Annotated in this window: 47 protein-coding genes and 1 tRNA gene (1 of these 48 running past the window's edge); 32 read left to right on the forward strand and 16 right to left on the reverse strand. The window is 64.1% G+C overall.

Annotated elements, in window-relative coordinates; genetic code table 11:
* On the forward strand, positions 1–197 hold the 3' end of the coding sequence (locus HHL26_RS05045; RefSeq protein ID WP_066555365.1) for an SDR family oxidoreductase. Its footprint begins 544 nt before the window's first position; 197 of the gene's 741 nt are visible here — the last part of the coding sequence; its start codon lies off the left edge, out of view; the stop codon is at positions 195–197.
* Between the two features lie 43 nt (positions 198–240).
* Here the strand turns inward: HHL26_RS05045 and HHL26_RS05050 are convergent, their stop codons facing one another.
* Entirely contained in the window at positions 241–912 is a 672-nt protein-coding gene (locus HHL26_RS05050) for a winged helix-turn-helix transcriptional regulator (protein WP_066555366.1), read from the reverse strand.
* A gap of 125 nt (positions 913–1,037) precedes the next feature.
* Here HHL26_RS05050 and HHL26_RS05055 point away from each other — a divergent pair, with 125 nt between their 5' ends.
* Genes HHL26_RS05055 through HHL26_RS05075 form a run of 5 tightly spaced genes read left to right on the forward strand, consistent with a single transcriptional unit; the run spans position 1,038 to position 3,640 of the window.
* The gene (locus tag HHL26_RS05055) at positions 1,038–1,478 is read left to right on the forward strand and encodes a VOC family protein (RefSeq protein ID WP_066555374.1); all 441 of its coding nucleotides are present in this window, start codon (positions 1,038–1,040) and stop codon (positions 1,476–1,478) included.
* 27 nt (positions 1,479–1,505) lie between these two features.
* Positions 1,506–1,868 (forward strand): DUF1428 domain-containing protein, encoded by a 363-nt coding sequence (locus tag HHL26_RS05060; protein WP_066555377.1) that lies wholly within the window; start codon positions 1,506–1,508, stop codon positions 1,866–1,868.
* Positions 1,869–1,878: 10 nt separating this feature from the next.
* Entirely contained in the window at positions 1,879–2,673 is a 795-nt protein-coding gene (locus HHL26_RS05065; RefSeq protein WP_066555380.1) for a VOC family protein, read from the forward strand.
* Between the two features lie 11 nt (positions 2,674–2,684).
* Positions 2,685–3,176, forward strand: coding sequence for a VOC family protein (locus HHL26_RS05070; protein WP_066555382.1), 492 nt, complete (start codon positions 2,685–2,687; stop codon positions 3,174–3,176).
* Positions 3,173–3,640, forward strand: coding sequence for an SRPBCC domain-containing protein (locus HHL26_RS05075; RefSeq protein ID WP_066555383.1), 468 nt, complete (start codon positions 3,173–3,175; stop codon positions 3,638–3,640). Before HHL26_RS05070 ends, HHL26_RS05075 begins: the two co-directional genes overlap by 4 nt.
* Positions 3,641–3,708: 68 nt before the next feature.
* On the opposite strand, the gene HHL26_RS05080 is transcribed toward HHL26_RS05075, so the two are convergent.
* Positions 3,709–4,878: a pyridoxal phosphate-dependent aminotransferase gene (locus HHL26_RS05080; RefSeq protein WP_066555385.1), complete on the reverse strand. Its 1,170-nt coding sequence runs from the start codon at positions 4,876–4,878 to the stop codon at positions 3,709–3,711.
* A 174-nt stretch (positions 4,879–5,052) separates the two neighbouring features.
* The gene (locus tag HHL26_RS05085; RefSeq protein WP_066555389.1) at positions 5,053–6,210 is read right to left on the reverse strand and encodes a pyridoxal phosphate-dependent aminotransferase; all 1,158 of its coding nucleotides are present in this window, start codon (positions 6,208–6,210) and stop codon (positions 5,053–5,055) included.
* 150 nt (positions 6,211–6,360) lie between these two features.
* On the opposite strand from HHL26_RS05085, the gene ptsP reads away from it, so the two are divergent.
* The 6 genes from ptsP to ftsH all read left to right on the forward strand — a co-directional run bounded on the left by ptsP (position 6,361) and on the right by ftsH (position 13,977).
* The gene (gene ptsP / locus HHL26_RS05090; protein WP_066555391.1) at positions 6,361–8,637 is read left to right on the forward strand and encodes a phosphoenolpyruvate--protein phosphotransferase; all 2,277 of its coding nucleotides are present in this window, start codon (positions 6,361–6,363) and stop codon (positions 8,635–8,637) included.
* A 114-nt stretch (positions 8,638–8,751) separates the two neighbouring features.
* A complete protein-coding gene (locus HHL26_RS05095) occupies positions 8,752–9,681 on the forward strand; it encodes a helix-turn-helix domain-containing protein (RefSeq protein WP_066555394.1) in 930 nt (309 codons plus the stop codon).
* Between the two features lie 100 nt (positions 9,682–9,781).
* A complete protein-coding gene (locus HHL26_RS05100; protein ID WP_066561455.1) occupies positions 9,782–10,675 on the forward strand; it encodes a tetratricopeptide repeat protein in 894 nt (297 codons plus the stop codon).
* Between the two features lie 7 nt (positions 10,676–10,682).
* Complete coding sequence (gene tilS, locus HHL26_RS05105; protein ID WP_066555396.1) at positions 10,683–11,627, forward strand: tRNA lysidine(34) synthetase TilS; 945 nt, start codon at positions 10,683–10,685, stop codon at positions 11,625–11,627.
* A 133-nt stretch (positions 11,628–11,760) separates the two neighbouring features.
* Positions 11,761–11,952 (forward strand): hypothetical protein, encoded by a 192-nt coding sequence (locus HHL26_RS05110; RefSeq protein WP_066555398.1) that lies wholly within the window; start codon positions 11,761–11,763, stop codon positions 11,950–11,952.
* Between the two features lie 75 nt (positions 11,953–12,027).
* Positions 12,028–13,977, forward strand: a complete 1,950-nt coding sequence (gene ftsH / locus HHL26_RS05115; RefSeq protein ID WP_066555399.1) for an ATP-dependent zinc metalloprotease FtsH — start codon at positions 12,028–12,030, stop codon at positions 13,975–13,977.
* A 171-nt stretch (positions 13,978–14,148) separates the two neighbouring features.
* On the opposite strand, the gene aroB is transcribed toward ftsH, so the two are convergent.
* The gene (aroB, locus tag HHL26_RS05120) at positions 14,149–15,258 is read right to left on the reverse strand and encodes a 3-dehydroquinate synthase (RefSeq protein ID WP_066555400.1); all 1,110 of its coding nucleotides are present in this window, start codon (positions 15,256–15,258) and stop codon (positions 14,149–14,151) included.
* Entirely contained in the window at positions 15,249–15,797 is a 549-nt protein-coding gene (locus HHL26_RS05125) for a shikimate kinase (RefSeq protein WP_066555401.1), read from the reverse strand. Before HHL26_RS05125 ends, aroB begins: the two co-directional genes overlap by 10 nt.
* A gap of 81 nt (positions 15,798–15,878) precedes the next feature.
* On the opposite strand from HHL26_RS05125, the gene HHL26_RS05130 reads away from it, so the two are divergent.
* The 5 genes from HHL26_RS05130 to HHL26_RS05150 all read left to right on the forward strand — a co-directional run bounded on the left by HHL26_RS05130 (position 15,879) and on the right by HHL26_RS05150 (position 21,317).
* A complete protein-coding gene (locus HHL26_RS05130) occupies positions 15,879–16,070 on the forward strand; it encodes a hypothetical protein (RefSeq protein ID WP_066555402.1) in 192 nt (63 codons plus the stop codon).
* A 5-nt stretch (positions 16,071–16,075) separates the two neighbouring features.
* Entirely contained in the window at positions 16,076–17,887 is a 1,812-nt protein-coding gene (locus tag HHL26_RS05135; protein WP_066555403.1) for a hypothetical protein, read from the forward strand.
* Complete coding sequence (locus HHL26_RS05140) at positions 17,887–18,804, forward strand: tyrosine recombinase (RefSeq protein ID WP_066555405.1); 918 nt, start codon at positions 17,887–17,889, stop codon at positions 18,802–18,804. The genes HHL26_RS05135 and HHL26_RS05140 overlap by 1 nt, the downstream gene beginning before the upstream one ends.
* An 11-nt stretch (positions 18,805–18,815) precedes the next feature.
* Positions 18,816–19,760 (forward strand): acetyl-CoA carboxylase carboxyltransferase subunit alpha, encoded by a 945-nt coding sequence (locus HHL26_RS05145; RefSeq protein ID WP_066555407.1) that lies wholly within the window; start codon positions 18,816–18,818, stop codon positions 19,758–19,760.
* A gap of 78 nt (positions 19,761–19,838) precedes the next feature.
* Positions 19,839–21,317: a M48 family metalloprotease gene (locus HHL26_RS05150; protein WP_066555409.1), complete on the forward strand. Its 1,479-nt coding sequence runs from the start codon at positions 19,839–19,841 to the stop codon at positions 21,315–21,317.
* A gap of 67 nt (positions 21,318–21,384) precedes the next feature.
* Here the strand turns inward: HHL26_RS05150 and HHL26_RS05155 are convergent, their stop codons facing one another.
* Both HHL26_RS05155 and HHL26_RS05160 read right to left on the reverse strand, forming a co-directional pair.
* Positions 21,385–21,546 (reverse strand): Flp family type IVb pilin, encoded by a 162-nt coding sequence (locus HHL26_RS05155; protein ID WP_046764629.1) that lies wholly within the window; start codon positions 21,544–21,546, stop codon positions 21,385–21,387.
* A 138-nt stretch (positions 21,547–21,684) separates the two neighbouring features.
* On the reverse strand, positions 21,685–21,870 hold the full coding sequence (locus tag HHL26_RS05160) for a Flp family type IVb pilin (protein WP_066555411.1): 186 nt from the start codon (positions 21,868–21,870) through the stop codon (positions 21,685–21,687).
* A 78-nt stretch (positions 21,871–21,948) separates the two neighbouring features.
* On the opposite strand from HHL26_RS05160, the gene HHL26_RS05165 reads away from it, so the two are divergent.
* Entirely contained in the window at positions 21,949–22,356 is a 408-nt protein-coding gene (locus HHL26_RS05165; protein ID WP_066555412.1) for a (deoxy)nucleoside triphosphate pyrophosphohydrolase, read from the forward strand.
* Positions 22,357–22,409: 53 nt separating this feature from the next.
* Here the strand turns inward: HHL26_RS05165 and bfr are convergent, their stop codons facing one another.
* From bfr to HHL26_RS05180, 3 genes are all read right to left on the reverse strand, one after another.
* A complete protein-coding gene (gene bfr / locus HHL26_RS05170) occupies positions 22,410–22,889 on the reverse strand; it encodes a bacterioferritin (protein ID WP_066555413.1) in 480 nt (159 codons plus the stop codon).
* Positions 22,890–23,037: 148 nt separating this feature from the next.
* Complete coding sequence (locus HHL26_RS05175) at positions 23,038–23,208, reverse strand: (2Fe-2S)-binding protein (RefSeq protein ID WP_025547882.1); 171 nt, start codon at positions 23,206–23,208, stop codon at positions 23,038–23,040.
* Between the two features lie 54 nt (positions 23,209–23,262).
* Entirely contained in the window at positions 23,263–24,507 is a 1,245-nt protein-coding gene (locus HHL26_RS05180) for a DUF418 domain-containing protein (RefSeq protein WP_066555414.1), read from the reverse strand.
* A 62-nt stretch (positions 24,508–24,569) separates the two neighbouring features.
* Here HHL26_RS05180 and HHL26_RS05185 point away from each other — a divergent pair, with 62 nt between their 5' ends.
* On the forward strand, positions 24,570–25,337 hold the full coding sequence (locus tag HHL26_RS05185; RefSeq protein WP_066555415.1) for a methyltransferase domain-containing protein: 768 nt from the start codon (positions 24,570–24,572) through the stop codon (positions 25,335–25,337).
* A 157-nt stretch (positions 25,338–25,494) separates the two neighbouring features.
* Here HHL26_RS05185 and purT read toward each other — a convergent pair whose 3' ends face one another.
* Together purT and purL are read right to left on the reverse strand one after the other, a co-directional pair.
* Positions 25,495–26,667, reverse strand: coding sequence for a formate-dependent phosphoribosylglycinamide formyltransferase (gene purT / locus HHL26_RS05190; RefSeq protein WP_066555416.1), 1,173 nt, complete (start codon positions 26,665–26,667; stop codon positions 25,495–25,497).
* A gap of 119 nt (positions 26,668–26,786) precedes the next feature.
* Positions 26,787–28,964: a phosphoribosylformylglycinamidine synthase subunit PurL gene (gene purL / locus HHL26_RS05195; RefSeq protein WP_066555420.1), complete on the reverse strand. Its 2,178-nt coding sequence runs from the start codon at positions 28,962–28,964 to the stop codon at positions 26,787–26,789.
* A gap of 105 nt (positions 28,965–29,069) precedes the next feature.
* Here purL and HHL26_RS05200 point away from each other — a divergent pair, with 105 nt between their 5' ends.
* Positions 29,070–29,498: a DUF805 domain-containing protein gene (locus HHL26_RS05200; RefSeq protein ID WP_066555422.1), complete on the forward strand. Its 429-nt coding sequence runs from the start codon at positions 29,070–29,072 to the stop codon at positions 29,496–29,498.
* A gap of 92 nt (positions 29,499–29,590) precedes the next feature.
* Here HHL26_RS05200 and HHL26_RS05205 read toward each other — a convergent pair whose 3' ends face one another.
* Complete coding sequence (locus HHL26_RS05205; protein ID WP_066555424.1) at positions 29,591–29,971, reverse strand: hypothetical protein; 381 nt, start codon at positions 29,969–29,971, stop codon at positions 29,591–29,593.
* Between the two features lie 168 nt (positions 29,972–30,139).
* Here HHL26_RS05205 and HHL26_RS05210 point away from each other — a divergent pair, with 168 nt between their 5' ends.
* From HHL26_RS05210 to queA, 5 genes are all read left to right on the forward strand, one after another.
* Entirely contained in the window at positions 30,140–30,400 is a 261-nt protein-coding gene (locus HHL26_RS05210; RefSeq protein WP_066555426.1) for an exodeoxyribonuclease VII small subunit, read from the forward strand.
* A 26-nt stretch (positions 30,401–30,426) separates the two neighbouring features.
* On the forward strand, positions 30,427–31,335 hold the full coding sequence (locus tag HHL26_RS05215) for a polyprenyl synthetase family protein (RefSeq protein ID WP_066561457.1): 909 nt from the start codon (positions 30,427–30,429) through the stop codon (positions 31,333–31,335).
* Between the two features lie 4 nt (positions 31,336–31,339).
* The gene (coaD, locus tag HHL26_RS05220) at positions 31,340–31,849 is read left to right on the forward strand and encodes a pantetheine-phosphate adenylyltransferase (protein ID WP_066555427.1); all 510 of its coding nucleotides are present in this window, start codon (positions 31,340–31,342) and stop codon (positions 31,847–31,849) included.
* Between the two features lie 108 nt (positions 31,850–31,957).
* A complete protein-coding gene (locus HHL26_RS05225; protein WP_066555430.1) occupies positions 31,958–32,725 on the forward strand; it encodes a peptidylprolyl isomerase in 768 nt (255 codons plus the stop codon).
* Between the two features lie 27 nt (positions 32,726–32,752).
* Positions 32,753–33,781, forward strand: coding sequence for a tRNA preQ1(34) S-adenosylmethionine ribosyltransferase-isomerase QueA (gene queA, locus HHL26_RS05230; protein ID WP_066555432.1), 1,029 nt, complete (start codon positions 32,753–32,755; stop codon positions 33,779–33,781).
* Positions 33,782–33,848: 67 nt separating this feature from the next.
* Here queA and HHL26_RS05235 read toward each other — a convergent pair whose 3' ends face one another.
* The gene (locus HHL26_RS05235) at positions 33,849–34,709 is read right to left on the reverse strand and encodes a LysR family transcriptional regulator (protein WP_066555435.1); all 861 of its coding nucleotides are present in this window, start codon (positions 34,707–34,709) and stop codon (positions 33,849–33,851) included.
* Positions 34,710–34,795: 86 nt separating this feature from the next.
* On the opposite strand from HHL26_RS05235, the gene HHL26_RS05240 reads away from it, so the two are divergent.
* Positions 34,796–35,941: an isovaleryl-CoA dehydrogenase gene (locus HHL26_RS05240; RefSeq protein WP_169575945.1), complete on the forward strand. Its 1,146-nt coding sequence runs from the start codon at positions 34,796–34,798 to the stop codon at positions 35,939–35,941.
* Here the strand turns inward: HHL26_RS05240 and HHL26_RS05245 are convergent.
* Entirely contained in the window at positions 35,938–36,276 is a 339-nt protein-coding gene (locus HHL26_RS05245) for a DMT family protein (protein WP_066555438.1), read from the reverse strand. The genes HHL26_RS05240 and HHL26_RS05245 overlap by 4 nt on opposite strands.
* A gap of 45 nt (positions 36,277–36,321) precedes the next feature.
* Between HHL26_RS05245 and HHL26_RS05250 the strand changes: the two genes are divergently transcribed.
* The 4 genes from HHL26_RS05250 to HHL26_RS05265 are packed head-to-tail and all read left to right on the forward strand — an operon-like array spanning position 36,322 to position 41,142.
* Positions 36,322–37,923, forward strand: coding sequence for a carboxyl transferase domain-containing protein (locus tag HHL26_RS05250; protein ID WP_087572878.1), 1,602 nt, complete (start codon positions 36,322–36,324; stop codon positions 37,921–37,923).
* A 35-nt stretch (positions 37,924–37,958) separates the two neighbouring features.
* Positions 37,959–39,857 carry an acetyl/propionyl/methylcrotonyl-CoA carboxylase subunit alpha gene (locus tag HHL26_RS05255; RefSeq protein ID WP_066561458.1) on the forward strand — a complete coding sequence of 633 codons (1,899 nt, stop codon included), beginning with the start codon at positions 37,959–37,961 and terminating at the stop codon, positions 39,855–39,857.
* Positions 39,857–40,309 (forward strand): MaoC family dehydratase, encoded by a 453-nt coding sequence (locus HHL26_RS05260; RefSeq protein ID WP_066555442.1) that lies wholly within the window; start codon positions 39,857–39,859, stop codon positions 40,307–40,309. The genes HHL26_RS05255 and HHL26_RS05260 overlap by 1 nt, the downstream gene beginning before the upstream one ends.
* On the forward strand, positions 40,306–41,142 hold the full coding sequence (locus HHL26_RS05265) for a CoA ester lyase (protein ID WP_066555445.1): 837 nt from the start codon (positions 40,306–40,308) through the stop codon (positions 41,140–41,142). The genes HHL26_RS05260 and HHL26_RS05265 overlap by 4 nt, the downstream gene beginning before the upstream one ends.
* A 148-nt stretch (positions 41,143–41,290) precedes the next feature.
* Here HHL26_RS05265 and HHL26_RS05270 read toward each other — a convergent pair whose 3' ends face one another.
* Complete coding sequence (locus HHL26_RS05270) at positions 41,291–42,217, reverse strand: DUF2171 domain-containing protein (RefSeq protein WP_066555447.1); 927 nt, start codon at positions 42,215–42,217, stop codon at positions 41,291–41,293.
* A 232-nt stretch (positions 42,218–42,449) separates the two neighbouring features.
* On the opposite strand from HHL26_RS05270, the gene HHL26_RS05275 reads away from it, so the two are divergent.
* Positions 42,450–42,525, forward strand: a tRNA-Ala gene (locus HHL26_RS05275).
* 299 nt (positions 42,526–42,824) lie between these two features.
* The gene (locus HHL26_RS05280) at positions 42,825–43,529 is read left to right on the forward strand and encodes a DUF2384 domain-containing protein (RefSeq protein WP_206377341.1); all 705 of its coding nucleotides are present in this window, start codon (positions 42,825–42,827) and stop codon (positions 43,527–43,529) included.
* Positions 43,530–43,917 lie beyond the last annotated feature (388 nt).

Consider the following 43,917-nt stretch of genomic DNA (forward strand, 5'->3'; position numbering starts at 1 on the left):
AGACCGACCTGATGCCGGGCCATGCGGAAAATCCGCAGATGATGCCTCTGGATGCGTATATCGCGGAGGTCATGGGCCTGCTGGGGCAGGAGCCTGCCTTGGAGGAAATCTGCGTCGAGCGGGTAAAGTTCCTGCGTGATGCGGAGCGGCGCGGCGAGTTTGCGCAGGTGTTCGGGATTTTGAACGCGGGGCATTGAGCGGAGAATGTCTACGCCGTCCTGATCCTGGGTGGGTTGGTCCTCAAGAAGCTGGCGTGACCGTCGAAGGCGCTTTGGTGGGCAAGGGGAAGAGGCGGACGAAGCGCCTTGCCAACGCCTTGTCTCCCTCCACCTGAAGCGCATCCGCGACATCCTCAAAAGTGAGATCGCCATAGATCACGGCGGCCAGCGCATTGCGGTCGCCGGACAGGATCGCGTCCGCACCGGCCGCTTCGCCGCGCTCGGCCGTGAAATCGTCGTTCTTCAGGATCAGGCGGAACTCCTCCTCCCCGAAGCGCAGGCCGATGGTGGCGTTCAAATCACCGATGCGGCCGCGGTCGATCATGGTGCGCAGCGACAGGATCACCGACACGTTGCTCATGGGCATGCCCGGTTGCATCGTGGGCGAGCGGGAGGCCCAGCGGCCCAGCACCTGGAACAATATTTCCGACTCGCGGCCCCATTGCGTCAGCTCATAGATCTGGCTGGCGGCGGGCGGGGGCAGGCGGCGGCGGATGAGGATGCTGGTGGCCTCCAGCTCCTCCAGCCTTTGCGTCAGCACATTGGCGCTGATTCCGGGCAGGCTGGCGCGCAGATCGGTGAAGCGCTTGGGGCCGAGCATCAATTCCCGCATGATGAGGAGAGCCCATCGGTCCCCGATCAGGTCCAGCGCATGGGCCGTCGCGCAGCCATCCTGATATGCCCGTTTTTTCAATCGCCTGCGCCTCTAGTTATTTTTTATAACTTATAAGTTGTATAAGATAATTTGCGAGTGCATGAAGTTCAAGCCAGTGAGTCGCATCGACGACCCTGCAACAGATAATCGCGAGGAGATGTGTGATGTCGAACGCCCCCGCTCCGAAGATGATTTTCGTGAATCTGCCGGTGACGGACCTGCCTGCCTCGATCGCCTTCTATGAGGCGGTGGGCGCGATCCGGAACAATGATTTTGCCGATGACAGCGCGCAGATGTTGAGCTTTTCGGAAAGCATCCATGTCATGCTGCTGACGCATGAGCGGTTCACGAGCTTCACGCCGCGCAAGATTCCCGATGCGCATGAAACCGCGCAGGTGCTGTTGGCGTTGAGCGAAGCGAGCCGGGCGGATGTCGATGCGACGGCGGACAAGGCGCTGGCGGCGGGCGGAACGGAGCCCAATCCGCGGCAGGACCATGGTTTCATGTATGGCCGCAACTTTGCCGATCTGGACGGCCATATCTGGGAAGTGGCATGGATGGATATGGAAGCGGCGCTGGCGGCCAACAAGGAAGCGGCCGCCTGAACTCTGCCTTTTCTGAGGAGAGATGCGATGAGCTATATGGACGGTTTCGTGATCCCGGTGCCCAAAGGGAACAAGGAGCGGTATAGGGAAGTGGCGGCCTATGCTGCGCCGATCTTCATCGAACATGGCGCGCTGCGGATCGTCGAGTGCTGGGCGAACGACATCAAGCCCGGCAAGGTCAACGACTTCCGTACCGCCGTCATTGCGGAGGAGGATGAGGAGGTCGTCTTTTCCTGGATCGAATGGCCCGACAAGGAGACGCGTGACGCGGGCGCGGAGAAAGTCATGAACGACCCGCGGATGCAGCCCAAGGAAGGGGAGGACATGCCCTTTTCCGGCGCGCGGTTGATCTATGGCGGGTTTGAGGTGCTGCTGGACGCTAAGGCTTGAGGAGGCTGGGATGACCGATCTGAACGGCAAATTCTTCTGGTATGAACTCATGACCAGCGATCCCCAGGCGGCGATCGCCTTTTATGGCGGCATCGTCGGCTGGACCGCGCAGGCCTTTGGCGGTGGTCATGACTATCAGGTGATTTCGGGCAGTGCAGGGCCGATGGGCGGGATCATGGCGATCCCGGCGGAAGCCAGGGACTGCGGCATGTCGCCCTGGTGGGGCGGCTATGTCGGCTCTGCCGATGTGGACGCCGATGCGAAGCGGCTGACCGAGGCTGGCGGAACCGTGAAGCGGGCGCCGGAGGATATTCCGGGTGTCGGGCGTTTCGCGGTGATGGCCGATCCGGGCGGAGCCGTGTTCATGCTGCTCAAGGGGTCCAGTCCCGACGGGATGGACGCGCCGTCCCCCATGGCGAACGGGCATGTCGGCTGGCATGAGCTGTATAGCGGCGATTTCGACGCCGATCTGGCCTTCTACACGGGCCAGTTCGGATGGGCGAAGGGCGAGGCCATGGATATGGGCGAGATGGGCAACTATCAGCTTGTCTCCCAGACCGGCGGTACCGACTTCCAGAGCATGACCGGCGGCATCATGCCGCGTCCCAAGGAAGTGCCCGTTCCGGCGTGGCTTTTCTATTTTGTCGTGCCGGATATCGACGCCGCGAAGGAGAAGGTGAAGGCTGGCGGCGGCACCGTGCTGAATGGGCCGATGGAGGTGCCGGGCGGCGCCTGGATCATCCAGGCAACCGATCCGCAGGGCGCGATGTTCGCGCTGGTGGGCATGCGCTCGGCCGAGGGATAGGGAGAGGAACCATGTCAAAAATTTCACCCTGCCTGTGGTATAACGGGCAGGCGGAGGAGGCTGCGCGCTTCTACGTCTCGATCTTCGGCGGGTCGGTGGATTTCATCAGCCGCTATCCCGATGACAATCCCAGCCCCAGCCCGTTCAAGGGCGGGGATGTGCTGCTGGTCGAATTCACCCTGTTCGGGGACAGCTATCAGGCGCTCAACGGCGGGCCGAAGTTCGGCTTTACCGAGGCGGTGTCGCTGTCCGTCGCCTGCAAGGATCAGGCGGAGATCGATCGTTATTTCGACGCCTTGACCGCCGATGGCGGTTCGCCGGGGCCATGCGGCTGGCTGAAGGACAAATATGGCCTGTCCTGGCAGTTGGTGACCCAGGAGGTCATGGACCTCTACAAGACCGGCGACAGGCCGGGCATCCAGCGGATGATGACGGAGATGATGACCATGCAGAAGCTGGATACCGCCCGGATGAAGGCGGCTTTCGAAGGGAAATTGCCATGAGCGTGGCGGAGTTCGAACTGTCGGTGACTTGCCATATCGCCGCCCCGCGCGGGATCGTATGGAAAGTGTGGACGGACCTGAAGGATGAATGGTTCTGCCCCAAGCCGTGGCGCGCCGAGGTGATAGAGGAGGATCTGCGGCCCGGCGGGCGAAGCGCGGTGCGCATGTTCGGTCCCGATGGCGAGGATACGGGGCCGATGGAAGGGATCATCCTGGAGGTGGTGCCGCAGGAGAAGGTCGTGACGACCGATGCCTATGCTTCGGGATGGATTCCGCAAACGCCCTTCATGACGGCGATCTGGAGCTTTGCCGATGAGGGGGAAGGGACGCGCTTTACCGCGACCGCGCGCCATTGGGATGCCGAGGCGCTGGAGAAGCACAAGGAAATGGGATTTCATCCGGGCTGGGACCAGATGGTGGCGCAGTTCAAGGCGTTGTGCGAGATATCTGCCGCCAGTGCCTGAAACGAAATGACTAAAAAAAGGGCGTCCGATATGCTGGACGCCCTTTCCTGTTTAGCGCAGCGGGCCGATCAGGCCTTGTAAACCTTCTCCACGGCGGCGCAGAACTTGGCCATGTCGTCCGCCGACCCGACGGTGACGCGTGAGACGGTGGGCCAGATCGGCCAGGCGCGGCCGATCTGCACCTTTTCCGGCGTGGCCAGGAGGGCGGTCTGAATCTCCTTGGCGGTCTTGGTCTTCCAGTTCACCATGAACATATTGGCCTGGCTGCCGGGGTGCACTTCGATCCCCTTCTTGGTGAGCCAGGCAATGGTTTCTTCACGGTTTGCGATCATCTCTGCGCGGCGGGCCTTGATGAGCCCGGCTTCGGGATAGACCGCATTGCCGCAGGCCATGGCCGTGATCGACAGGCCGCCCGCCGTGGGTCCGAACAGGCCGATGCGCTTCTGGATTTCCGGGTCCGCGAAGGTAAGCCCCAGGCGCACGCCCGCCATGCCGAACAGCTTCGAGAAGGTCCGCATGACGATCAGATCCTTGCGGCCCGCCACCAGCTTCGCCGCGCTCTGCGCTTCGGAGAAGTGGATATAGGCTTCGTCGACCAGCAGGATCGAATCTGTGGGTTTGTTGGCGAGCAGCCATTCGATGTCGGCCAGCGGCGTCACGGTGCCGGTCGGATTATTGGGCGAGCAGATATAGTAGAGGCCCGCATTGGGGTTGGCGGCCAGCATCGCCTTGACGTCATGGCCCTTGCCGATGGCCTGCGGCGCCTTGGCAATGGGCGCCTTCAGATAATCGGCTGTGCGCCATGCGGATTCGAAGGTCGGATCGGCGGTGACGAGACCCTTGGTGGGCGAGCAGAAAGCCGCGACCGTGCTGACCAGCGGACCGCCCGAACCCGGCCAGAGCATGACGTGCGATTCCGGAATGCCCTCCACCTTGGCGACGGTGGCGATCAGGTCGCCCTTGTAATTGTCCGGGTCGTACCAGTTGCCGACCGCAGCGGCCTTGGCGGCGGCCTGGACGCCCGGTTCGAAGGGGCCGGTCCAGCATTCGTTGGAGCCGATGCGGACCGCGCCCTTGATGCCGCGAGCGGCCTGCTGCTGCGCGAAGGCAGGCTGGATCAGCAGGTTGCCGGCTGCTGCCCCAGCCGCCATCAGGGCGGAAATCTTGCCGATCGTGCGGCGGGAATAGCCCCGTTCGATCAGGTCTTCGCGGGCGTGTTTTTCCAACATCATGGTCATGTCGTCTGTTCCCCTTGTTGTTCCACAACTGCGCATATTCCACGGGGAGAAACGAAAAGGGCGGCGCATTTCCACAATGCGCCGCCCCGGATTCTTGAAATTTTATGCGTTACCGAGCGTTCAGAAGTCGCCTGGACAGCGACGGCTCGCGGAATGCGGCAAAAAGCTAACCGATCAGGCCTTCCAGACCTTGTCGATGGCATCGCAGAAGGCCTTCATTTCTTCCGCGGAGCCGACCGACACGCGGGACACATTGGGCCAGATCGGCCAGTTGCGCCCGATCTGCACCTTTTCGGCCAGGATCGCGGCCTGCATGTCCTTGGCGGGCTTGCCCCAATCGACCATGAACATATTGGCCTGGCTGCCGGGAATGACCTTGATCCCCTTCTTCTTGAGATGGGTGATGGCCATTTCGCGGGCGGCGACCATTTCGGCGCGGCGTTGCTTGATCAGATCGGCCTGGGCCACCGACACCGTGCCGCAGGCGACGGCGGTCATCGGCAGCATCGCCGTCACCTGTCCCCCGTCATAGCGCATCATCTTTTCCATGATCGCGGGGCTGGAGAAGGTGAGGCCCAGCCGCATGCCCGCCATGCCGAACAATTTGGAGAAGGTGCGCAGGATGAGGACATCATCGCGGGTCGCGGCCATCTTCGCCGCGTTCGGGCCGTCAAACCAGTGGATATAGGCTTCATCGACGACCAGGATCGCGTCCTTGGGCTTGTTGTCGGCCAGCCACTGGATATCGGCCAGCGGCGTCATGGTGCCGGTCGGGTTGTTGGGCGAGCAGATATAATAGACGCCCGCCTTGGGATCGGCCGCCAGCATCGCCTTCACGTCATGGGCATAATCCTTGGTGAGCGGCACCTTCGTCACCTTCGCGCCCAGCCAGTCGCCCGTGCGCCAGATCGCTTCATAGGCGGGGTTGCCGGTGACGATGCCCCGCGTGGGCGAGGCATAGGCGACGGCGACGCGGCTCAGCGGGTCGCTGGAGCCGGGCCAGGCGGTGATGCGGTCCGCCGGGATGCCTTCGACGGCGGCGACTGCGGCGAACAGCTTGGCATGTTCGTCATTGGGTTCGTAGCGATTGCCCTCCTGCACCAGATTGAACGCGGCTTGCGCGGCGACCGGGAAAGGGCCGGTCCAGCATTCATTGGCGCCGATGCGGACGGCGCCCTCGACCGGCTTGGCGGCTTGCTGCGCCATGGCGCCGGTGACGCGCAGGGCGGCGGCGCCCGCACCCAGCAAGGCCGCGACCTTGCCCATCTGGCGGCGTGAATAGCCCCGGTCGATCAGATCCTGTTCGAACGCCTTATTGTCGATTTCTGCCATATGCTCGTCTCCCTGACTCGCTGACTTTTGGGATTTTACGGCTGTAAACGAAATCGCGGTCCATTTCCGCCATGCATAAGGCGGAAAATCCGCCGAAGCCGCACATATTCGCCTTGGAAAGCGGACGCGCGATCTGTTAGCGCTTGGCACATGCCCAGCACGCCCGCCGCCGCCGCCCGCCAGATCCTCATCCGCCTGCAGGAAGTCATGGCCGCGCGCACCAGTGCGCAGGCGAAGCTCAACAAGGTGGTCGAGATCATCGGGAAGTCGCTGTCGAGCGAGGTCTGCTCCATCTATCTGGTGCGCGAAGGGGTGCTGGAGCTGTTCGCGACGCGGGGATTGAAGCAGGAAGCCGTCCACGTCACCCGCATGGCGATGGGCGAAGGCCTGGTCGGCATGATCGCCACCAATGTCGAGACGCTCAACCTGGACGAAGCGGCATCGCATCCCGACTACAGCTATCGCCCGGAAACGGGGGAGGAACTGTTCCACAGCTTCGCGGGCGTGCCGATCGTGCGGCGGGAGCGGGCGATCGGCGTGCTTTGCGTCCAGCATGTCGAGCCGCGCCGTTATGAAGAGGTGGAGATCGAGGCGCTCCAGACCGTGGCGATGGTGTTGTCCGAACTGATCGCCAATGCCGAACTGGCCGATGACGGCCCGGCGGATTCGCGGGTGCAGGATACGGGCACGTCGATCCTGCATGGGCTGCAACTGGTGATGGGCATGGCGCGGGGTCATGCGGTGTTCCACCAGCCGCGCGTGCATATCGAACATACCGTCGCGGAGGATACGGAAGCCGAACGCCAGCGCGTCATTTCCGCTTTCACCAAGATGCGCGAACAGATCGACCGGATGACCGGCACGGCCGAGTTCGGCACGGAGGGTGAGCATCAGGAGGTGCTCGAAACCTACAAGATGTTCGCCTATGATGAAGGCTGGGCGCGGCGGATCAACGAGGCGATCGACAGCGGCCTGACCGCCGAGGCGGCGATCGAGCGCGTGCAGCAGCGCACCCGCATGCGCATGCGGCAGATCGACGACCCGCTGCTCCAGGACCGGATGCACGATCTGGAGGATATGGCGAACCGGCTGCTGCGCATCGTGTCGGGGCAGTTGGGGACGGCGGCGCAACTCGGTCTGCGGCAGGACGCCATCCTCATCGCGCGCAATCTGGGGCCGGCGGAACTGCTGGAATATGACCGGCGGCGGCTGAAGGGCGTGATCCTGGAGGAAGGGTCGCTGACCGCCCATGTCACCATCGTCGCGCGGGCCATGGGCGTGCCGGTGCTGGGGCGCGTGCGGGATGTTCGTCACCTGCTGAATGAAGGCGACCTGATCCTGATGGATGTGGCCGACAACAATCTGCTGATCCGTCCGACGCCCGACATGGAAGAGGCGTTCGAGAACAAGCTGCATGTGACGCAAAAGCGCCGGGCCGAATTCGTCGCGATGCGCGACCTTCCGTCCGTCACCACCGACGGGCAGCGGATCGAGCTGATGGTCAATGCGGGGCTGCGGGAGGATGCGCAGGCGCTGGACATTGTCGGCGCGGACGGCATCGGCCTGTTCCGTACCGAGTTCCAGTTCCTCGTGTCCGCGACCCTGCCGCAGCGGGAAAAGCAGCAGCGGCTCTATCGCGATGTGCTGGACGCGGCGGGGGACAGGCCCGTGATCTTCCGTACGGTCGACATCGGCGGCGACAAGGCGCTGCCCTATATGCAGCGCGACGATGACGAGGAGTTGGAGGACAATCCCGCCATGGGCTGGCGCGCCTTGCGGCTGGCGCTGGACCGGGACGGGCTGATGAAGGCGCAGGCCCGCGCCCTGCTGGAGGCCGCGGCGGGCAAGATATTGTACGTGATGTTCCCGATGGTGTCCGAACCCTGGGAATATGATCAGGCACGGGCGTTGGTCGAGCATCAGCGCGAATGGCTGGTGGCGCAGAAGAAGAAACTGCCGGTCGCGATCCGCTATGGCGCGATGCTGGAGGTGCCGGCTCTGGCCGAGGTGTTGGATTTGCTGCTGCCCAAGCTGGATTTCCTCTCCATCGGCACCAACGACCTGACGCAGTTCCTGTTCGCTGCCGACCGCGCGCATCCGCGCCTGGCGGAGCGCTATGACTGGCTCAGCATCGCCATATTGCGCTTCCTCGACCGCGTGGTGCGCGCCTGCGAGGCCTATGAGGTGCCGGTCGGCGTTTGCGGCGAAATGGGCGGGCGCACGCTGGAGGCGATGGCGCTGATCGGCCTGGGCGTACGGCGCCTGTCGATCACCCCCGCCTCGGTCGGGCCGGTCAAGGCGATGATCCGGACGCTCGACGCGGCGGAACTGTGCAAAGTCATGCGCGACCTGCTGGACAAGGGCGTTACGGATATTCGTTCGGCCCTGGTCGACTGGGCCAGCGAACATGCTATTGAATTGAATTAAGGTGCAGACCCAATGGGATTGCGGCGGCGTATCCGGCCCGATCGGTCCGACGCGGCGTTGACAATCCCTGTCCCGCAATGAGACAAGGCCGGCCTTCAAAAGTCACGGAGCAGCATGGCAGAAGAAGCTGAACAGGAACCCGGCGTCGCGGCGTCGGAACAGCAGCCCAACACTCCGGGGGCGCGTTTGCGTGCCGCGCGGGAGGCGCAGGGGCTGTCGATACAGGATGTCGCCACCCGTACGCGCATCGCCCAACGGCAGTTGGAGGCGATCGAGCGTGACGATTATGCCGCCCTGCCCGGCATTCCCTATGCGGTGGGCTTTGCCCGCGCCTATGCCCGCGCCATCGATGTGGACGAGGTGGCGATCGCCGCGGATGTGCGCAATGCCGTGCATAATTCCGAACTGGGCAGTAACCGTTATGAAGCGTTCGAACCGGCCGATCCGGCACGTGTGCCCTCGCGCGCTTTGGCCTGGACGGCGGCGGCCATCGTCGTGATCCTGGTGGCGGGCTTTGCCGTGTGGCGTACGCAGGTGATGACCCCGCCGACGGGGGAACAGATTGCCGCGCAGCAGGCGGCGCCAGCTCCCGTCACGGCGAAACCGGCGGCGGGCGCGCGTCCTGCCGCGCCGGTGGCGCAGACGGTCGTGTTCACTGCCAATGACGATGTATGGCTGCGCATCTATGATGAGGCGGGCGAGCGGCTGAAGGACGGGCTGATGAAGAAGGGGGAAAACTTCACTCTTCCCGCCAATGCCCGCAATCCGATGATCCTGACCGGGCGGCCGCAGGCGTTGACCGTGACGGTCGGGGGCAAGCAGATCGCGCCGCTGGGGCCGCCGGATCGCACAATTGCCGACGTGCCGGTCAATGCCGAGGCGCTGCTGGCCCGCGCGGCCCCTGCTGCGGCGGCGGGCGCAGGGCAGGTGGGGACCGCTCCAGCCCCGGCTGCCACCGCGCCGATTTCCACTGTCCCGGTTTCCAGTGGGCCGGTTACGCCTGCGCCTGCCGCCCCAGCTCCAGCACCCGCCGCAGCCGATTGATCCGTTCAGGGGCGATTCAGCGGAATTTGGCGCAAAGTCGCGCTTTACCGGGCGGATTATCGCCCTATGGTTAAGACCGAATTTCAAGTCGGGGATCATCATGCGTAACGCTTTTTTCGCGACGGCAGCACTGGCGCTGATCGCGCTCGCGCCGCCGGTCGCGGCCCAGAATGTCAGCGTCGATGTGCGGGTCGACCGGCTGGAAAAGGAAATGCGCGCGGTGCAGCGCAAGGTGTTTCCCGCCGGCGCGCCGCTGGAGGCGGAGATCACCCGCCCGGCCGCGCCTGCGGTGATGCCGGGGTCGCCATCCTTGACGCCGGTTGCTGACCTGACGGCGCGGGTCAATGCACTGGAATCGCAGCTTGCCTCCATCACCGGGCAAGTCGAGGAAAACAGCTTCAAATTGAAGCAGCTGGAAGAGGCCTTCAACCGCTACAAGGCGGAACAGGCCGCGCCCGCCGTGGTGCCGCCGCCCGCCATTGGTCCCTCGGCATCCGTCGCGCCGGCGCCCGCCCGGCCTGCCGCGCCCCGCCCCGCCGCCAATGGCGCGAGCGAGGAGCGCAAGGCCGCCGTCGCCGCGATCGAGCGGCCGTCGACGGGCAATGAGGCGGATGACGCCTATACCTATGGTTTCCGCCTGTGGGGCGCGAAATTCTATCCCGAGGCGCAGGCGCAGCTCAAGGCGACCGTCGACAAATATGGCAGTAGTCCGGTCGCCAGCAAGGCCGCGAACCTGCTGGGCCGCGCCTATCTGGACGATGGCAAGCCAGCGCTGGCCTCGGTCGCTTTCTATGAAAATTACCAGAAGCGGCCCAAGGGCGACCGTGCGGCCGACAGCTTGGCCTATCTGGGCGAAGCGCTGATCCAGCTCAAGAAGCCCGCCGATGCCTGCAAAGTCTATGCGGAGCTGGAGCAGGTCTATGGGGGGAGCTTGTCGAACGGCCTGCGCGGCATGATGGACCAGGGCCGGACCAGGGCCAAGTGCACCGCCTGAAGCCCGCATGGCTGAGGGCGATCTTGTAGCGGAACTGAGCCGTGCGGTCGGCGCGCTGGTGGAGGATTTCGGCGGCGCCCGCTTCGGCGTAGCGGTTTCCGGCGGGCCGGACAGCATGGCTTTGCTCGACCTGGCGGCGCGGGCCTTTCCGGGTCGGGTCGAGGCGGCGACCGTCGATCATGGCTTGCGCGACGCTTCTGCCGCCGAGGCCGCCATGGTGGCGGACTGGTGCGGCCAGGCCGGGATTGCGCATGCGACACTGCATCCGGACGGCGCGGTCCGGGGCAATGTGCAAAGCTGGGCGCGGGCGCAGCGCTATGCGTTGCTGGAACGGTGGCGGGTCGAGCGCGGGCTGGACTGGCTGCTGACGGCGCATCATGCCGACGACCAGTTGGAAACGCTGCTGATGCGGCTCAACCGTGGCGCTGGCGTCGGCGGATTGGCGGGCGTGCGGGCGCGGCAGGGGGCGGTGCTCCGGCCCTTGCTGGGGGTGCGCAAGGCGGACCTGCTTGCCTATGCGCTGGAGCGCACCCTGCCGCATGTCGATGATCCCTCGAACAGCGATCAGCGCTTCGATAGGGTTGCCTTGCGGTCGGCGCTGAGCGGGGTGGACTGGATCGACGTGGCCGCGGCGGGGCGCAGCGCGGCGGCGCTGGCGGAGGCGGAGGAAGCGCTGGAGTGGATGGTCGACGGCCTTGAGGCGCGCCATGTCCTGCCGGACGGGGATGGGCTGGCGCTGGACCGGACGGACTTGCCGCGTGAACTGCTGCGCCGGTTGCTCCTGCGGATGGTGGAGCGGTTGCAGCCGGACGCGGTGCCGCCGCGTGGGGAGGCGATCGACAGGTTGATCGCGGCGGCGCGCCGGGGCGAGAAGATGAGCATCGGCCGACTCATTTTGAAGGGCGGGGACCGCTGGACCCTGAAAGTCGCGCCGCAGCGCCGGTGGCAGTGACGGATCGTTACGGAAAGGTTCCACGGTCTGGCGCGGGACTCCCACAATCCGTCGATTTGAGGGCGCGCAATGACCTTTCCTTAACGCCTATGCTGGTTAATGAAGCTGAGTTGAGCGTGGGAATTTTCGATTCATGTTTGAATTTGCGGCAGTGACCTATGGCCTGCTGGCCAGTGTCATTCTTTCGGCGGCGCAGCGCAATCACAGGATGGAAAGACCCCATCCGCCGATGCTGCTTTATACGGGCTATATGCTTTGTGGTCTGTCGGCGGGGGTCGCGGTGATCCTGGCCTATATCGCCCTGTCGCAATTTGTCGGCGGCTGAACGGCGGCTGCGCATGCGGCTCTGCTTGCGATTTTGCTGCGGCACCCTATCTTGCCGGGTGAAAGAGAGTGCTGAATGAACGACGAGAAGGACCCGCAGGGTAACCCCTGGATCAAGAGCGCGATGATTTGGGCAGGGGTGATTGTCGCCCTGCTGCTCTTCGTCTCGATGTTCGACAGCCGCACGGCCTCCAGCGCCGGGACGGGCATCGCCTATTCGGAATTCCGCGCCAAGGTGCAGGAAGGGCAGGTCAAGGACGTTGCGGTCGCCACCGACCGGATCACCGGCACGCTGTCGAGTGGACAGAAGTTCAGCACCGTTCCGGTGAACGATCCGGGCCTCACGGGCCTGCTGGACGACTATAATGTCAAATATTCCGGCCAGGCGGAGGAGCAGCCGAGCTTCTGGATGATCCTGATCTACCAGTCGTTGCCGTTCCTGCTGATCCTGGGCATCGCTTTCTTCGTGCTGCGCCAGATGCAGAAGGGTGGCGGCGCGGGCGGCGCCATGGGCTTTGGCAAGTCGAAGGCCAAGCTGCTGACCGAAAAGCATGGGAAGGTGACCTTTGATGACGTCGCGGGCATCGATGAGGCCCGCGAGGAATTGCAGGAAATCGTCGAATTTCTGAAGGATCCGACCAAATTCGCGCGGCTGGGCGGCAAGATTCCCAAGGGCGCATTGCTGGTCGGCTCGCCTGGTACCGGCAAGACGCTGCTGGCCCGCGCCATTGCGGGTGAGGCGGGCGTGCCTTTCTTTACCATTTCGGGTTCGGACTTCGTCGAGATGTTCGTCGGTGTCGGCGCCTCTCGTGTCCGTGACATGTTCGAGCAGGCGAAGAAGAATGCGCCCTGCATCGTTTTCATCGACGAAATCGACGCCGTGGGCCGCCATCGCGGCGCGGGGTTGGGCAACGGCAATGACGAGCGCGAGCAGACGCTGAACCAGCTTCTGGTCGAGATGGACGGCTTTGAGGCGAATGAGGGCATCATCATCGTCGCGGCGACAAACCGCCCCGACGTGCTGGACCCCGCTTTGCTGCGTCCGGGCCGTTTCGACCGTCAGGTCGTGGTGCCGCGCCCGGATATCGAGGGTCGCGAGAAGATTCTGGCCGTCCACATGAAGAAGGTGCCGTTGGCGCCGGACGTCAATCCGCGCACCATTGCGCGGGGTACGCCCGGTTTCTCGGGTGCCGATCTGGCGAACCTCGTCAATGAGGCGGCGCTGATGGCTGCCCGTCGGGGCAAGCGTCTGGTCGCCATGGACGAGTTCGAGGCGGCCAAGGACAAGGTCATGATGGGCAGCGAGCGCCGCTCCATGGTCATGACCGACGACGAGAAGAAGATGACCGCCTATCATGAGGCGGGCCATGCCATCGTCGCGGTCCATGAACCGGCGTCCGATCCGATTCACAAGGCGACGATCATCCCGCGCGGTCGTGCCCTGGGCATGGTGATGCGTCTGCCGGAGCGGGACAGCTATAGCTATCATCGCGACAAGATGCACGCGAACATGGCCGTCGCCATGGGTGGCCGCGTGGCCGAGGAGATCATCTTCGGCTATGACAAGGTGTCGTCGGGCGCTTCGGGCGACATCCAGTACGCCACCAAGCTGGCGCGCGACATGGTCACGCAATGGGGCATGTCGGACAAGCTGGGGCCGCTGCAATATGAGGAGCAGCAGGGCGAGACCTTCCTGGGCTATTCGCAGAGCCAGCGCGTCCATATGTCGGACGAGACGGCGAAGCTGATCGACAAGGAAATTCGCGGGCTGGTCGAACAGGGCTATGCAAGGGCGCAGGAAGTGTTGACGGGCCATGAGGACCAGTTGCACCTGCTCGCCAACGCGATGCTGGAATATGAGACGCTGAGCGGCGAGGAGATCAAGACGCTGCTCGACAAGGGTGAGATCACCCGCGACGACGGCACGACGATCAAGCCTTCGGTGATCCCGGCGGCGGGGTCTTCCATCCCGAAGACCCGGCGTCGCAAGGGGCCTTTTGGCGACCCTTCGCCTGCAGGGGCTTAAGGTCGGATCAGCGAGATGCAGGAGGGCGCGGCCAGTTGGCGGCGCCCTTTTGTGTTGGATCGTACGATGATCGCGATTGTTCGGTTTTTGGCCAATTGCAGACCCTTCCTCTCCCAGTGGGACAGGGGGTAACGTCCGCATCCGCCCTTGGCAGATATTCCCGCCTTGGCGTTAAGCCGCCGCCCGATCCTCGTCCATGAATGCGGCGACATCATCAAGCGCCACATCCTTCGACAGGAAGGTCTTGCCGATTCCCCGCGCCAGCAGGAATGGCAGGGTGCCCGCCGCCATCTTCTTGTCGTGCAGCATATGCGCGACCAGCGCCGCGCCGTCCGCCGTGACATGCGCGCTGGCGAGATGATAAGGCAAACCCACGGCTTTCAGATGCGCCGTCACCCGTTCCGCATCTTCGGTCGTGCACAGCCCGAGCCGCGCCGAATAGCGGAAGGCCAGCGCCATCCCCGCAGCGACTCCCTCGCCATGAAGCAGGGTTTCGGAAAAGCCGGTATCCGCCTCCAGCGCATGGCCGAAAGTATGCCCCAGATTCAGCAACGCCCGGCGCCCGGAGGTTTCCCGCTCATCCTCGCCCACGATCTTCGCCTTGGCGGCGACGCTGCGCTCGATCGCATATTCGCGCGCCTCGGCATTACCGGCGAGCAGCTTATCTCCCTCCGTCTCGCACCAGGCGAAGAAGTCGGGGTCGTCGATCAGGCCATATTTCACGACCTCGGCGTAGCCCGCCCGCGTTTCGCGCACCGGCAGCGTATCCAGCGTCGACGGATCGATCAGAACCAGCGCAGGCTGGTAGAAGCTGCCGATCAGATTCTTGCCTGCCCGCGCATTGATCGCGGTCTTGCCGCCGACCGAACTGTCGACCTGCGCCAGCAGCGTCGTCGGCACCTGGATGAAATGGCAGCCGCGCTTCAGGATCGAGGCGGCAAAGCCCACCAGATCGCCGATCACGCCGCCGCCCAGCGCCACCACATGGTCGCCGCGCTCGATCTCCAGCGCCAGCAGCGCGTCGAGCAATTCCTCCAGATGACGCCAGCTCTTGGTCTGCTCGCCCGGCGGCAGGATGATCGGCTCTACCGCGACATGGGCGGCGCGCAGGCTGGCCTCCAGCCGGGGCAATTGCGCCTTGGCGACATGCGCGTCGGTGACGACCACCAGCCTGCCTTTCCGCGCATAGCCCGCCAGATGCGAGCCCGCCTGGTCCAGCGCGCCCTGTTCGATCACGATATCGTAACTGCGCGCATCGAGCGCGACGCGGACTATTGCCATTGGGAAAGCTGCTCCATGATGCTGTCGACCGCCACATCATGCGGCGCGGCGGCGCTTTTCACATGAATGGGGCAGAGCGCGTAAACCGGATTGCGGATGGCGGCGAGTTCGGTCAGCACCGCGCGCGGATCCTTGCCCTTCAGCAGCGGCCGTCCCTCGCGGCGCGACACCCGATCGACCAGCGTATCGATATCGGCATTGAGCCAGATCGCCAGCGCATGCTCCAGGATCAGCGTCCGCGTCTCTTCCTGCATGAAGGCGCCGCCGCCGGTCGCGATCACCTTGGGCGCGCCGTCCATCAGCCGGGCGATCACCCGCCGCTCGCCGTCGCGGAAATAAGCCTCGCCATAGCGTTCGAACATTTCGGTGATCGTCATGCCGGCGGCCTTTTCGATCTCCTCGTCCGCATCGACGAAGCCGACGCCAAGCCGCGCCGCCAGCCGCCGCCCGACGGTCGATTTGCCGACGCCCATCATGCCCACCAGGACGATGGGGCCGCGCTTCGCACGCGCCGCTGCGGATTTGCTGTTTCGCTGCATGGCGAGCGGGGCTATACATCCCCGCGCCGACAAGGCAAATCGCAACTTTCCTTAAGCTTTGGCCCGGCCAGAACAGGACTCATGAAGCGCAACCGTTCCTACAGCAGTTTTGAAGGTAGCTCGCGCCGTCGTCGCGGCCTTTCCCTGCCAATCATTCCGATCATCGCGGTCATCGTGCTGGTCGCGATTCTTGCCTTGCTCTGGTCACGCGGCGGCGAAAAGCCGCAAGCCCGCGTGGAAAAGGTCATTCCCGCCGAAAAGCTGGGCCAGTAAGCGGCATGCGGCATCGGCGGGTGAACGCGAAATGGGCGCTGGGGACGCTTGCGCTCGCGCTGGCGCTGCCGGTGGTGGCGCAGGAGACGCCCGAATCCCTGCTGCCGCCCGGCTTTGGCGACGCACCCGAAGCGCCACCGTCAGGGACTCAGCGTCCCGCGCCCGCCACGCCTGCGCCGTCGGCCAGCCCTTCGCCTGCCACGCCGATCCTGCCGCCCAGCTTCGCCGTCTCGGATGAGGCGGGGGATAACGCCGCCGAGGCAGGGTTATCCGAAGAAGAAATCGCCGCGCAAAAGGCGAAATATGACCTTCCCGAAAATGCGCATCGCTCGCTTGACCGGGTAGGCCCGCTGACGCCCGAGCGATTGGGTCTGGAACCCAAGGCTTTCGGCGCGCAGTCCGGCCAGTTCCTCGCGACGCTGATGAAGGAAACGCGCGCGCCGATCACTTCGCGCTGGGCCTCCATCCTGTTGCGGCGCGCGCTGCTGACCGCGACCGATACGCCCAAGGACATCAACGGCGCTGACTGGGTGGCCGAGCGCGCCTGGCTGTTGCTGCGCATGGGGGAGGCGGACAGCGCGCGCCTGTTGGTGCAGAGCGTCGATTCCGATCAGTTCACGCCGCGCCTCTATGCCATCGCCATGCAGACCTATCTGGCGACGGCCGATCCGGCGGGCCTGTGTCCGTTGTCGGCGGGGGCGCTGCGGTTCAGCAAGGAGCCGGGCTGGGACATGACCCGCGCCATCTGTCCGGCGCTGTCGGGGGATCAGGGATCGGCCAGCGGCGCGCTCAACCAGGCGCAGCGGCGCGGCGTGGTGCGCGGCATCGATTATCGCCTGGCGGAGAAGGTCGTCGGAACCGGCTTCAACGCCCGCCGATCGGTCAAGATCGAATGGGATGCGGTCGACCGGCTGACCGCCTGGCGCTTTGGCCTGGCGACGGCGCTCAATGTCGAAATTCCTGACGATCTCTATGGCACGGTCGGCTCGCATGTTCGCGCCTGGGAAGCGCGCGCGCCCGCGCTGTCGGCTGTCCGCCGTCTGCCCGGTGCGGAAGTGGCGGCGCGGCTGGGGGTTTTTTCCAACAAGGCGCTGGTCGGGTTCTACAGCCAGTTGCAGGCCGACGGTGACGTGCCCGCCAATGCGGCCGACCGGATCGATGCGCTGCGCACCGCTTATGCGGGGGCGGGCACCGAAGATCGGTTGCAAGCGATGCGGACGCTTTGGCAGGATGAGGCGCGGCCGGATTTCGTCGGCCTGATCGCGACGGCGCGGGCTGCCGCGGCGCTGCCCGTTTCGGAATTGGGTGCCCGCGATGCGGCCAATCTGGTCGCGGCGATGTTCACGGCGGGCTATGATCGCAGCGCTGTCCGCTGGGCACGGCTTGCGGCCCAGGCGGATGGCGACGGCGCGGGCGATCTCTGGGCCTTGCTCGCTGTCGGCGCGCCGAGTGCCGTGGTGGAGATCGGCTCGGGCCGCGTTTCGTCCTTCGCCAAGGCTGCCGATCCGCGCAAGACACAGATGCTGATCGCTGCGCTGGTGGGGCTTTCCCGGCTCAATGCGCAGGACGGCGCGTCGCTGGCGCAGGATAATGGCTTTAACCTGGGCATCACCAGCCGCTGGACGCGCGCCATCGACGCGGCTGCCGGGCGGGGCGAGAAGGCCAGTGTCGCGCTGCTGGCGGCGGTCGGCATGCAGACGGCCGACTGGAACCGGCTGCCGCCCTTCCACCTCTACCATATCGTCGCCGCGCTGCATCGCGTCGGGCTCGATCCCGAAGCGCGGATGATCGCGGCGGAGGCGATGACGCGGCTCTAATGGGCGAGGATGCCGCGCTTATCGACCGCTTTTTGGAGATGATGGCGGCCGAACGGGGCGCTTCCCGCAATACGCTGCTGGCCTATCGGGCCGATCTGCTGGGCGCGGGGGAGATCGTGGGTGGTCTCGCCCACGCTACCAAAGACGGCATAGCGGAATTGGCGACGGCATGGGCCGAACTGGCGGCGTCTTCGGTGGCGCGAAAATCTTCGGCCCTGCGCGCTTTTTACGCCTTTCTGGAGGAGGAGGGGCTGCGGGCCGACAATCCCTCGGCCGCGCTGCCGCGTCCTGTAACCCGCCGGCCCTTGCCCAAGATTCTCTCGGCGCAGGAGGTCGATTCGCTGTTCACGCTGATCTCCGGGAAGCTGGATGTCGAGCATCCCTCGCCGCTCGACCTGCGCCTGTCCGCATTGATCGAACTGCTTTACGGATCGGGCCTGCGCGCCACCGAACTGGTGTCGCTGCCGCGACGGGCGCTGGCATCCGATCGGCCCTTCCTGATCCTGAAGGGCAAGGGCGCGCGCGAGCGACTTGTGCCGATTTCGGATCGCGCCCGCGCCGCCGTGGCGGCCTGGTTGCACCATGTGCCCGCCGACAGCCCCTGGCTGTTCCCCTCCGGCAAAAGCCATGTCAGCCGGATTCGCCTCTATCAGATGGTGAAGGCGCTGGCCGCCGCCGCCGGAATCGCGCCAGAGCGGGTCAGCCCGCATGTGCTGCGCCACGCCTTCGCCACCCATTTGCTGGAAGGCGGTGCGGACTTGCGCGCGTTGCAGTCCATGCTGGGCCATGCCGACATCGGCACCACGCAAATCTATACCCATGTCGACAGCCGCCGCTTGGTCGAACTGGTTAACAGCCGCCATCCGCTGGCTTCCATAACGCATCGGCGCGTTGACGGCGACGTGTCTCCGCCCTAACGCCATGCGCCATGGTTAGTTTTCTCGAATTCGAAAAGCCCATTGCGGAGCTGGAAGCGCGGATCATCGAACTGCGCGCGACCGCCAATGCCGGCGACATCGACATCAGCGGCGAGATCGACAAGCTGGAGCAGCGCGCCTCCAGGATGCTGGTCGACACCTATGCGAAACTGTCGCCCTGGCAGAAGACGCAGGTGGCGCGCCATCCCGACCGCCCGCATTTCAAGGATTATGTCGCGGGCATGTTCGACAATTTCATGCCGCTGGCCGGGGATCGCGCCTTTTCGGACGATCAGGCGATCATTGGTGGGTTCGCCACGCTGGGCGAACGGCGCTTGGTCGTGATCGGCCATGAAAAGGGCGACGATACGGCCAGTCGCGTCCGCCATAATTTCGGCATGGCGAAGCCGGAGGGTTATCGCAAGGCGATCCGCCTGATGCAGCTCGCTGATCGCTTCGATCTGCCGGTGGTGACTTTGGTGGACACGTCGGGCGCTTTCCCCGGTGTGCAGGCCGAGGAGCGCGGCCAGGCCGAGGCCATTGCCCGCTCGACCGAACAATGTCTGGCGCTGGGCGTGCCGATGGTGGCGGCCGTGGTGGGCGAGGGCGGATCGGGCGGCGCGGTGGCGCTGGCGGCGGCCAATCGCGTGCTGATGTTCGAACATGCGGTCTATTCGGTGATTTCGCCCGAAGGGTGCGCCTCGATCCTCTGGCGTACGGCGGAAAAGGCCAGCGATGCCGCCACGGCGATGCAGGTGACGGCGCAACATCTGAAATCGCTGGGCGTCATCGACCGCATCGTAGCGGAGCCGATCGGCGGCGCTCATCGCGAGCCGGTGCAGGCGATCGCCAATCTGGGCGCGGCCATCGGCCAGGAACTGGATTCGCTCTCCGGCATGAGCGCCGATGCGCTGCGCACTGACCGCGCCGACAAATACCTGGCCATCGGGGTCTGATCGCTTAGCCTCTATTTTGGGGAACCTGCGCCTGCTATCCCTCGTTACGCCATGGTAACAGGGGAGGCAGGAGGTACCGTGAAGCAGTTATCGTCTCTGGCTTATGCGGGGTTAGGCGTCATTGCCTTGGCCGCCGCGCCGTCGGTGTTTAGCCAGCAGCGGGCGATTCGGACGGTTTCGTCGATCAGCCCGCAGGAAAAGGAAGCCGGCGCCAAGCAACATCCCCAATTGCTGAATGAATTTGGCGGCGCCTATGCCGGGCCGCAGGCGAAATATGTCGAGGGCGTGGGCCGTCGCATCGCGGTCCAGTCCGGCCTGTCTAACGCGCAGGGGGACTTTACTGTCACCCTGCTCAATTCGCCGGTGAACAACGCCTTCGCCATCCCCGGCGGCTATGTCTATGTCACGCGTCAACTCATGGCGCTGATGAATGACGAAGCCGAGCTTGCCGGGGTGCTTGGCCATGAAATCGGCCATGTCGCGGCCCAGCATGGCCAGCGGCGGCAGCAGACCGCGCAACGCAATGCCATTGGCGGCACACTGCTTCAGGTGTTGACGGGCGCGCTGCTAGGTGATTCGGCGCTGACCGGCTTGCTGCAAAAGGGGATCGGTCAGGGCAGCCAATTGCTGACGCTCAAATTCTCGCGCAGTCAGGAATATGAGGCGGACGATCTGGGCATCCGCTATCTCGCTTCGGGCGGCTATGATCCCAAGGCTCTGTCGACCATGCTGGCTTCGCTGGCGGCGCAGAGCAGCCTGGACGCCAAGGTTGCGGGAAGCGCCCACTCGATGCCCGAATGGGCGAGCACCCATCCCGATCCAGCCTCGCGCGTCGGTCGCGCCGCCCGCAATGCCGCTGCCAGCGGGTCGGCCAGCACCGTGCGCAACCGGGATGCGTTTCTGAATGCATTGGACGGCGTGCTGTACGGCGACGATCCGAAACAGGGGGTGATAGAGGGCAGCCGCTTCCGTCATCCCGATCTGCGGCTGAGCTTCATGGCGCCTTCGGGCTTCGGCATGGAAAATGGCGCGAGCGCCGTCACGGTCGCGGGATCGGGTGGGCAGGCGCAGTTCAGCGCTGCGCCCTATAGCGGCGACCTGTCCGCCTATATCGATTCGGTGTTCGCCAAGCTGGGCGGCGGCAATGGCGGCGTTCCACCCGGCGAGGTCCGCCGCACGACCGTCAACGGGCTCCCTGCGGCATGGCGGACGGTTCGGGCCAGCACCCAGTCGACGCAGGTCGATGCGACCGTCTTCGCTTATGATTTTGGTGGCGGGAAGGCCTATCACTTCCTGTTGCTGACGGCGGCGGGACAGGGAATCGGTCCCTTTTCGACCATGGTCCAGTCGGTGCAGCGCCTTTCGGCGCAGGATGCGGCGGCGATCAAGCCTCGCCAAGTCCATGTCGTCACCGTCAAGGCTGGCGACACCGTCCAGTCCCTGGCCAAGCGCATGGCTTATACGGATTACGCGCTGGACCGTTTCCTGACGATCAATGGCTTGACGGCCAATAGCGTGTTGCGACCGGGCCAGCGGGTAAAGATCGTCACCTGGTAAGAGCGGCGCGCAACAAAAAGGGCGACGGAATTGCTTCCGCCGCCCTTTTGCATCAATGCGTTCGAGCTTACTTCAGGTTGCCCGAGACATTGTTGAAGGTGTTGCCGAGCTTGCCGCCCAGGCTGGTCATGGCGCCGATGGCGGCAACAGCGATGAGAGCAGCGATCAGGCCATATTCAATGGCGGTCGCGCCCTTTTCGTTCTTCAGCATCTTGCGGATGAACTGCATTGGAAGTCTCCTTGCCTCAAGTTACACGTTTAACTACCCGGCCGCCCCCCGCTTGAAATGAAGGTCAGCTTCGACTGGTGTAGAGGGGGTGGGTTGATAAAGATTTAATGAGCCGAAAAGGGTGTCAGATATTGATGGTTAATGCGCCAGAACTTCGGTCGCGACATTGTTCCACATGCCGATGGTCTTGTTGGCGACGTTCGACATGGCGCCGATGATGGCTAGGCAGATGAGGGCGAGGATCAGTCCATATTCCACCGCCGTCGCGCCGCGCTGGCAGTAGATCAGCTTCCAAAAGCTGAAATTTTTAAACAATGCGCGCATGCCACACCCCATTTACACACAGCCCAGAATGCCCTTGTAAAAGTGGCAGAGTTAACAAACCCCTCAAGCCGGACCATTATGACGATAATTTCTCCTCTTTTGGTGGTCGCCGCCGCTTTGGTCGACGCGGATGGCCGCGTTCTTTTGCAGCAACGCCCGCCGGGAAAGCCGATGGCGCATCTCTGGGAGTTTCCCGGCGGCAAGGTGGAAGCGGGGGAAGCGCCCGAAACCGCACTGATCCGGGAGCTGGAGGAGGAATTGGGCATCCGCACCCATGCGAGCTGCCTCGCGCCCGCGACCTTTGCGAGCGAGCCGCTGGGCGACCGCCATCTGCTGCTGTTGCTCTATGTCTGCCGCAAATGGCAGGGCATGGCCGAAGCGCGGCATGCGACCGCGCTCCAGTGGGTCAGGCCCGCGCAAATGTATGCGCTGGACATGCCGCCAGCGGATTTGCCGCTGATCGGTTTGCTCGATTCGCTGATCTGAGGGGAAAGGGCGGGGCGGCGCGCCGGATGGGCCAGCCCCGCTCTTGCGAGGGCTTATTCCTCGGCGGCCTTGCTCTGTAGCTGGACGTAGTTCTGGATACCCATGCGATCGATCATCTCGAACTGGGTTTCCAGCGTGTCGACATGCTCTTCCTCACTTTCGAGGATGTACTGAAACAGATCGCGGCTCACATAGTCGCGGATCGATTCGCAGTAGGCGATCGCATCCTTCAGCACCGGCAACGCTTCATATTCCAGTTCGAGGTCGGCCTTTAGGATTTCTTCCACCGTCTCACCGATCTTCAGGCGGCCAAGCAACTGGAAATTGGGCAGGCCGTCGAGGAACAGGATGCGCTCCGCCAGCTTGTCGGCGTGCTTCATCTCGTCGATCGATTCCTCATATTCGAACTTGGCCAGCTTCTCGATGCCCCAATGGTTCAGCATGCGATAGTGGAGGAAATATTGGTTGATCGCGGTCAGCTCATTTTTGAGAACCTCGTTCAAATATTCGATGACCTTGGCGTCGCCCTTCATGGCGTTCTTCTCCGGCTGTAAGGAAGTGCCGGGATGATAGGCGTTTCGCTTCCGTTTGTTAATCGGGAAAGCCTTGGAAATCCGCCATTTCCCGATGCGCTATTGCGTCGAGTTCGCGGCTGTCAGATGCGTTTGATTCGCAGTGGCTTCAAATGGAGGCGCGTTCCGCCGCGATGATCGTGCGGGCGAAGGGCACGCACTGACCGCATTTGGGCCGCCGGCCAAGGCGGGCATAAGCGCTGCATGGGGTTGCGCAACCTTCGCGGGCCACTTCCTTGAGGTCCTTTTCTCGAATGGCATTGCAGACACAGACAACCATGCAAATCTCCTGGGATCGGAGATAGCGCAGATGATAATAGGTCGCAATAGGAATTCAGTCGCTGTTGCGAATCTTTTGCGTTTTGCCGTGCGCGAGGCTGCGCCACAGCCATTCTGCCGGTCCCAGCGCGAATCGGCGCTGCCAGAGCGGCGACCAGATCAGCATGAGCGCCCATGCGGCGATGACCAACGGCGGCAGCAATCGGTGCGGCACATGGCCGAACAGCCCGAACCCCCAGCCATAGAAGATCGCGCACATGATAAGGCTGCTGCCCAGATAATTGCTGAGCGCCAGGCGACCGACGGCGGCGATCCGCGCCGTGAAGGGTGCGTCGCGATGGCGCGTGAACAGCCACAGGATCAAGGCGGCCCATCCCACTGCCAGCGGGATGCGGAAGGGGAAAGACCAGGCCAGAACCGACCCCAGCGTCGCGAGCGGCGCGAACCGGCTCGAAATGATCCACGCCGCGAGCGCCGCCATGGGGATCAGTCCGATCAGGAAACAATGCCGCGCGGTCCGCCAATATTGCTCCGCCTGCCAGCGGGCGGTCAGGAAGCCGCCCTTCAGCATCGCCATGCCCAGCAGCATGAACCCCAGCGTATCGAATGTGACGAAGGGCAGCGTCGTCAGCCATTGGCCGCCGAACAGGGCGATATGATGCAGGACGATCCCGGCATAGCCGCCGCGATAGGTCATATATTCGCTTCGGATCGCGGGATGCGCGGGGTTGGAAAGCGAACCGATGAAATTGGCGAAACCCGCGCTGACGCTGGCTGCCGCGTCGGGTGCCCCGGCGGCATGGCCCCAAGCATATAGCGTGCCGATAAAGGCCACGCAGACCAGGAAATGCACCAGGAAGAAGAGAAAAGCCCATTTGACGAGCGCCAAAGGCTCCTTGCGCACGAACAACAGCGCGGCGAGGCCAACCAGCGCATAGATCATCAATATGTCGCCCCACCACAGCAGCAGATAATGGGCGAGGCCGAAGACGAACAGCCAGGCGGCGCGGATGATCTGCGCCCGTCGTCCGTCACGCCCAGCCATTTCCTCCTTGTCGATCAGCAGCAGCATCGACGCGCCGAACAGCATGGAGAATAATGCCCGCATCTTGCCGTCGATGGCCAGGAAACCGACCGTCCAGAAGGCGATGTCTCCCGTGGAGAGCGGCCCTGCCGCGGCCGGGCTGAAATAGGCTTGCTCCGGCAGGGCGAAGGCCGCGATGTTCATCCAGAGGATTCCCATGACCGCGCAACCGCGCAGCACGTCCATGGCGGGAATCCGGGAGGAAAAGGCAGTCATCGGTCAGGGCCGTCCTTGAAGAGGCTGGAAAAGAGAGTGTGGCTCTGTCAATGCGACTAGCCATGAATGGTCGGCGCAAGCAACGAATAAGCGACGCTTTCGGCGCGGCGGCGGGGCGTTATGACGATCATGCCGGGCCGCAGCGGTTGGCCGCCGCGCTGGTGGCTGATCTCGCGCAGCGGCAAAGGCCCGATGGCGTCGGGCGGATATTGGAGATCGGCTGCGGCACCGGTTTCCTGACGCGCGACATCCAGGCGCGCTGGCCGGGCGCGGAACTGGTGGTGACGGACCTGTCGCCTGACATGCTGGCGCGAGCGGCGACGGGAGGGCTGGTCGCGGGCACATTCCTGACGATGGACGGAGAAGCGCCGATTTTCGAAGGGGAATGGTTCGACCTGATTCTTTCCAGCCTGGCCTTTCAATGGTTCGATGATCTGGAGGGCGCCATTGCCCGGCTGGCAGGATTGTTACGGCCGGGTGGCAGCCTCATCTTTTCGACCATGGGGCAGGGCAGCTTCGCCCGCTGGCGCATGGCGCATCAGGCCAGCGCGGTGAGTGCCGGCATCCCTGATTATCCTTCGCTCGAAACCCTGCGGTCGATGCTGGCGCGTTTTGAGGACGCCTTTGCTTTTGACGAGGATTATGCCCTGGCCTGTGGCGGGGCGAAGGGGCTGATCGCCCATCTCAAGGGCATCGGGGCGGTGGTGCCGAGCGAAGGGCGCAAGCCGTTGGCACCCAGGGATTTGCGTCGGGTGATGGCGGCCTTTGATGAGGGCGGTGGCGATGATGTCTATCAGGTGCTGTTCGGTCGCGTAACGCGGGCTTGTTAGATGCGTGGGTTTTAATGGCTGCAAATGGTCAATTGTGGACGTTGAAAATATCGTCATCCCAGCGAAAGCTGGGATCTCAGGCGAGAGCGCACGGCCTAGCCTCACGAGATCCCAGCTTTCGCTGGGATGACGGAAAATGAAGGTCCGCCTTCCACCCTTATTCGCTGTAAACGATCCGAACCTTGTCCGCCGCTTCCGCTGCAATGGCCCGCGCCTTGCCAGCATCCTCGGCCCGGGCCAAAGCCACGCCCATGCGGCGATAGGGACGCGTCGTCGGCTTGCCGAAGATGCGCAGATCGATTTCCCCGCCGGGCGTGGAGAGCGCTTCAGCCAGTCCTTCGAACCGGAAGTCGCCCGACTCCCGGTCCGCCAATATGACCGCCGAAGCAGCGGCCCCAAGCAGCGTCACTTCCGGCACCGGCAGGCCCAGGATCGCGCGGGCGTGCAGGTCGAATTCACTCATATTCTGCGAGATCAGCGTCACCATGCCGGTATCATGTGGACGCGGCGACAGTTCGGAGAAGATGACGTCCTCTCCCTTCACGAAGAATTCCACGCCGAAAATGCCATAGCCGCCCAGATTGTCGACGACCTTGCGCGCCATATCCTGCGCGGCGGCAAGCGCGGCGTTCGACATGGGCGTGGGCTGCCAGCTTTCCTGATAGTCGCCGCGTTCCTGCCGGTGGCCGATGGGCGGGCAGAAGCTGACGCCTTCCCGGCTGCGCACGGTCAGCAGAGTGATCTCATAGTCGAAGGCGATGAACTCCTCGACGATCACCCGGCTGCGGTCGCCGCGCATATTGGCGACGGCGTAATTCCATGCCGCTTCCAACTCGTCGGCGGTGCGGACAGTGCTCTGCCCCTTGCCGGAGGAGGACATGACCGGCTTGATGACGCAGGGCAGGCCGGTATGTTCGGCGCCTGCCAGCACTTCCTCCAGCGTTTCGGCATAGCGATAGCGAGAGGTGCGCAGGCCGAGTTCCACCGCCGCGACTTCGCGGATGCGGTCGCGGTTCATCGTCATGATGGTGGCGCGGGCGGAGGGGACGATGGTGGTGACGCCGCGCGCCTCGAATTCGGCCAGCACCTCGGTACGGATCGCCTCGATTTCCGGGACGACGAAGTCGGGCTGATGCTTTTCGATCGCCTTTGCCAGCAGATCGGCGTCGAGCATCGAGAAAACCTCGAACCCGTCTGCCACCTGCATGGCGGGCGCGCCTGCATAGCTGTCGCAGGCGATGACCTGCGCGCCGAGCCTTTTGGCGGAGATCACGAACTCGCGGCCCAGTTCGCCTGAGCCGAGGAGGAGAATCTTCGCGGTAAAGGCCATCGGGACATTCCTCACAAAAAGACGGGCGACAAAATAACCACGTGCTCCTGCGCAGGCAGGAGCCCAGCTCAAACCTCTCAACTGGGCTCCTGCCTGCGCAGGAGCACGTCGCGCTTCGTTTAAAGCTCCGCGTCCATCAGCGCCGGGAAGAAACCTTCATGTGCGCCGCGCAGGTCGGTCAGTGCCACGCCCGCGACCTTGTCGCCGCCGGTGGTGCCGATCTTCACGGCGCCAGGAATCCCGACACCCTGTGGCGCGGCGACGATGTAGCGGCCCTGATCCTCGCCAAAGGCGCTCGCAGTGGTCAGCGCCATGCTGAGGTCCGCGCCGATGCCGCCAGCCAATGCCATTTCGGTCACGGCCACCAGCAGGCCGCCATCGGAAATGTCATGCACCGCATTGACCTTGCCTTCCGCGACCAGCGCACGAGTGGTTTCGGCGTTAGCGCGCTCGGCGGCCAGATCGACCTTGGGCGCGTCCCCCGCTTCCCGGCCCGCAATCTCGCGCAGCCAGATCGTCTGGCCCAGATGCGTGCCTTCGCCACCGATCAGCCAGATCGCGTCGCCTTCATTCTTGAAGGCCACGGTCGCCATCACGTCGACATTCTGGAGCAGGCCGATGCCGCCGATCGCTGGGGTCGGCAGGATAGCCGAACCGCCGCCGGTCGCCTTGGACTCGTTGTAAAGCGACACGTTGCCCGACACGATCGGGAAGTCGAGCGCGCGGCAGGCGTCGCCCATGCCTTCGAGGCAGCCGGTCAACTGCGCCATGATCTCCGGCCGCTGCGGATTGGCGAAGTTCAAACAGTTGGTGACGGCAAGCGGCGTCGCGCCGACCGCGCTGATGTTGCGATAGCATTCCGCGATCGCCTGCTTGCCGCCCTCATAGGGGTCGGCATAGCAATAGCGCGGGGTGCAGTCGGTGCTGATCGCAATGCCCTTTTGCGAGCCATGGACGCGGACCACCGCCGCGTCGCCGCCGGGACGTTGCACTGTGTCGGCGCCGACCATATGGTCATATTGCTCCCAGATCCAGCGACGCGACGCGATGTCGGGCGAACCCATCAGCTTGACGAGGTCCGCGCCAATATCCCCGCTTTCCGCGATCTCGCCCAAGGGCTTGACGCCCGACCAGAGCTTATATTCGTCCTTCGGCATCGCCGGACGGTCATAGAGCGGCGCATCGTCGGCCAGCGGCGCGAGCGGAATGTCGCAGACCGTCTCGCCCTTGTGGACCAGCACCATGCGGCCGGTGTCGGTCACATGGCCGATCACCGCGAAATCCAACTCCCACTTGCGGAAGATCGCTTCGGCAAAAGCTTCCTTGCCCGGCTGGAGCACCATGAGCATGCGCTCCTGGCTTTCCGACAGCATCATTTCATAGGCCGTCATGCCGGTTTCGCGCTGCGGCACCATGTCCATGTCGAGCTGGATGCCGACGCCGCCCTTGGACGCCATTTCCACCGAGGAGGAGGTGAGGCCAGCCGCGCCCATATCCTGGATCGCGACGATCGCGTCCGATGCCATCAACTCGAGGCAGGCTTCGATCAGCAGCTTTTCGGTGAAGGGGTCGCCCACCTGCACGGTCGGGCGCTTCTCTTCCGAATCCTCGCCAAAGTCCGCCGACGCCATGGTCGCGCCATGAATGCCGTCGCGGCCGGTCTTGGAGCCGACATAGACGATCGGATTGCCGACGCCCGAGGCCGCGCTGTAGAAAATCTTGTCCGTATCCGCGACGCCCACGGTCATCGCGTTGACCAGGATATTGCCGTCATAGGCGGGGTGGAAATTCACCTCGCCGCCCACGGTCGGGACGCCCACGCAATTGCCGTAGCCGCCAATGCCGTGCACCACGCCGCTGATGAGATGCTTCATCTTCGGATGATCGGGGCGGCCGAAGCGCAGCGCGTTCATGTTCGCCACCGGCCGCGCGCCCATGGTGAACACGTCGCGCAATATGCCGCCCACGCCCGTCGCCGCGCCCTGATAGGGTTCGATGTAAGACGGGTGGTTGTGGCTCTCCATCTTGAAGATCGCGGCCTGCCCGTCACCGATGTCGACGACGCCCGCATTTTCGCCCGGACCGCAAATGACCTGCGGCCCTTCGGTCGGCAGCTTCTTCAGATGGATGCGCGAGGATTTGTAGGAGCAATGCTCCGACCACATCACCGAGAAGATGCCGAGTTCGGTGAGATTCGGCTCCCGGCCGAGCGCGTGCAGGACGCGATCATATTCTTCGGGAGAAAGCCCATGTTCGGCGACGACCTGGGGCGTGATCTGGGGTGCGGTGCTGGACATGTGCGCGCCTTTAGCGGGGGAGCGCCCGATAGACAATGCTGACGCTCGCGCACGGGCGAAAACATGATAGCTTTCGCAGGTCGGACGACAAAAGGGGAGTTGCCCATGGAATGGATGCTGTTGCCGCTGCGCCGCTACGCCAAATTCTCCGGCCGTGCGCGGCCCAAGGAATATTGGATGTTCGTCCTGTTCCTGCTGCTCTGCTATGTCGGGGTCGCGATCGTCGAGGGGCTTCTTGGCCTGAGGACGACCGATCATTGGTTCCAGCGCGGTCCCTGGTGGGCCAGTGCAGGCTACAGCACGCGGGGCGGGCCGCTCACCGGCCTGTTCACGCTGGTGATGCTGATTCCCAATATCGCCGTGTCCGTCCGCCGGTTGCACGATACGGATCGCAGCGGCTGGTGGCTGCTGATCGTCTTTTTCCCGATCATCGGCAGCATCGTCCTGCTCATCTTCTTCATCATGAGCGGCACGCGTGGGACCAATCGTTTCGGCCCCGATCCGGTCGAGGTGGGGGAGCCGGAATTGCGTTGAGGCTCGATGCACGTCGTTCAAGAAACAAGGGATAAGAAAAAGGCCGGCCTCCACGGGGGAGGGCCGGCCCGGATGTGCAGGATAGTAAGAAATCAGGCCTTGCAGCTAACCGCGCTCTTGCCCGGCAGGGTGGCGGTGATCTGCTTGCCCGAACCCTCGACCTTGTAGCCCGCGCCTTCGAAGGGCTTGCCGGCTTCGGCGGCGGTCAGCTTGGTCGGCGCGCCGTCCTTTTCGGTGCGCAGATTGGCCGTCTTGTCGTCGCTCATGAAGTCGACGAAGATCAGGCTGTTGTCCTTACACCGATACTGGCGGCTTTCCTTCACCATCGGCGGCAGCTCGACGGGAGCGGCATTGGCGAGCTTTTCGGCCATGGGGTCGGCGGGGCCGCCCACGACTTCGGGTTCGTCATTCTTGTTGCAGGCCGACAGCAGCGCCAGCGCCGCCACGGAGATCAGGGGGAGATAATATTTCATAGCGGTCCTTCTATGTGCATTAGCTACGCCAAGCGTCAACGCAAAACTGCCATAAGTCCGCCAGCCACTGGCGTGACGTCATGACGTTTTCATGACGGGAAGACCGGAATCGGCGGCGATGGCCCATGTGGGCTTGACCGGGCGGGCGGGGGCCGCCAATGCAGGGAAATGGCGCAAGACAGCAATATACAGCAGGGCGATCCATCGCAAATGTCGTTCGAGGATGCGTTGCGCGCACTCGAATCGATCGTCCGGCGGCTGGAGAGCGGGGACGTGCCGCTCGACGAATCGATTTCGCTTTATTCGCAGGGCGAGTTATTGCGGAAGCGCTGCATGGAACGGCTCCAGGCGGCCGAGGCGCGCATCGCCAAGCTGACTCTCGACGCCGACGGCGCCGTGACGGGCGCGCAGCCCTTCGGCACGGACTGAGCGTGCAGAATGCGGGAGAGGCGGCCATGAGCGGAGCCGGCGCCGCCCCATCCCTGGTAGCCAGCCGCGCGGCCGCCATTGCGGTGGAAGTCGACCGTCTGTTCGATGTGTTGCTGACGGTCCCCGACGATCCGCGCCGCCGCCTCTATGAAGCGATGCGCCATGCCGCCATGGGCGGTGGCAAGCGGCTGCGCCCGCTGCTGGTGCAGGCGGCCAGCGACCTGTTCAACATCTCACGCGATTCGGCCCTGAGGGTCGGCGTCGCGGTCGAATGCATCCATGTCTATTCGCTGGTGCATGACGATCTGCCCGCGATGGACGATGATGACATGCGCCGGGGCAAGCCGACCGTCCACAAGGCGTTTGACGAGGCGACGGCGATCCTGGCGGGCGACTGCCTGCATGACCTGGCCTTCGAAGTGCTGGCGGATGAGGAAACCCATCCCGACCCCTTCGTCCGGGTCGAGCTGGTGAGGGCGCTGGCCATTGCGAGCGGCACCAGCGGCATGGCAGGCGGGCAGATGATGGACCTGGAGGCGGAGAAGGCGAGCTTCGACCTGCCCACCGTCAGCCGGCTCCAGCAATTGAAGACCGGCGCGCTGATCGGCTTCTGCGTGGACGCGGCGGCGATCATGGCGCGTATCCCGCCCGAGGCGCGTACGCGCCTGCACGGCTATGCGCGGGATATCGGCCTGGCCTTCCAGATTGCCGACGACCTGCTCGATGTGGAGGGCGACGCCGATCTCGCCGGCAAGGCGCTGGGCAAGGATGCGGCGGCGGGCAAGGAAACCTTCGTCTCGCTGCTGGGCGTGGACCGGGCGCGGGAGCAGGCCCGCCTGCTCGTGGAACAGGCCAAGGCGCATCTGCATGGGCACGGCCCGGAGGCCGACCTGCTGCGCGCCATTGCGGATTATATCGTGGAAAGGGATCGCTAGGGGCATGAGCAAGCAGAGGGTGGGGGTCTATCCCGGCACATTCGATCCGATCACTCTGGGTCATATGGACATCATCCGGCGCGGCGCGAAGCTGGTCGACAAGCTGGTGATCGGCGTCACGACCAACATCTCCAAATCGCCCATGTTCTCCGACGAGGAGCGGCTGGACATGGTCCGCCGCGAATGCGCCGGGATCGACACGGAAATCGTCGTCACCGGCTTCAACTCGTTGTTGATGGACTTTGCCGAATCGCAGGGGGCCAGCGTCATCATCAGGGGTCTGCGCGCCGTCGCGGACTTCGAATATGAATATCAGATGGCGGGGATGAACCAGCAGATCAACGGCCGGGTCGAGACGGTTTTCCTGATGGCGGACGTTTCGCTCCAGCCGATCGCCTCGCGTCTGGTCAAGGAAATCGCGCTTTACGGCGGGCCGATCCACAAATTCGTCAGCCCCGCCGTGCGCGATGATGTGGTCGAGCGGGTGGCGGCTTTGGGCCTCAAGGGGCAGTAACGGCTTCGATAAAGGCTCCACTCAGCCTTCGTTCAGTTGCCAATCGCCAAGAGGACGCTATCAGAGGCAGCTTGGCATCTGGCTAGAAATATGAGGAAAGCTTCATTCATGCGGTTCACGTCGGCGCTCAAGACCGTGGCGATCGGTTTCGCTCTCTATGCATCGAGCGGCGCGGCCCTGGCCCAGGGTGGCGGCGGACGCAATGCCGAGGAAGTGAAGAAGGAAGAGGCCGCCGTCCGTGCGGAGCAGGCCGCCAAGCGGCTTGGCCTCGATCCGGCCTCCAAGCTGCCGCCCGCGACGGTGCCGGTGGACCCGCAGAATGTCTGGGATCTCGATCTGTCGAGCGGCGGCCGCGTACGCATCCAGCTCCGCCCCGACATCGCGCCCACTCATGTCGAGCGGATCAAGGAACTGACGCGTCAGGGCTTCTACAACGGCCTCAAATTCCATCGCGTCATCCCCGGCTTCATGGCGCAGGGCGGCGATCCCAAGGGTGACGGCACGGGCGGTTCGACGCTTCCCGACCTGAAGGCGGAATTCAACCCGATGCCGCACCTGCGCGGCACTGTCTCCATGGCCCGTGCCCAGAGCGATGACAGCGCGAACAGCCAGTTTTTCATCGTTTCCCTGCCGCGCATGCAGCTCGACAAGAAATATACGGTCTTCGGCCGCGTGATCGAGGGCATGCAATATGTCGACGCGATCCATCAGGGCGAGCCGCCCGCCGATCCGACCCTCATCCTCCAGGCGTCGATCGAAAGCGACGGCAAGCCGCCGGTGACCGCGCTGCCGACGCCGCCCGCGCCGGCGCCCTCGATCATCGCGCCGCCTGCGAAGGCGCCCGCGAAGAAGCCGGTTGCGTCGAAGAAGAAGTAAGGCGCCCCGTTTGCGGGGGCAAAAGCCATGCGCGTAGACCTGTTCGATTTCGACCTGCCGCCCGAAAGCATCGCGCTCCGGCCCGCTTCTCCTCGCGATTCGGCGCGGCTGTTGCTGGTGTCCGGCGATGCGCCTTTCGAGGACCGGATCGTGCGCGACCTGCCGGGTCTGCTGCGCGCGGGCGATGTGCTGGTGTTCAACGATACCAAGGTCATCCCGGCCCAATTGGAGGGTGTGCGGGGCGAGGCGAGGATTGGCGCGACGCTTCACAAGCGCCTTGGCCTGCGCCAATGGCAGGCCTTTCTGCGCAATGCCAAGCGGGTGCGCGACGGCGACCGGATCGATTTCGGCGCGGGCGTCACGGCCATATCCGGACCGCGTGACGAGGATGGCGGCGTCATGCTGAGCTTCGAGGGCGAGGAGCCGGTGGAAGTGCTGCTGGAACGGGCGGGGCGGATGCCTCTGCCGCCCTATATCGCCAGCAAGCGCCCGACCGACGAACGGGACCGCAGCGACTATCAGACCATGTTCGCGCGGGAAGACGGTGCGGTGGCCGCGCCCACGGCGGCGCTGCATTTCACGCCGGAGCTGATGGCGGCGCTGGAAGCGGCGGGCGTGGGGACGGAAACGCTGACACTGCATGTCGGTGCGGGAACCTTCCTGCCGGTCAAGGCGGACGACACTGACGACCACCGCATGCATGCCGAATGGGGGCGGATCGACCAGGCGACGGCGGATCGGTTGAATGCGGTGCGGCGGGCGGGTGGACGACTGATCGCGGTCGGCACCACCAGCCTGCGCCTGCTGGAAAGTGCGGCGGGAGCGGATGGCATCATCCGTCCCTTTGCCGACGAGACGCGGATTTTTATCACGCCGGGCTATCGCTTCCGGGCGGTCGATGGGCTGATGACCAATTTCCATCTGCCCAAATCGACGCTGTTCATGCTGGTCAGCGCGCTGATGGGGCGGGAGCGGATGCGGGCGGCCTATGACCACGCGATTGCGCGGGGGTATCGCTTCTACAGCTACGGGGATTCCTCGCTCCTACTACCTTGAGGGGCTATATTGGGGGAGAGCGGATCTCACGTTATTATCAACGTCTGCTTCGGGCCATTTTCCCGTCTTACGCCTTTAACGCTGTCTCCAACGCCTTCAGCACCGGCGTTCCCTGAAGCGCCGCCGCCCGCGGGCCATAGAGAAACCCCACCCGCCGCCGCTCGCTGAAATCCTTGAGAGCCACCCGCGCCATTCCCGGCCAGCGATAGCTGTCGGGCATGACCGTGATGCCCAGTCCCGAGGCGACCATCTGCATCACCCGCTCGTCATTGGTCGAGCGGAAGGCGAAATGGGGGCGGACGCCGCGATCGACGAAATAGCGGCTGGTGGCCGAAAGCGCTTCGCAATGGCGGCGGACGATCATGGTTTCCGCCGCCAGTTCCTCTGCCGCAACCATCTCTCGCCCCGCCAGCCGGTGGTTGTCGGACATGGCGATGCCATAGCCTTCCTCTATGATCGCCTGCGGGACGAAGCGGTCCACGCCCGGCCGGATCAGAGTGAGTGCCACGTCGATCCGCTCCGCATCCAATCGCCCCAGCAATTCGCGCTCACTGCCTGGGATGAACTCGATCCGGCCCCGTTCGGCGGGCGCGCAGCTTGCGATCGCGCGGGCCACCGCATCTCCCGATATGCTCAGCAGCACGCCGATGCGCAGCACGGGCGCCTGCTCCGCTTGCTCTCCTGTCAGTTCGGCCAGGTTGAACTCACGCTCGATCCGCCGGGCATGGGTCAGCAACCGCGCCCCGGCCTCGGTCAGTTCGACCCGCTGGTTGCTGCGCAGGAAAAGCGGCGCGCCCACGGCCTGTTCCAGCTTGGCGATGCCGACCGACAGCGTGGGTTGCGATACCAGGCAATGCGCGGCGGCGCGGGAGAAATTGCCTTGGTCGACCACAGCCAGGAAATAGCGCAGCAAATAACGTTCTATCATAGATATAAACTATACACTCTGCCGCGCCGTTTCAATTTTTCTTGAAGCTCGTTGAACGATAGGATGCGCGCCAAGGAGAGCCTGCCATGACCGATTTCGATTTCGCTCTGGGCGAAAATGCGGAGATGATCCGCGAAACGACGGCGCGCTTCGCCGCTGACCGCATCGCTCCGCTGGCGGCGGAGATCGACGCCAAGGATTGGTTCCCGCGCGATCTGTGGCCGGAAATGGGCGCTTTGGGTCTGCATGGCATCACCGTGGATGAAGCTGACGGCGGCCTTGGCCTCGGCTATCTCGAACATGTGGTTGCGCAGGAAGAGGTGGCGCGGGCGTCCGCCTCCATAGGTCTCAGCTATGGCGCGCATTCCAATCTTTGCGTCAATCAGATTCGCCGTTGGGCCACGCCGGAGCAGAAGGCGCGCTATCTGCCCAAGCTGATTTCCGGCGAGCATGTCGGATCGCTCGCCATGTCGGAAGCGGGGGCGGGGTCCGACGTCGTCTCGATGAAGCTGCGCGCCGAAAAGCGCGGCGACCGCTATGTCCTCAACGGCACGAAATTCTGGATCACCAACGCCACCTATGCCGACACGCTGGTCGTCTATGCCAAGACCGGCGAGGGCAGCCGGGGCATCACCGCTTTCCTGATCGAGAAGGATTTTGCCGGCTTCTCCATCGGCCAGAAGATCGACAAGGTCGGCATGCGCGGTTCCCCCACCGCCGAGCTGGTCTTCGACGATTGCGAGGTGCCGGAAGAAAATGTGATGGGGCCGCTCAATGGCGGCGTCGGCGTGCTGATGTCGGGCCTCGACTATGAGCGGGCGGTGCTGTCGGGCATCCAGCTTGGCATCATGCAGGCCTGTCTCGACGTGGTGCTGCCCTATGTGCGGGAGCGCAAGCAGTTCGGCCAGCCGATCGGCGCCTTTCAGCTCATGCAGGCCAAGGTCGCGGACATGTATGTCGCGCTCAATTCGGCGCGGGCCTATGTCTATGCGGTGGCGCGGGCCTGCGACATGGGCAAGACCACCCGTTTCGACGCCGCGGGCGCGATCCTGCTGGCGAGCGAAAATGCGATGAAGGTTTCGCTGGAGGCGGTGCAGGCGCTGGGCGGGGCGGGCTATACCAAGGACTGGCCGGTCGAGCGCTATATGCGCGACGCCAAGCTGCTCGACATCGGCGCGGGGACCAATGAAATCCGCCGCATGTTGATCGGCCGCGAACTGATCGGGGTTTAAGTGCGTCCCACGAACAGGAAGCCGACGGCGGCCATGATGCAGAGGAAGGCGGCCAGGTGGCGCCAGTGCAGTGGCTCGCCCAGCACCGTCACCATGAAGCCGCCGAAGATCAGCAGCGCGATGGCTTCCTGCGCGATCTTGAGCTGGCCCGCGCTCCAGCCGCTGGCAAAGCCGATGCGGTTGGCGGGCACGGCGAAGCAATATTCGACGAAGGCGATGCCCCAGCTGATCAGGATGACCGTGAAAAGGGGTTTATTCATGCCCCCCTTCAGGTGCCAATACCAGGCGGTGGTCATGAACAGGTTGGAAATGGTGAGGAGCAGGATGGTCGGCATGGATGGCCTGGGATATGTAACCGCAAGGCAGGGGAACGCAAGGGCATGAGTGCGCCGGTTCTCGACACAAAGCTGTCGGCGGAGAGCGAGGCTTTCCGCGCCAACGCCGCGCATAACCGGGTCTTAAGGGATGAACTGCACGCCAAGGTCGCGCAGGCGGCGCTTGGCGGCAGCGAGGCGGCGCGGGCCAAGCATGTGGCGCGGGGCAAGCTGCTCCCCCGCGACCGGGTGGAGCGGCTGCTCGATCCGGGCAGTCCGTTTCTGGAGGTGGGACAGCTTACCGCCAACGACATGTATCATGGCGAAGTGCCCGGCGCTGGCATGATCGCGGGCATCGGGCGAGTGTCGGGGCGGCAGGTGATGATCGTCTGCAACGATGCGACGGTGAAGGGCGGCACCTATTATCCGCTGACCGTGAAGAAGCATCTGCGCGCACAGGAAATCGCGCTGGAGAACCGGCTCCCTTGCGTCTATCTGGTCGACAGCGGCGGCGCGAACCTGCCCAATCAGGCGGAGGTCTTTCCCGACCGCGAGCATTTCGGCCGCATCTTCTACAATCAGGCGCAGATGTCGGCGCGGGGCATCCCGCAGATCGCCTGCGTCATGGGCAGCTGCACGGCGGGCGGCGCCTATGTGCCCGCCATGTCGGACGAGACGGTGATCGTGCGCAATCAGGGCACGATCTTCCTTGCTGGCCCGCCGCTGGTGCAGGCGGCGACGGGCGAAGTCATCTCCGCCGAGGATCTGGGCGGCGCGGAGGTCCACGGCCGCCGCTCCGGCGTGGTCGATCATGTCGCGGAGAATGACGAGCATGCGCTGACCATCGTGCGGGACATCGTCTCGACCCTGCAACCCGCGCCGGGGATCGATCTCAACCTGCGAGCGCCGGTCGCCCCCAAATATGATCCGGATGAGCTTTACGGCATTATTCCGCAGGATGTCCGCGCGCCCTATGACGTTCGCGAGGTGATTGCGCGGATCGTCGACGGCAGCGAATTTCACGAGTTCAAGGCGCTTTACGGCACCACGCTCGTTTGCGGCTTCGCCCATATCTGGGGGATGCCGGTGGCGATCCTCGCCAATAATGGCGTGCTGTTCAGCGAGAGCGCGCAGAAGGGCGCGCATTTCATCGAACTGGCCTGTCAGCGGCGCATTCCGCTGTTGTTCCTCCAGAATATCTCCGGCTTCATGGTCGGCGGCAAATATGAATCGGAAGGCATCGCCAAGCATGGCGCGAAGCTGGTGACGGCGGTGGCGACGGCCAGCGTGCCCAAGATTACCGTGTTGATCGGCGGCAGCTTCGGCGCGGGCAATTACGGCATGTGCGGTCGCGCTTATGGGCCGCGCTTCCTCTTCACCTGGCCCAACAGCCGTATTTCCGTGATGGGTGGCGAGCAGGCGGCGAGCGTGCTGGCGACCGTTCACCGCGACGCGGCCAAATGGACGTCCGAGGAGGCCGAAGCCTTCAAGGCGCCGATCCGCCGGAAATATGAGGATGAGGGCAATCCCTATCATGCCACCGCGCGGCTGTGGGACGATGGGGTGATCGACCCGGCCCAGACTCGCGATGTGCTGGGCCTCGCCTTTGCCGCGACGCTCAACGCTCCCGTCGAGGAGGCGCCCCGCTTCGGGGTGTTCCGGATGTGAGGGGAGGGACCATGACGGACAGTGGGGAGGGGCTGGTGCTTAAATCGCTGCTTATAGCCAATCGCGGCGAGATTGCCTGCCGCATCATCCGCACCGCCCGCCGTCTCGGTATCCGCACTGTGGCGGTCTATTCCGACGCCGATGCGAAAGCGCTCCATGTCCGGGAAGCCGATGAAGCGGTGCATATCGGTCCATCCCCGGCGCGGGAATCCTATCTGATCGGTGACCGCATCATCGCCGCCGCCAAGGCTACGGGCGCGCAAGCCATCCATCCCGGTTATGGCTTCCTGTCCGAAAATGCGGCCTTCGCGCAGGCGGTGATCGACGCCGGTCTCATCTGGGTCGGTCCCAATCCCGCCAGCATCACCGCCATGGGCCTGAAGGACGCCGCCAAGAAGCTGATGGCCGACGCAGGCGTGCCGGTCACGCCCGGCTATCTGGGCGAGGATCAGGGCGCCGAACGCCTGAAGGCCGAAGCCGACGCCATCGGCTATCCCGTGCTGATCAAGGCGGTCGCGGGCGGCGGCGGCAAGGGGATGCGGCGCGTCGACGCGCCGGAGGCCTTTGCCGACGCGCTGCTCTCCTGCCAGCGGGAGGCAGCCTCGTCCTTCGGCAATGATCAGGTGCTGATCGAGAAATATATCCTCTCGCCGCGCCATATCGAGGTGCAGGTGTTCGGGGACAGCCATGGACAGGTCGTCCATCTGTTCGAGCGCGACTGCTCGCTCCAGCGCCGCCACCAGAAGGTGATCGAGGAAGCCCCCGCCCCAGGCATGGACGCAGCGACCCGCGAAGCCATTTGCGGCGCGGCGGTGCGCGCGGCGCAGGCGGTGGATTATGTCGGCGCAGGGACGATCGAGTTCATTGCCGACGCCAGCGAGGGTCTGCGCGCCGACCGCATCTGGTTCATGGAGATGAACACCCGCCTCCAGGTCGAGCATCCGGTGACGGAGGAGATTACCGGGCAGGATCTGGTCGAATGGCAGCTCCGCGTCGCGAGCGGCGAGCCGCTGCCGAAAAAGCAGGAAGAATTGTCGATCAACGGCTGGGCGATGGAAGCGCGCCTCTATGCCGAAGACCCGGCCAAGGGTTTCCTGCCGAGTCCGGGCCGGATCGACCGGCTGCTGTTCGACCATCGCGCCCGCGTCGAAACAGGCGTGGAGGAGGGGGACACCGTCAGTTCCTTCTACGACCCGATGATCGCCAAGGTCATCTGCCATGGCGAGGATCGGGAAGCGGCGCGGCGCGACTTGCTCCGTTGGCTCGATAGCAGCTTTGTCGGCCCGCTCCATACCAACAAGCCATTTCTGCACGCCTGTCTCGCCATGCCGGATTTCGCCCAAGGGCGCCTCGACACCGGCCTGATCGAACGGCAGGGGGAGGCGCTGACGGCCATCGACGGTCCGTCCGACCGCGTCCTTGCGGCCGCCGGACAGCGTTTTCGCAGGGACTGGCTTGACCATGGCGATTGGGAAGGGCGACCGTTCCGCGAAGGACTGTTCGGCTTTCGCCTCAATGGGCTGCCGAAGACCAAGGTCGATCTGTTCATGGACGGCCGCCATGTCATCGCGGATGCGAAATCCGGCGACCTGCGCACCGGGCTCTGTTCCGACATGGAACGGGACGGCACAATCATCGTCACGGAACATGGACAAAGCTGGATCTTCGGCCAGACCCCGCCGGTCAAGGCAGGCGGGGCAGCCGCGTCCGACGGCGCGATCCTTTCCCCCATGCCGGGACGGATCATCGCGGTTTCCGTTGCCAAGGGAGACAATGTCGCCAAGGGCCAGAAGCTGGTCACGCTGGAGGCGATGAAGATGGAGCATAGTCTGGTCGCGCCCTTCGACGGGGTGGTGGCGGAACTGGACGCGGCCGAAGGCGGCCAGGTCAGCGAAGGCACGCTGCTGGCGCTGGTCGAGCGGGGAGAGGATTGATGGCGGGCCGCTATTATGACGACTGGCGGATCGGTGACCGGATTGCCCATGAAATCCGCCGCACGGTGACCGAAACCGACAATCTTCTCTTTTCGACCATGACCCATAATCCCCAGCCGCTGCATCTGGATGCCGAAGCGGCCAAGGCGTCCGAATTCGGTCAGATTCTGGTCAACGGCACCTTCACCTTCGCGCTGATGGTGGGGTTGTCGGTGGGGGATACGACTTTGGGCACGCTGGTCGCCAACCTCGGCTATGACAAGCTGGTCATGCCAAAGCCGGTCTTCATCGGTGACACGATGCGGGCGGAGAGTGAGGTGACCGACCTCAAGGAAAGCCGTTCGCGACCCGAAGCGGGGATCGTGACATTCACGCATCGACTCACTAACCAGCGGGACGAAATCGTCTGCCAATGCCTGCGCATGGCACTGTTGAAGAAGAGGCCCGCATGAAGCTCCGTTCGCTGCTTTTCGTTCCAGCCGACCGCCCCGAGCGCTTTGCCAAGGCTGCGGCCAGCGGCGCCGATGCGATCATCCTCGACCTTGAAGATTCGGTTGCGCCGGAACGCAAGGCCTTCGGACGGGAGGCGATTGCGGAATGGCTGGCGTCGCCCCGCGATGGCGTGGCCTTCGTCCGGGTGAATCCGTTGGATGGCGATCACACCCGCGCCGATCTTGCCTCTGTGCTGCCCGCGGCGCCCGACGGGATCATGCTGCCCAAGGCGGAAGGGGCGGCTGGCATCCAGGCGTTGATCGCTTTGGCCGATGGCGCGAATGTCCCGCCGATCCTGCCGATCGCCACGGAGACGCCCGCCGCCATTTTCGAGCTGGGGACTTTCCGCCAAGTGAGCGAAAAGCTTGCGGGCCTGACCTGGGGGGCGGAGGATCTGCCCGCATCGGTCGGTGCTTCGACTGCTCGCGAGGAGGATGGCCGTTACACCGCGCCCTTCGAAATGGCGCGCAGCCTGACGCTGTTCGCCGCCCATGCCGCCGGCGTCCCGGCGATCGACACGGTCTTCCCCCGGATCGAGGCGATGGATGATCTCAAGGCCTATATCGGGCGGGCGCGGCGCGACGGCTTTACCGGCATGATGGCGATTCATCCGGTGCAGGTGGCCGCCATCAACGAAGGCTTCACCCCTAGCGAGGCTGAAATCGCGCGGGCCAGGGCCGTGGTCGAGGCGTTTCAGGCCAATCCCGGCGCCGGGGTGCTGAAACTGGACGGCAAGATGATCGACCGGCCCCATCTCATCCAGGCGCAGCGCGTACTGGCAGCGGCGGAATAAAAAAAGGCCCGGCCTGGGGCCGGACCTTTCGTTGTTTTTGCCGTTATCGGCTGTTTCCGCCGATTTCGCGAAACTCCGGAGCGCGCCGCCTGATCCATGCAGGTCGCGCGCTCCTGGAGATCGTCAGAGCTATCTCGACCCTGCGGGATTACCGATAGCGGCCCTTTTCATAGGTCGAAATGCTGCTGTCGCTATCATAGCGATTATCCTCCTCCTCGCGCGACCCGAACAGAGCCTGCTGATCGCGCTCGGCGCGCCAGGCCGTCTGGGCCTGGTCGGCGGTTTTCTCCAGCGTGACCTTCTGCGCATCGACCGATCGAATCCAGGATGAGGGGATCGAATGATGCACGCCGCCCGATTCCTGATCGCTCTTGGTCAGGATGATGCGGTCACCGCGCAACTTGTCCACCGTGCCGACATGCTCGCCATCGCTGCCGACGACTTCCATATGTTCGCGGACCTGCTGGACAGCCTGGCGTTGCTCGCCGCGCCGGGCGCGCCAATTGCCGAATTCATTGTTGAAACGGTCGCGATTCTCGTTCCGATATTCGGCATAATCGCGGTCCAGTTCGTTGATCCGCTGCTGGCGCCAGGCATAATAATTGGCGTCATGATGTTCGCCATAGTCGTGGTTCACGCCGAAACCGCGCACGCGATAGCCATGATCCTCGCTGCCATAGCCGCTGCGTTCGCCGGTATAGGGCGCATAGCCCCGATTGGGCAGGTAACGGCCGGAATTGGAGGCCGAGGCATAGCCGATTCGGCTGCTCTGATCGCGCGGGTCGCCATAGGGACGGTTGTAATAATCGTCATATTCACGGCGGCGCTCCGCCTCTTCGTCTCCGAACCAGCTGCGGATTTCATCGCCGGCGCGGTCGAAAAAGCCGCGTTCGTCAGGATCATAATCGTCGGGCAGGCGCCTTGACCCCGGACCGCCGAACTGGCCGCGCGTGCCATAGCGATAGCCGCGATCGTCCCGCCAGTCGCGTTGCGCGCGGTAACGGTCGGCATCGCGATCCCGGTCCGTCCAGTTGCGATCGCCGTCACCATAGCGACCTCCGCCTTGGTAACCCATTGTCCGTCTCCTTATCTGCTTTTTCACGGCGTCCAATAACGATCGCCGTCACGGCACCAATGAGCATGCAGCCGCATCGTTCCGGGCGTTACGCAGGAGTAATGTCCCGCCTTTGCCCCGGTAGATCGAGAGCGCCGCGTGACCGAGAAGATCGGTCGGAGGCATTGTCTTTTTTGCGCAAAAAGACCGTTGCATGGGCGCAATCGCTCGCTTATAGGCAGCGCTCCTTTTAGGGGCCGTAGCTCAGCTGGGAGAGCGCGTCGTTCGCAATGACGAGGTCAGGGGTTCGATCCCCCTCGGCTCCACCATTTCCCTTTGATTTCATTGGGAAATTTTGGTGGAATTCAGCTTCCACCTAATTTTCCACCTAATTTCCGTCAGTTGAAATTTCTGACGTTCAGGGATTTCTGTGACATTCCTGTAACACGCGAAACTCATATCCGTGTGCTTTCGTGGTGAAGACCGTGGGTCACCCGTTCGGTGATTCTTGCTCAGTGTGGTGATGAACCAGCCGGCGTCAGGTATTCCTTCCGATATGTAACCCACGGAGCATGGCCGGACAAATCGGATGATCGGCGCTATATCCGGTTTGGAAGGAGCGATGAACATGGCGATCCAGCTGCACAGTGCCGATGCCCGCGCCGGTGTTCGCCGGCTGGTGGCGAGCGAGGTCAGCGAAGTGCTTACCCGCCAGCCCGGCCTTGCCAAGACCGCTGCCGCCAATACCGCGCAGATCGTTGCCGCCGTGGCGGCCGCGATCGTCGCATTGCCGCCCGCACAGCAGAAACGGTTGAAAGCTAAGAGCAAAGATGTCGCCGACATGATCGCGGCTTTCGCGCGCGACGATGCCCCCGCAGCGAAAATCGAGATTGCCGAGCCCGCTGAGATCGAACCACGCAAGGGTGCCGGCTTTGGTGAATTGATCGATATCGAGGAAGGACGCCGCCGGCTGTCCACCTATGCGACGCAAGTTCCCCTTGAGGAATGGGCCGGGCCGGTTGCCGGATCGAGCGCGCTCCAGGATCGCGGCATTGCCCGCTCGACGCTCCATGAATGGCAGAAGCGCGGACAGGTCGTGGCGCTCCTCACAGGCGCGCGCAAGCACGCCTTCCCGCTGGAGCAGTTCGTTGATGGCCGCCCCGCCGAGGGCATTGCCGATATACTCAAGGTGGTTGGCAATCCGCGCCGCGCCTGGCTGTGGCTGGTCCAGCAAAGCCCCCTGCTCGGCAACAAGCGGCCGGTCGACCTGCTTAAGCAGGATCGCCGCGATGAGGTCGTGGAAGCGGCGCGGACGGTCTTCGAATATCAGTGAGCTTCGATTGTGGATTGGCCCGGAGACGGGGCCGGCTTAGATTTCGACCAAGCCGCTGGAAGTGAGCGAATAATGCTACGGCGGTGGGACCCCGATCGGCGCCGGTTGAAACCCCACCAACATCTCTTCTTCCCAAGTTATTTCAGATGGTTGCGCTGCAGAATGGCAGCGTTACGCTTCGGCGCCGATCCACACCTGCCCGGATTGACCCAAGAGAGCGGCTTCATAACAGCCGAGGAAGTCCCCGGCCTGGATGTAGAGTGCTGATTCCGAGGGAAACCGCCCCCTCATTCCGAAATGATGCCGCCCCCCTGTTCCGAGAATTACTCGCCCCCTGATTCCGAGATGATGTCGCCCCCTTGGCGGGGATGACGATGGAGGGCCGCTG

Source organism: Sphingobium sp. TB-6 (assembly GCF_012927365.1).
Classification (GTDB): Bacteria; Pseudomonadota; Alphaproteobacteria; order Sphingomonadales; family Sphingomonadaceae; genus Sphingobium.

Bases quoted from the DNA above. Each gene is read 5' to 3' on its own strand.
- HHL26_RS05270 (WP_066555447.1), bottom strand. From the start codon at position 42,217: ATGGGTTACCAAGGCGGAGGTCGCTATGGTGACGGCGATCGCAACTGG.
- coaD (WP_066555427.1), top strand. From the start codon at position 31,340: ATGAGCAAGCAGAGGGTGGGGGTCTATCCCGGCACATTCGATCCGATC.
- HHL26_RS05055 (WP_066555374.1), top strand. From the start codon at position 1,038: ATGTCGAACGCCCCCGCTCCGAAGATGATTTTCGTGAATCTGCCGGTG.
- HHL26_RS05225 (WP_066555430.1), top strand. From the start codon at position 31,958: ATGCGGTTCACGTCGGCGCTCAAGACCGTGGCGATCGGTTTCGCTCTC.
- HHL26_RS05070 (WP_066555382.1), top strand. From the start codon at position 2,685: ATGTCAAAAATTTCACCCTGCCTGTGGTATAACGGGCAGGCGGAGGAG.
- HHL26_RS05135 (WP_066555403.1), top strand. From the start codon at position 16,076: ATGCGGCATCGGCGGGTGAACGCGAAATGGGCGCTGGGGACGCTTGCG.
- ftsH (WP_066555399.1), top strand. From the start codon at position 12,028: ATGAACGACGAGAAGGACCCGCAGGGTAACCCCTGGATCAAGAGCGCG.
- HHL26_RS05110 (WP_066555398.1), top strand. From the start codon at position 11,761: ATGTTTGAATTTGCGGCAGTGACCTATGGCCTGCTGGCCAGTGTCATT.
- queA (WP_066555432.1), top strand. From the start codon at position 32,753: ATGCGCGTAGACCTGTTCGATTTCGACCTGCCGCCCGAAAGCATCGCG.
- HHL26_RS05240 (WP_169575945.1), top strand. From the start codon at position 34,796: ATGACCGATTTCGATTTCGCTCTGGGCGAAAATGCGGAGATGATCCGC.
- HHL26_RS05160 (WP_066555411.1), bottom strand. From the start codon at position 21,870: ATGCGCGCATTGTTTAAAAATTTCAGCTTTTGGAAGCTGATCTACTGC.
- HHL26_RS05250 (WP_087572878.1), top strand. From the start codon at position 36,322: ATGAGTGCGCCGGTTCTCGACACAAAGCTGTCGGCGGAGAGCGAGGCT.
- purL (WP_066555420.1), bottom strand. From the start codon at position 28,964: ATGTCCAGCACCGCACCCCAGATCACGCCCCAGGTCGTCGCCGAACAT.
- tilS (WP_066555396.1), top strand. From the start codon at position 10,683: ATGGCTGAGGGCGATCTTGTAGCGGAACTGAGCCGTGCGGTCGGCGCG.
- HHL26_RS05200 (WP_066555422.1), top strand. From the start codon at position 29,070: ATGGAATGGATGCTGTTGCCGCTGCGCCGCTACGCCAAATTCTCCGGC.
- HHL26_RS05145 (WP_066555407.1), top strand. From the start codon at position 18,816: ATGGTTAGTTTTCTCGAATTCGAAAAGCCCATTGCGGAGCTGGAAGCG.
- HHL26_RS05280 (WP_206377341.1), top strand. From the start codon at position 42,825: ATGGCGATCCAGCTGCACAGTGCCGATGCCCGCGCCGGTGTTCGCCGG.
- HHL26_RS05085 (WP_066555389.1), bottom strand. From the start codon at position 6,210: ATGGCAGAAATCGACAATAAGGCGTTCGAACAGGATCTGATCGACCGG.
- HHL26_RS05095 (WP_066555394.1), top strand. From the start codon at position 8,752: ATGGCAGAAGAAGCTGAACAGGAACCCGGCGTCGCGGCGTCGGAACAG.
- HHL26_RS05215 (WP_066561457.1), top strand. From the start codon at position 30,427: ATGAGCGGAGCCGGCGCCGCCCCATCCCTGGTAGCCAGCCGCGCGGCC.
- HHL26_RS05075 (WP_066555383.1), top strand. From the start codon at position 3,173: ATGAGCGTGGCGGAGTTCGAACTGTCGGTGACTTGCCATATCGCCGCC.
- HHL26_RS05185 (WP_066555415.1), top strand. From the start codon at position 24,570: ATGAATGGTCGGCGCAAGCAACGAATAAGCGACGCTTTCGGCGCGGCG.
- HHL26_RS05205 (WP_066555424.1), bottom strand. From the start codon at position 29,971: ATGAAATATTATCTCCCCCTGATCTCCGTGGCGGCGCTGGCGCTGCTG.
- purT (WP_066555416.1), bottom strand. From the start codon at position 26,667: ATGGCCTTTACCGCGAAGATTCTCCTCCTCGGCTCAGGCGAACTGGGC.
- HHL26_RS05080 (WP_066555385.1), bottom strand. From the start codon at position 4,878: ATGACCATGATGTTGGAAAAACACGCCCGCGAAGACCTGATCGAACGG.
- HHL26_RS05245 (WP_066555438.1), bottom strand. From the start codon at position 36,276: ATGCCGACCATCCTGCTCCTCACCATTTCCAACCTGTTCATGACCACC.
- HHL26_RS05235 (WP_066555435.1), bottom strand. From the start codon at position 34,709: ATGATAGAACGTTATTTGCTGCGCTATTTCCTGGCTGTGGTCGACCAA.
- HHL26_RS05265 (WP_066555445.1), top strand. From the start codon at position 40,306: ATGAAGCTCCGTTCGCTGCTTTTCGTTCCAGCCGACCGCCCCGAGCGC.
- HHL26_RS05125 (WP_066555401.1), bottom strand. From the start codon at position 15,797: ATGCAGCGAAACAGCAAATCCGCAGCGGCGCGTGCGAAGCGCGGCCCC.
- HHL26_RS05140 (WP_066555405.1), top strand. From the start codon at position 17,887: ATGGGCGAGGATGCCGCGCTTATCGACCGCTTTTTGGAGATGATGGCG.
- HHL26_RS05260 (WP_066555442.1), top strand. From the start codon at position 39,857: ATGGCGGGCCGCTATTATGACGACTGGCGGATCGGTGACCGGATTGCC.
- aroB (WP_066555400.1), bottom strand. From the start codon at position 15,258: ATGGCAATAGTCCGCGTCGCGCTCGATGCGCGCAGTTACGATATCGTG.
- HHL26_RS05210 (WP_066555426.1), top strand. From the start codon at position 30,140: ATGGCGCAAGACAGCAATATACAGCAGGGCGATCCATCGCAAATGTCG.
- HHL26_RS05175 (WP_025547882.1), bottom strand. From the start codon at position 23,208: ATGGTTGTCTGTGTCTGCAATGCCATTCGAGAAAAGGACCTCAAGGAA.
- HHL26_RS05060 (WP_066555377.1), top strand. From the start codon at position 1,506: ATGAGCTATATGGACGGTTTCGTGATCCCGGTGCCCAAAGGGAACAAG.
- HHL26_RS05065 (WP_066555380.1), top strand. From the start codon at position 1,879: ATGACCGATCTGAACGGCAAATTCTTCTGGTATGAACTCATGACCAGC.
- HHL26_RS05130 (WP_066555402.1), top strand. From the start codon at position 15,879: ATGAAGCGCAACCGTTCCTACAGCAGTTTTGAAGGTAGCTCGCGCCGT.
- bfr (WP_066555413.1), bottom strand. From the start codon at position 22,889: ATGAAGGGCGACGCCAAGGTCATCGAATATTTGAACGAGGTTCTCAAA.
- HHL26_RS05155 (WP_046764629.1), bottom strand. From the start codon at position 21,546: ATGCAGTTCATCCGCAAGATGCTGAAGAACGAAAAGGGCGCGACCGCC.
- HHL26_RS05100 (WP_066561455.1), top strand. From the start codon at position 9,782: ATGCGTAACGCTTTTTTCGCGACGGCAGCACTGGCGCTGATCGCGCTC.
- ptsP (WP_066555391.1), top strand. From the start codon at position 6,361: ATGCCCAGCACGCCCGCCGCCGCCGCCCGCCAGATCCTCATCCGCCTG.
- HHL26_RS05180 (WP_066555414.1), bottom strand. From the start codon at position 24,507: ATGACTGCCTTTTCCTCCCGGATTCCCGCCATGGACGTGCTGCGCGGT.
- HHL26_RS05165 (WP_066555412.1), top strand. From the start codon at position 21,949: ATGACGATAATTTCTCCTCTTTTGGTGGTCGCCGCCGCTTTGGTCGAC.